The sequence below is a fragment of the Stenomitos rutilans genome (assembly GCF_059505485.1).
The window spans coordinates 1-57,671 of sequence record NZ_JCACKR010000062.1; the positions used below are offsets into that span (position 1 = coordinate 1).

Annotated in this window: 48 protein-coding genes and 1 pseudogene (1 of these 49 running past the window's edge); 20 read left to right on the plus strand and 29 right to left on the minus strand. The window is 50.2% G+C overall.

Annotated elements, in window-relative coordinates; genetic code table 11:
* Nucleotides 1-542 precede the first annotated feature (542 nt).
* The 7 genes from AC5JLP_RS10790 to AC5JLP_RS10820 all read right to left on the minus strand — a co-directional run bounded on the left by AC5JLP_RS10790 (nucleotide 543) and on the right by AC5JLP_RS10820 (nucleotide 6,657).
* Nucleotides 543-1,391, minus strand: coding sequence for a WecB/TagA/CpsF family glycosyltransferase (locus tag AC5JLP_RS10790; RefSeq protein WP_496067942.1), 849 nt, complete (start codon nucleotides 1,389-1,391; stop codon nucleotides 543-545).
* 333 nt (nucleotides 1,392-1,724) lie between these two features.
* Nucleotides 1,725-3,737 (minus strand): RNB domain-containing ribonuclease, encoded by a 2,013-nt coding sequence (locus tag AC5JLP_RS10795; protein WP_496067943.1) that lies wholly within the window; start codon nucleotides 3,735-3,737, stop codon nucleotides 1,725-1,727.
* A 134-nt stretch (nucleotides 3,738-3,871) separates the two neighbouring features.
* Entirely contained in the window at nucleotides 3,872-4,087 is a 216-nt protein-coding gene (gene rpsR, locus AC5JLP_RS10800; RefSeq protein WP_496067944.1) for a 30S ribosomal protein S18, read from the minus strand.
* A gap of 100 nt (nucleotides 4,088-4,187) precedes the next feature.
* On the minus strand, nucleotides 4,188-4,382 hold the full coding sequence (rpmG, locus tag AC5JLP_RS10805; protein ID WP_496067945.1) for a 50S ribosomal protein L33: 195 nt from the start codon (nucleotides 4,380-4,382) through the stop codon (nucleotides 4,188-4,190).
* 46 nt (nucleotides 4,383-4,428) lie between these two features.
* Nucleotides 4,429-4,956: an RDD family protein gene (locus AC5JLP_RS10810; protein WP_496067946.1), complete on the minus strand. Its 528-nt coding sequence runs from the start codon at nucleotides 4,954-4,956 to the stop codon at nucleotides 4,429-4,431.
* Between the two features lie 96 nt (nucleotides 4,957-5,052).
* Nucleotides 5,053-5,985: a low-complexity tail membrane protein gene (locus tag AC5JLP_RS10815; protein ID WP_496068010.1), complete on the minus strand. Its 933-nt coding sequence runs from the start codon at nucleotides 5,983-5,985 to the stop codon at nucleotides 5,053-5,055.
* Nucleotides 5,986-6,447: 462 nt separating this feature from the next.
* The gene (locus AC5JLP_RS10820; RefSeq protein ID WP_496067947.1) at nucleotides 6,448-6,657 is read right to left on the minus strand and encodes a hypothetical protein; all 210 of its coding nucleotides are present in this window, start codon (nucleotides 6,655-6,657) and stop codon (nucleotides 6,448-6,450) included.
* Between the two features lie 217 nt (nucleotides 6,658-6,874).
* Here AC5JLP_RS10820 and AC5JLP_RS10825 point away from each other — a divergent pair, with 217 nt between their 5' ends.
* Both AC5JLP_RS10825 and thrC read left to right on the plus strand, forming a co-directional pair.
* On the plus strand, nucleotides 6,875-7,012 hold the full coding sequence (locus AC5JLP_RS10825; protein ID WP_496067948.1) for a hypothetical protein: 138 nt from the start codon (nucleotides 6,875-6,877) through the stop codon (nucleotides 7,010-7,012).
* A gap of 18 nt (nucleotides 7,013-7,030) precedes the next feature.
* Nucleotides 7,031-8,161 (plus strand): threonine synthase, encoded by a 1,131-nt coding sequence (thrC, locus tag AC5JLP_RS10830; RefSeq protein ID WP_496067949.1) that lies wholly within the window; start codon nucleotides 7,031-7,033, stop codon nucleotides 8,159-8,161.
* 66 nt (nucleotides 8,162-8,227) lie between these two features.
* Here the strand turns inward: thrC and fabI are convergent, their stop codons facing one another.
* Complete coding sequence (gene fabI / locus AC5JLP_RS10835; protein ID WP_496067950.1) at nucleotides 8,228-9,262, minus strand: enoyl-ACP reductase FabI; 1,035 nt, start codon at nucleotides 9,260-9,262, stop codon at nucleotides 8,228-8,230.
* A gap of 164 nt (nucleotides 9,263-9,426) precedes the next feature.
* Here fabI and ntcA point away from each other — a divergent pair, with 164 nt between their 5' ends.
* From ntcA to AC5JLP_RS10860, 5 genes are all read left to right on the plus strand, one after another.
* Complete coding sequence (ntcA, locus tag AC5JLP_RS10840) at nucleotides 9,427-10,098, plus strand: global nitrogen regulator NtcA (protein ID WP_496067951.1); 672 nt, start codon at nucleotides 9,427-9,429, stop codon at nucleotides 10,096-10,098.
* A gap of 335 nt (nucleotides 10,099-10,433) precedes the next feature.
* The gene (locus tag AC5JLP_RS10845) at nucleotides 10,434-11,759 is read left to right on the plus strand and encodes a DUF3084 family protein (RefSeq protein WP_496067952.1); all 1,326 of its coding nucleotides are present in this window, start codon (nucleotides 10,434-10,436) and stop codon (nucleotides 11,757-11,759) included.
* A gap of 36 nt (nucleotides 11,760-11,795) precedes the next feature.
* Nucleotides 11,796-12,254: a pre-16S rRNA-processing nuclease YqgF gene (locus AC5JLP_RS10850; protein ID WP_496067953.1), complete on the plus strand. Its 459-nt coding sequence runs from the start codon at nucleotides 11,796-11,798 to the stop codon at nucleotides 12,252-12,254.
* 170 nt (nucleotides 12,255-12,424) lie between these two features.
* Complete coding sequence (gene hemF, locus AC5JLP_RS10855) at nucleotides 12,425-13,480, plus strand: oxygen-dependent coproporphyrinogen oxidase (protein WP_496067954.1); 1,056 nt, start codon at nucleotides 12,425-12,427, stop codon at nucleotides 13,478-13,480.
* 278 nt (nucleotides 13,481-13,758) lie between these two features.
* A complete protein-coding gene (locus AC5JLP_RS10860) occupies nucleotides 13,759-14,139 on the plus strand; it encodes an STAS domain-containing protein (protein ID WP_496067955.1) in 381 nt (126 codons plus the stop codon).
* A gap of 200 nt (nucleotides 14,140-14,339) precedes the next feature.
* Here the strand turns inward: AC5JLP_RS10860 and AC5JLP_RS10865 are convergent, their stop codons facing one another.
* A complete protein-coding gene (locus AC5JLP_RS10865) occupies nucleotides 14,340-14,930 on the minus strand; it encodes a class I SAM-dependent methyltransferase (protein WP_496067956.1) in 591 nt (196 codons plus the stop codon).
* A 156-nt stretch (nucleotides 14,931-15,086) separates the two neighbouring features.
* Here AC5JLP_RS10865 and AC5JLP_RS10870 point away from each other — a divergent pair, with 156 nt between their 5' ends.
* Nucleotides 15,087-15,716, plus strand: a complete 630-nt coding sequence (locus AC5JLP_RS10870) for a GIY-YIG nuclease family protein (protein ID WP_496067957.1) — start codon at nucleotides 15,087-15,089, stop codon at nucleotides 15,714-15,716.
* Between the two features lie 445 nt (nucleotides 15,717-16,161).
* On the opposite strand, the gene gshB is transcribed toward AC5JLP_RS10870, so the two are convergent.
* The 5 genes from gshB to AC5JLP_RS10895 form a co-directional block, all read right to left on the minus strand.
* Complete coding sequence (gshB, locus tag AC5JLP_RS10875; RefSeq protein ID WP_496067958.1) at nucleotides 16,162-17,133, minus strand: glutathione synthase; 972 nt, start codon at nucleotides 17,131-17,133, stop codon at nucleotides 16,162-16,164.
* A gap of 81 nt (nucleotides 17,134-17,214) precedes the next feature.
* Complete coding sequence (grxC, locus tag AC5JLP_RS10880; RefSeq protein WP_496067959.1) at nucleotides 17,215-17,478, minus strand: glutaredoxin 3; 264 nt, start codon at nucleotides 17,476-17,478, stop codon at nucleotides 17,215-17,217.
* A 93-nt stretch (nucleotides 17,479-17,571) separates the two neighbouring features.
* Entirely contained in the window at nucleotides 17,572-17,877 is a 306-nt protein-coding gene (locus AC5JLP_RS10885; RefSeq protein WP_496067960.1) for a TMEM165/GDT1 family protein, read from the minus strand.
* A gap of 131 nt (nucleotides 17,878-18,008) precedes the next feature.
* The gene (locus AC5JLP_RS10890) at nucleotides 18,009-18,488 is read right to left on the minus strand and encodes a TMEM165/GDT1 family protein (RefSeq protein WP_496067961.1); all 480 of its coding nucleotides are present in this window, start codon (nucleotides 18,486-18,488) and stop codon (nucleotides 18,009-18,011) included.
* Between the two features lie 61 nt (nucleotides 18,489-18,549).
* Nucleotides 18,550-18,924 (minus strand): YkgJ family cysteine cluster protein, encoded by a 375-nt coding sequence (locus tag AC5JLP_RS10895; protein WP_496067962.1) that lies wholly within the window; start codon nucleotides 18,922-18,924, stop codon nucleotides 18,550-18,552.
* Between the two features lie 279 nt (nucleotides 18,925-19,203).
* On the opposite strand from AC5JLP_RS10895, the gene psb30 reads away from it, so the two are divergent.
* Nucleotides 19,204-19,299, plus strand: a complete 96-nt coding sequence (psb30, locus tag AC5JLP_RS10900; RefSeq protein ID WP_106254992.1) for a photosystem II reaction center protein Ycf12/Psb30 — start codon at nucleotides 19,204-19,206, stop codon at nucleotides 19,297-19,299.
* A 156-nt stretch (nucleotides 19,300-19,455) separates the two neighbouring features.
* Here psb30 and AC5JLP_RS10905 read toward each other — a convergent pair whose 3' ends face one another.
* Together AC5JLP_RS10905 and recJ are read right to left on the minus strand one after the other, a co-directional pair.
* The gene (locus AC5JLP_RS10905; RefSeq protein WP_496067963.1) at nucleotides 19,456-20,322 is read right to left on the minus strand and encodes an alpha/beta hydrolase; all 867 of its coding nucleotides are present in this window, start codon (nucleotides 20,320-20,322) and stop codon (nucleotides 19,456-19,458) included.
* A gap of 25 nt (nucleotides 20,323-20,347) precedes the next feature.
* Entirely contained in the window at nucleotides 20,348-22,405 is a 2,058-nt protein-coding gene (gene recJ, locus AC5JLP_RS10910) for a single-stranded-DNA-specific exonuclease RecJ (protein ID WP_496067964.1), read from the minus strand.
* Between the two features lie 592 nt (nucleotides 22,406-22,997).
* On the opposite strand from recJ, the gene AC5JLP_RS10915 reads away from it, so the two are divergent.
* Complete coding sequence (locus AC5JLP_RS10915; protein WP_496067965.1) at nucleotides 22,998-23,540, plus strand: DUF4168 domain-containing protein; 543 nt, start codon at nucleotides 22,998-23,000, stop codon at nucleotides 23,538-23,540.
* A gap of 2 nt (nucleotides 23,541-23,542) precedes the next feature.
* Nucleotides 23,543-25,321 carry an alpha/beta hydrolase gene (locus AC5JLP_RS10920; RefSeq protein WP_496067966.1) on the plus strand — a complete coding sequence of 593 codons (1,779 nt, stop codon included), beginning with the start codon at nucleotides 23,543-23,545 and terminating at the stop codon, nucleotides 25,319-25,321.
* 30 nt (nucleotides 25,322-25,351) lie between these two features.
* Here the strand turns inward: AC5JLP_RS10920 and AC5JLP_RS10925 are convergent.
* Nucleotides 25,352-25,789, minus strand: a pseudogene (locus AC5JLP_RS10925) (HepT-like ribonuclease domain-containing protein).
* Between the two features lie 24 nt (nucleotides 25,790-25,813).
* On the minus strand, nucleotides 25,814-27,505 hold the full coding sequence (gene ribBA / locus AC5JLP_RS10930; protein WP_496067967.1) for a bifunctional 3,4-dihydroxy-2-butanone-4-phosphate synthase/GTP cyclohydrolase II: 1,692 nt from the start codon (nucleotides 27,503-27,505) through the stop codon (nucleotides 25,814-25,816).
* A 67-nt stretch (nucleotides 27,506-27,572) separates the two neighbouring features.
* Here ribBA and AC5JLP_RS10935 point away from each other — a divergent pair, with 67 nt between their 5' ends.
* Both AC5JLP_RS10935 and argC read left to right on the plus strand, forming a co-directional pair.
* Complete coding sequence (locus AC5JLP_RS10935) at nucleotides 27,573-27,704, plus strand: hypothetical protein (protein WP_496067968.1); 132 nt, start codon at nucleotides 27,573-27,575, stop codon at nucleotides 27,702-27,704.
* 141 nt (nucleotides 27,705-27,845) lie between these two features.
* Nucleotides 27,846-28,907 (plus strand): N-acetyl-gamma-glutamyl-phosphate reductase, encoded by a 1,062-nt coding sequence (gene argC / locus AC5JLP_RS10940; protein WP_496067969.1) that lies wholly within the window; start codon nucleotides 27,846-27,848, stop codon nucleotides 28,905-28,907.
* A 42-nt stretch (nucleotides 28,908-28,949) separates the two neighbouring features.
* Here argC and AC5JLP_RS10945 read toward each other — a convergent pair whose 3' ends face one another.
* The 7 genes from AC5JLP_RS10945 to AC5JLP_RS10975 all read right to left on the minus strand — a co-directional run bounded on the left by AC5JLP_RS10945 (nucleotide 28,950) and on the right by AC5JLP_RS10975 (nucleotide 42,601).
* On the minus strand, nucleotides 28,950-29,354 hold the full coding sequence (locus tag AC5JLP_RS10945) for a response regulator (protein WP_496067970.1): 405 nt from the start codon (nucleotides 29,352-29,354) through the stop codon (nucleotides 28,950-28,952).
* A gap of 393 nt (nucleotides 29,355-29,747) precedes the next feature.
* Entirely contained in the window at nucleotides 29,748-30,122 is a 375-nt protein-coding gene (locus tag AC5JLP_RS10950; protein ID WP_496067971.1) for a response regulator, read from the minus strand.
* A gap of 366 nt (nucleotides 30,123-30,488) precedes the next feature.
* A complete protein-coding gene (locus AC5JLP_RS10955; protein ID WP_496067972.1) occupies nucleotides 30,489-34,736 on the minus strand; it encodes a PAS domain S-box protein in 4,248 nt (1,415 codons plus the stop codon).
* On the minus strand, nucleotides 34,733-36,625 hold the full coding sequence (locus AC5JLP_RS10960) for a response regulator (RefSeq protein WP_496067973.1): 1,893 nt from the start codon (nucleotides 36,623-36,625) through the stop codon (nucleotides 34,733-34,735). Before AC5JLP_RS10960 ends, AC5JLP_RS10955 begins: the two co-directional genes overlap by 4 nt.
* A gap of 200 nt (nucleotides 36,626-36,825) precedes the next feature.
* The gene (locus AC5JLP_RS10965) at nucleotides 36,826-38,406 is read right to left on the minus strand and encodes a 2Fe-2S iron-sulfur cluster-binding protein (RefSeq protein WP_496067974.1); all 1,581 of its coding nucleotides are present in this window, start codon (nucleotides 38,404-38,406) and stop codon (nucleotides 36,826-36,828) included.
* A 447-nt stretch (nucleotides 38,407-38,853) separates the two neighbouring features.
* Nucleotides 38,854-40,584 carry a hypothetical protein gene (locus tag AC5JLP_RS10970; protein ID WP_496067975.1) on the minus strand — a complete coding sequence of 577 codons (1,731 nt, stop codon included), beginning with the start codon at nucleotides 40,582-40,584 and terminating at the stop codon, nucleotides 38,854-38,856.
* An 85-nt stretch (nucleotides 40,585-40,669) separates the two neighbouring features.
* Nucleotides 40,670-42,601, minus strand: coding sequence for a protein kinase domain-containing protein (locus AC5JLP_RS10975; protein ID WP_496067976.1), 1,932 nt, complete (start codon nucleotides 42,599-42,601; stop codon nucleotides 40,670-40,672).
* Nucleotides 42,602-42,663: 62 nt separating this feature from the next.
* Between AC5JLP_RS10975 and AC5JLP_RS10980 the strand changes: the two genes are divergently transcribed.
* On the plus strand, nucleotides 42,664-42,864 hold the full coding sequence (locus AC5JLP_RS10980) for a hypothetical protein (RefSeq protein WP_496067977.1): 201 nt from the start codon (nucleotides 42,664-42,666) through the stop codon (nucleotides 42,862-42,864).
* Nucleotides 42,865-43,529: 665 nt separating this feature from the next.
* On the opposite strand, the gene AC5JLP_RS10985 is transcribed toward AC5JLP_RS10980, so the two are convergent.
* Nucleotides 43,530-43,745 (minus strand): hypothetical protein, encoded by a 216-nt coding sequence (locus AC5JLP_RS10985; protein ID WP_496067978.1) that lies wholly within the window; start codon nucleotides 43,743-43,745, stop codon nucleotides 43,530-43,532.
* 256 nt (nucleotides 43,746-44,001) lie between these two features.
* Here AC5JLP_RS10985 and AC5JLP_RS10990 point away from each other — a divergent pair, with 256 nt between their 5' ends.
* A complete protein-coding gene (locus tag AC5JLP_RS10990) occupies nucleotides 44,002-45,558 on the plus strand; it encodes a PAS domain-containing protein (protein ID WP_496067979.1) in 1,557 nt (518 codons plus the stop codon).
* Between the two features lie 688 nt (nucleotides 45,559-46,246).
* Nucleotides 46,247-47,731, plus strand: a complete 1,485-nt coding sequence (locus tag AC5JLP_RS10995) for a hypothetical protein (RefSeq protein ID WP_496067980.1) — start codon at nucleotides 46,247-46,249, stop codon at nucleotides 47,729-47,731.
* Between the two features lie 235 nt (nucleotides 47,732-47,966).
* On the opposite strand, the gene AC5JLP_RS11000 is transcribed toward AC5JLP_RS10995, so the two are convergent.
* Complete coding sequence (locus AC5JLP_RS11000) at nucleotides 47,967-48,740, minus strand: hypothetical protein (protein ID WP_496067981.1); 774 nt, start codon at nucleotides 48,738-48,740, stop codon at nucleotides 47,967-47,969.
* Between the two features lie 745 nt (nucleotides 48,741-49,485).
* Nucleotides 49,486-50,424, minus strand: coding sequence for a calcium-binding protein (locus AC5JLP_RS11005; protein ID WP_496067982.1), 939 nt, complete (start codon nucleotides 50,422-50,424; stop codon nucleotides 49,486-49,488).
* 1,173 nt (nucleotides 50,425-51,597) lie between these two features.
* On the opposite strand from AC5JLP_RS11005, the gene AC5JLP_RS11010 reads away from it, so the two are divergent.
* The 4 genes from AC5JLP_RS11010 to AC5JLP_RS11025 all read left to right on the plus strand — a co-directional run bounded on the left by AC5JLP_RS11010 (nucleotide 51,598) and on the right by AC5JLP_RS11025 (nucleotide 57,534).
* The gene (locus AC5JLP_RS11010; RefSeq protein WP_496067983.1) at nucleotides 51,598-52,392 is read left to right on the plus strand and encodes a peptidylprolyl isomerase; all 795 of its coding nucleotides are present in this window, start codon (nucleotides 51,598-51,600) and stop codon (nucleotides 52,390-52,392) included.
* Between the two features lie 32 nt (nucleotides 52,393-52,424).
* On the plus strand, nucleotides 52,425-55,496 hold the full coding sequence (locus AC5JLP_RS11015) for a peptidase domain-containing ABC transporter (RefSeq protein ID WP_496067984.1): 3,072 nt from the start codon (nucleotides 52,425-52,427) through the stop codon (nucleotides 55,494-55,496).
* Between the two features lie 29 nt (nucleotides 55,497-55,525).
* Complete coding sequence (locus AC5JLP_RS11020) at nucleotides 55,526-56,998, plus strand: HlyD family type I secretion periplasmic adaptor subunit (protein ID WP_496067985.1); 1,473 nt, start codon at nucleotides 55,526-55,528, stop codon at nucleotides 56,996-56,998.
* 92 nt (nucleotides 56,999-57,090) lie between these two features.
* A complete protein-coding gene (locus AC5JLP_RS11025; RefSeq protein WP_496067986.1) occupies nucleotides 57,091-57,534 on the plus strand; it encodes a hypothetical protein in 444 nt (147 codons plus the stop codon).
* Nucleotides 57,535-57,544: 10 nt separating this feature from the next.
* Here AC5JLP_RS11025 and AC5JLP_RS11030 read toward each other — a convergent pair whose 3' ends face one another.
* Nucleotides 57,545-57,671, minus strand: the 3' portion of a protein-coding gene (locus tag AC5JLP_RS11030) for a hypothetical protein (protein ID WP_496067987.1). It continues 50 nt past the right edge of the window; the window shows 127 of its 177 coding nt (coding positions 51-177); the start codon falls outside the window, past its right edge — the gene reads right to left on this strand; the stop codon is at nucleotides 57,545-57,547.

A 57,671-nucleotide genomic window follows, 5' to 3' on the forward strand; every position in this document is an offset into this window, starting at 1 on the left:
TCCGGTCAGCCCCTGCTTGGCACAGTTGCGCCACGACCTGCCGTCCCAGAAAACCTCCACCCCCCGTTACCACAATGCGCTGCTTTGTCAGATCCAATGCTGTTGTCATGGTTTATTTTTGCCCGTCGAAGCTGTATACCATTCTAAAAAAAGACTCGCACCAAAAACCGATCGTGCTGAAGCCAACGCTTTAACACAATACCCCTTCTACAGTTGCTCGGTCAGTTTAAGCGCACATAGCATTCAAGTAACCGTAGCCTAAAACCACAACAACAGCTGGCGACGACTCGCTAACGGACGATCGCTACACTGCGCATTTGAATAGGCACACGAGCGGTAACAAGTCCAACGCTCGGAGGTCGGCGTCCACCATCAACGGCACTCACAGCTCAAACGTGACGACCTTCCCAGTTTAGCGCTGGTGCTTGTGGAGGTGCAGCGGATGATACCGTGTACTTCATATCTCTGCTCTAGCAGCCGTTCACTCAAATAGTGTTTTTGCTTCAGAGGAAGTAGAAAGAAACCTAAACGCAGCCTCTGAATTAATCGTGGCTGGTTGCTTCAGACCAACGCCGTGCGGACAAACTAGTCAACCATTGGGTAAAAAAGAAGAGCAGGAACCGTGGATTGTGTCTGGCATAGCGTTTCCATAATCGCCGTGGTTCTGCTTTCAGGCGAAAGACCCACTCCAAACCAGCCTGCTGCATCCAAACGGGGGCTTCTTTAACGCGGCCAGAGTGAAAATCGAACGCGGCCCCAACGCCCAGCATGACGGCTGGAATCTTGTTGTGATGCGCAGCCATCCATAGCTCTTGCTTTGGGCAACCGATGCCTACAAAAACGATTCGTGCTTTTGATTCAACGATTTGCCGGGTGTATGCGGCATCTTCTGCGGCTGTCAGCGATCGAAACGGGGGCGAAATCTGGCACACAATATTGATGCCTGGATACCGTTTTTGCAGGAACGTTGTGAACAGCGCGAGGCTTTCAGGTGTGCCACCATAAAGCCCGATCGCCACTCCTTCCTTTGCCGCCGCTTCACAAATATGCAACGTGAGATTGGGGCCGCGTACTTGAGAGGCTTCTTTAATCCCCAAAGCGCGCAATGCCTGGACTAACGGCTTGCCATCGGGGGTGACTAAATCTGCATTGTTGACTGTGCGGGCAAACTCGCCTTGATCATAGGCTTCCATGACCATATGAACGTTGGCAGCACAGACATAACGGCTTTCAGCGGCCTTTGCCCAATTGATTACTTGTTGCGTAGCATCCTGGTAACTGGTAGCATCCACGCGCATTCCCAGGATGTGGCGGTGCTTGATCGAAACCCGATCGTGCGGTTTCAGCTTAGTTAGAGTGCTGGCTGCTACGAACTTGGTTCTATAATTCACTTATCGCTACCTACCTTTTCGTCATGATTTGGCTGTCTCAACGTTCAGCCTTGTTCAAGCGATGCTTTGAGAAGGTAGTCACCCAATATCTGTATTCACTGATTCGCAACCGTACTGGCTAAAGGCAGAGCTGCCAGGACTTGTGAATCAACCTTTCTCGGTATTGCCCTCCCATCTCTACGAAGGTTAAACCGCAAGATCCGGTAGATTTCACATAAAAGCCACGTAGAAGTCAAGTAGTTCTAAAGCTTCGATAAAATATTCTCGCCAGAGATGCGTTCACACCGCTGGCAGAGGCTGCTGCTATAGACGAAACGATCGGGTCAAGAGTGCCTAGTTTTTAGTCTGAGCTTCTTGGTACACCATTTCTTGAAACTGAATAATATCGTGGCGAGGATCAGCGTGGCTCACTTTTAGTTCCAGGCGATCGCCCGGTGTTACAGGTCGGGTGAAGCGCATGGGCAGTTCAATGCCCAAATCTTCCAACAGCACCAGTCCCAGGTTTTCGTGCTCTCTCAGCCAGCGCAGCATGAGAGCATCCCAGATCTCATCAGCATTACGCCGCAAAAACTCTAGCCCCCAATAGCGGTTTGTCTGACGTTCAACCAGCACCGCTTCGTAAGCGGCAGCACTGATGGTTAAGATCAGTTCCTTCATGGCTTCCGCCGAAAAGGGAAGGGTAGCCCCCCGCAGATGTGCCTTAATCTGAAAGTGTGCCAATAAATCGCTATAGCGACGGATTGGCGACGTGACTTGAGTATAGGTATCCAATCCCAGGCTGGCGTGACGAGCGGGGGTAATGCTGAGTTCGCTGCGAGGCATACACCGCCGAATCGCACAAGAACGCACCGGCCCTGACGGTAATTGCAGCAGTTCTTCTTCAGACGGTAATTCGGGCTGCGGCTGGTTGCGGAACGGTAGCGGTAGGTTGTGTGCCTGCCCATAACGAGCCGCCACCTCACCCGTCAAAATCATCATCTCTGCGACGAGCTGACGTGCTAGCGAATCGTTCAGTACCTGAATCGTAATCTCGTCCTCGTAAACTTTGATAGATGACTCTGGCATATGAATGCTGATGGCACCCTGGGACTGCCGCCAGGTTTGGCGACGTTTGGCCCACTGCGCGATCGCCTCTAGCTCTGACTCAGCCTGTACGCCAAGCTCCAGCATTTCATCCACATCATCGTAGGTGAGACGATAGGTTGCCTTAATCAGACTGGCGTGAATGCTGTAGTCCTCGATGGCACCTGCAGGACTCAAAATGACACTAAAGCTCAGGGCACAACACACCTGTCCCTGAATTAAACTCATCGGCCCTGTCGCCAACTCTGCCGGGAACATCGAAATCATCCCCGTGGGCAAATAGAGTGTGGTAATGCGGCGACGGGCTTCTAAATCAAGCTCATCGCCTGGCTGTAGCCAACGGGTCGGGTCGGCAATGTGAATCCATAGCCGCTGCCCACCACCGGGAAGGTACTCCAGGCTCAGACCATCATCAATTTCAAGGGTGCTTTCATCATCAATGGTGTAAACCTTGAGATGAGTTAAATCCAGGCGATCGGCATTGAGGTCAGGCGGCGGAGAGTTCAGACAATGATGTGCCACTTCCAATACCCTGGGAGGAAAGTGAACTGGAATCTGACTGCGACGCAAGAAGAGATTTTCATGGGAACTCCATAGTCCCAGATCGACCAGTAGTTGAAACGCAGCCTGAGATGTCTCAGGTCGTTTTAAGTGTAGCAGGGTTTCTAAAGCTGGTACGCGGTGAGTCGCCTCCTCACCAAAGGTTGCAAAGCGTTCGAGGGCATCTAAGCGGGCACGATCGCTCGCAAGCCAGGTGACAGGTTCTCCGGCTAAGCCCTGCTCGATCCGCGCTAAAAAGCCTTGCCATTCCTGCTCTCGCTGTGCTTCCATTTCAAGCTGATGCTTCAGCTCCATCACCTGAGCTTGGGGACGTGGTTCGTAGCGATCGCCCTTGAGCTTGAAGTAAAGCTTGTCATCGCTGAGCAGCCAATGAGCCGCGTAATGCAAAGGGGGATTTTTGTCAGAGAACAGCAATAAAGCCATTGACGCAGGATCAACGGTTTCACCGTCTTCGACCAGGATTTCCCAGGCAACCTCCAGGTTAGAAGGGTCAAGGTATGGCTGAACCTCTTGAAGAAAGCGAGAGATGTCTGCTGGCTTGTAAGTACCTTCAACCTCATAGGTGATCTGACGGGGATGAAGCGTATGCGCCTGACCACGATCGTCGGTGACGATCCAGTGTTTTTTGCCTTCAGAACGGTCGGCAACCGCAAGGCGGCGTTCACCGTTTAGACGAAATTCGACAAGCGTGCCCTTCTCCATTGAGGTGCGAGGTTTAAGGTGAGAGATTAAAGATCGAGAATGAGGTACAGGGTACAGGATGATGCGTTACCCTTCTTCGAGCCGCCGAAGCGAAACCCTCAAAGTTCCTGTACCATACACCCTACGTCCCTCACCTACCCTTCCTGGTTAACAAAGGGCAATAAAGCCAAAATACGAGCACGCTTAATCGACTGCGTAAGGTCACGCTGCTGCTTTGCAGTGAGGCCAGTAATCCGACGAGGCAGGATTTTGCCACGCTCGGTAATGAATTTACGCAGCAAATCAACGTCTTTGTAATCGATGGGATCTTCGGGCTTGATGGGTGAAACCCGGCGGCGGAAATAGGTCATGATGATGGTCGGTAGTCAGTGATCAGTGGTCAATATCGTGGCTATAAGGGACAGCCGTCACATCAATCAAGATAGACGACCGCCTGAGCGCAACAGCAGGTTATTTGATTTCCTTATGCACTGTGTGCTTGTTGCAGTGTGGGCAGAACTTGTTCAACTCAATCCGCGCAGTGGTGTTGCGCCGATTTTTAGTAGACGTGTAGCGAGAAACCCCTGGCGATCGCTTGTCGGGATTGGTGCGACATTCGGTACATTCCAGCGTAATTACAATGCGAACACCTTTACTCTTAGCCATAATTCGACAAGTCAGCGAAGAAGGATGATTTATACACAAACACCCATTATTTCACACGATCGCCAAGTTGAGCAAAGAATTTTTTCACTTTAATATCCAGTGAGTAGCCTCGCTGCGTTTGAATCATGACCGTCTGCGCAAGGCGATCGTGCCACGCTTGCCGAAAATCATCGTCCAGAAACGCCAGCCCACAATCGATCAGCAGGGGAATGGGTGCGACTAGAATCAGGCCATTGGTGGGGCTAAGGTTTACCAGGCCCAGTAAAAGCAACAAGCTCTCCAAGCCTGTTAAGGTTTCTCGTTTCATTAGTTCCAGAAGACCTGGTCGCGATCGTGTCCTGGGATCGAGCACCTTCATATCTAACGCCCACTGCCCCAAACTCTGCCCCTGGTTTTTGGCAACGAGAATGACGCGCAATCCATACCAACTCAGGATAAAGAGCGGAATGACTGCGCCTGACCCTCCCAACGTACTCAGCAACGACGCTACGCCGAAATCGATCGCAAACGCAGCGACCCGTCGATCGTTCGGTACTCTGGGAAAGCGTTGAGGCGAGCCTAGATCACGACGCATTGCAAAGCTCAAGAGGACTCATTTTATTCTAGGCGTGAAGCTGAAGTTGCGAGGCGTTGCATGACTCAAGGACGGGCGAGGGAAGGCTCACGTCCCTCACACGATGCGATCATCTTCCGTCTCAGATGATGCTGGTTCAACCGATGGGTCCTTAATTGAAGTGTCTGCGATCGAAGGTGCCTCAGAAGTCAAGCTCTCGTCAGTCGCGGTTAAGGTCTCAGGCGCTTCCACATCGGAGTGATCGACTGTACTTGCTCCCCGCATCGATGCTTGATCATCGCTAGCTATTGGTGAGTCTTCCAAAGAACCTGCTGGCTCTGCCCATAGGTCATCGGTGAGTGGTTTCACTGGTGGTGAAGCTACCGTCGTCTCGATCGAGCCGGCAGTCGCAGCAGCAGCAGAAAGTCCTTCTTGTGGGACGATCGCTGGTTTTGTGGCAGGCACTACGGGCGGCAAAATGCGGCTTAGCTGTAACCCAAGCAGCGAAAAGCTCTGTCGAATTTGCTCCTGCGGATAAGGAACTGTCTGTGTAAACGCCGATTCACTAGAAAGCATGACGCTGCTAACACTGAGTGGAACCTGTACAAAAAGGTTGCAGGCTAGAAAAGCGACTGCCGCTATCAACAAGCCCAGCCATCGCGATGCAGGCAAAAACGAGACAGACGAGGCCGCGATCGGTGCCAGCGCGTAAACTTTCCACAGCACAACAATCAGCGCGATCGCAGCTAGAACCGCTAAAACACGATTGCGAGACGACTTAAACAACGTTAGTAGTCTTCGCTGATCGTCCGTTAGGGCTGCGGGCTTTAGGCAAACCGTTACCAGGCTGAAGATATAGAACGGTCGCCGCCACTGCATCCAAAAAATCGGCACGATGCCCACTGCTGCAACCAGCAGAAGCTCTAACCAAACTGGCAATAAGGGATCACCTAAAGCAAACCCAACTAAACATCCTTCTACAAAGAGTGGAACGGCTGCTAAGCCTGTCAGGTGAATCCACAAATAGGGATCAGACCAGAAAGAGCGCATCACGACCTTCAACCAAATAAAGCCATGCCAAGTATAAAACCTGGTGGCACCGAAGCACTTGAAGGTAGAGATTCTCTACCTGCTGATTTCCAGGTAAGGCTCTTCTGACAAAAATAGGGCTTACGCATTTGGCCCCTCGACCTCCAATGCTGGGGGCTTTAATTGGCCCGGCTCCCCCTTTCTTGTAGCTTGCTTCCCAAAGGGTATGCCCAAAGGGCTATGAATTGGGGGCTAGGAGGCGAAAGATGACCACTCTTGCGTAAGTCCTAAAAAATAATGCCCTCAATCGAGCCGTAGACTCGGTCAAGTGTCTTTTGACGTGGAGAAACACGGGTCGCTAAAGTACAAGCAGCTAGTTCAGCGATGCCAGTTACTGTGTGATGGCTAGCAACGGACATTCTTAATTTAACAGAACGGGCATCTGGACTAAAGTGACCCATTACAGCGAAGCCAGCTTGCTCTCTATTGTTGTGAAGAGGAGCCTTCTGTTTGACGCTGTTGCTTAAGAGTCTGTAGCTGCTGTAATAAGGAATCAGCTTCTGCCTGAAGGTGAAGGAATTTGACTTGCTGATCCAGCCGATACTGAGCTTTCATTGCCTCAATTAATCGTGAACGCTGCTGATCAACGGCCGCTTCGGGAGTTTGTCTATCTGTAATAAGTTGGCTAGTCATTTGTACTCACTCGCATCACACGTCTCATCTTAACCTAAACTTTACAGAAAATTGTAATTTCCCGTACTGGCAGATTGTAAGTCGAGGGGTCAGTTTTCTAACTGGGCAAAACTACGGAAGTTAAACGCTTGATACTTAGCAATTGCAGAGGAAAGAGCCCAAGAAAACCTCAGCAATCAGTGAAACTGCATACGGGCTACTCAACGATCGAAGTAAAATGAGCGTTCAGGTTAAACTATTGCTAGAGCAACTGCAACCGATTCAGTGGATGCAACACGAATGCTTAATGCCACATTCACAAGACATGGCTCGACGCATTGTATTTGGTAGCCTTGCCCTCTATAAACCTGCTTAGCCCGATCGCGTACCTCCTGTGACCATAGCTTTATCTGCCGATTCTCATAGCCATTCTGCTCCATCCTCCAGCCACGACACGCGCACAACGAACGCTGGCTGGCGTGGGCTGATTGAAGCCTACCGCCCCTACTTGCCTGTTACCGATCAGACCCCTATTGTGTCGTTGCATGAAGGTAACACTCCTTTGATCCCTGTGCCTGCGATCGCGGCTCAAATTGGCAGGCAAGTACGTGTTCTGGTGAAGTACGACGGTTTAAACCCAACCGGGAGCTTCAAAGACCGGGGCATGACAATGGCGATCTCGAAGGCAAAGGAAGCGGGCGCAAAAGCTGTGATATGCGCCAGTACAGGGAATACCTCTGCGGCAGCGGCGGCCTATGCTCGTCGTGGTGGCATGAGGGCATTTGTGCTGATTCCCGATGGCTACGTTGCCTTGGGCAAGCTGGCGCAGGCGTTGCTCTATGGCGCAGAGGTGATGGCGATCAAAGGCAATTTTGACCAGGCGCTCACGATCGTCCGGGATATGTCCGCCCACTATCCCGTCACGCTGGTCAACTCAGTCAATCCCTACCGTTTGGAAGGGCAAAAAACCGCTGCCTTTGAAGTGGTGGATGACTTGGGTGATGCGCCTGACTGGCTCTGCATCCCCGTGGGTAATGCAGGCAATATTACGGCGTACTGGATGGGCTTTTGCCAGTACCATCAGGAACAGCGCTGCACCAAACTACCGCACATGATGGGCTTTCAGGCTGCTGGAGCCGCTCCCTTTATCGCAGGGCACCCCGTAGACTATCCCGAAACACTGGCTACGGCAATTCGCATTGGCAACCCGGCAAACTGGGAGCGGGCGATCGCGGTACAGCACGCCAGCCAGGGTTCGTTTAATGCCGTTACCGATGACGAAATTTTGGATGCGTATCGCCTACTGGCCTCTGAGGAAGGCATTTTTTGTGAACCTGCCAGTGCTGCCTCTGTAGCTGGGTTGTTGAAAGTGAAAGAACAGGTTCCTACAGGTGCCACGGTTGTGTGTGTGCTGACAGGCAACGGTCTTAAAGACCCCGACACAGCAATTAAACACAGCAACAACCAACTGCATCAGGGAATCGAGCCAGAGTTGACCGCCGTGGCACGAGCAATGGGGTTTTAGGAGGAAAGGCTAAAGGATAAAATTTAGCTTTTAGCCTAACTGCTTCGCAGAAGTAAACTACAGTCTTTAGCCCTTTGTTTCTGACATACCCATCACTTCATAGCCTGCATCCACATACAGAATTTGGCCCGTGATGCCGCTTGCTAGGTCGCTGCAAAGAAACGTGGCGGCGTTACCCACTTCGATCTGCGTCACGGTTCGTCGGAGGGGGGCAACCTCCTCAACGTGATGAATCATGTCCAAAATGCCACCTACAGCAGAAGAGGCAAGCGTGCGGATAGGCCCCGCTGAAATGGCATTGACTCGAATATTGTGCGGCCCCACATCAGCAGCGAGATAACGGACATTCATTTCTAACGCAGCTTTCGCAATGCCCATCACGTTGTAATTGGGGATCACGCGTGCCCCCCCAATGTATGTGAGGGTTACAATGCTGCCACCTTCAGTCATTAGCGGTTTTGCGGCAGCACACAGCTTTACCAATGAGTAAGCGCTGATATCTAACGCGGTCGCGAAGCCATCACGAGAGGTATTCACAAAATTTCCGGTCAAATCTTCTTTATTGGCGAAGGCAAGGCAATGAATCAAGATATCTAGCTTGCCCCACTGTTTTTTTACAGTCGTGAAGGTTTCTTCAACTTGGGCGTCATCCTGAACGTTGCAAGGCACAAAAAGGCTAGGCTGCAAAGGTTCTACTAGCTCAGCCACTTTTTTTTCAAACCGACCTTTATCGTCTGGTAGGTAGGTAACGCCAATGTTTGCGCCTGCTTTGTGAAGCTGCTGGGCAATGCCCCAGGCGATCGAACGATTGTTAGCAATGCCTGTCACAAGAGCATTTTTTCCAGTCAGGTCTAGCATAGCGACTATCTTCAACAGCAACAGTAAGAGTGCTTCAAGAATACTCAAAGATGGGACACAACGGGTAGCGCATAGAGTGGTGCTTTTTGACTGCCCACTCACAAGCGAGACGTACAACTCGGTTTTAGGAGCGATCGAGCGAATTTGTTGAGCCGATCTGCTGTAGTTGAGATACCTTGAAGCAGTTATTGCTTTTGCCTCTGGGTCAGCAGCATAGCTAGAAGTAGTCTTACTTAGAGACAAATAGCTGCTGTAAGGTGCTCAATGTGGCGATCAAAGAGAAATGTGTAACATCAGGCACAAAAAAGCAGCTCGGAGTGAGTTTAAGTGTTCTAAGCTACAAACACTTTATCGGTGTTTCGTTTGGGGCAAGGCTGAGCAGTTTCTTGGGCACCAGGTAAGGGGATATGGTAGTGACGCAAGATAGACCGCTAGCATCTGTATTTCGTCAGATAGGTGGAGGGGCCTTTCCACCCGTTGTCGAGACGTTTGAACGGGGTAAAACCATCTTCTTTCCAGGCGACCCAGCAGAACGTGTGTATTTTTTGCTGCGAGGCGCGGTCAAGCTTTCTAGAGTGTATGAAGCAGGGGAAGAAATCACCGTTGCACTCTTACGAGAAAATAGCGTTTTTGGTGTGCTATCGCTAATTACAGGACATAAATCCGATCGCTTTTATCATGCCGTTGCGTTTACCTCCGTTGAGTTGCTGTCAGTGCCAATCGAGCAGGTAGAAAAAGCACTTAAAGATAACCCTGAGCTGTCGATGATTCTGCTGCGCGGCTTGTCGTCTCGCATTTTGCAAACTGAGATGATGATCGAAACTCTAGCGCATCGAGACATGGGTTCTCGGTTGGTGAGTTTCTTGCTCATTCTATGTCGTGACTTTGGCGTGCCGACCAACGATGGTATTACGATCGACCTTAAGCTGTCTCACCAGGCGATCGCAGAGGCAATCGGGTCTACCCGCGTGACGGTAACTCGCTTACTCGGCGATCTGCGGCAAGACAAGATGATCTCCATCCACAAGAAAAAAATCACTGTGCATAACCCAGTGACATTGAGTCAGCAGTTTACGTAGGAAAAAGGAAGAAGGTTAGGACTTACGCATTTGGTCCCCAAATCCTCGATCCTTCGGGGCTTTAATTGGCTCGGTTCTCTCAGAATTAGGGGCTAGGAGGGCGAAAGATGACCGCTCTTGCGTAAATCCTAAAAGTAAAAGGCAGAGGGCTTTAAAGCTGACGGCTGAAAGCTGAAAACTGCCACTAAGCCAACTTCAAACGTCTCTTTCTCATCATCGCAAGTTACAAATTTAGCAACGCACAACAAAATTTAACGACTTGAGGTACGCTGTATGTGAATTCGCTCCAACAGCTTCATCAGGGTTGTGAAACAGGGGCCTTTGGGAGTGTAAGTGTGTCCGGCGGGGAAATTCTGATTTTGGCAGTGCTGATACTTGGTGCGGTCATTGCCACATTGGGCGATCGCATCGGCACTCGTGTTGGTAAAGCTCGTCTTAGCTTGTTTAAGCTGCGTCCCCGCAAGACGGCAACGTTGGTCACCATTATTACGGGAATTCTAATTTCGGCTTCGACTCTGGGCGTCTTGTTTGCTGCCAGCAACCAACTGCGTACCGGAGTGTTTGAGTTAGGCACCATTCAACGCCGACTGCGAAACACTCGGACTGAGTTGGAAGAAGCGAGAATTCAAAAAGGGCAAATCGAACGAGAATTGACAAAATCGCGCTCCGATCGAGCGTCTGCCAAAAAGCAGCTTGCCGAAACCAATCAATCGTTAAAAGGCGCGATCGCAGAACGATCTCGAGCCCAGGCCGAAGCGGCTCGCATTCAAACGGCACTGAGTCTCACCCAGGGGCGATTGGCAAATGTTTCTGCACAAGCCCTGCGGTTGCGATCGGAGATTGGTCAACTGCAAGCGGCACGCGATCGTGTGATTGGGCAACGAGAACAGGAGATTCGCGCCAGAGACCAAATTATTCAACAGCGCGAAGCCCGTCTTAAGGATCTGGAAACGCAGCAAGAAGATTTGACAAGAAGCGTGCAAGCGTTGCAATCAACTGCACAAGGGTTACGCATCGGCAATGTGGTAATTCTGCGAGGGCAGGTGCTGGCATCGATCGGCATTCGTACTACCAACACAGCAGCAGCGCAGCAAGCCATTGATCAACTCCTTCGTGAAGCCAATCAATCGGCTATTCGATTAGTACGACCTGGAACCCGCGATCGCATTGTGCAGATCACCAGTGCAGATGTGAAACAACTCATTGAACAAATTGATGACGGGCAGGACTATATTGTTCGCATCTACTCCGGTGCCAACTACCTTGTGGGTGAAAAGTTCATTCAGGTGTTTGGCGATGCTGTGCGCAATCGGGTTGTCTTTCTAGCAGGTGATGTGGTTGCTGGCACGTCGTTCAACCCCTCTACCTTGTCAGATGCTCAAATTCAGCAGCGCATTAACCAATTGCTGACCGCCGCTAATTTTCGTGCCCGTAATCTTGGGATTCTCACAGATTCTGTTCAGATTGGGCGGATTCAAGATGTCATTACCTTTATTGAACAACTAAAGCAGTACAAGCAGACGATCGAACTACAGGCCGTTACGTCAGATGTTACGTATACAGTTGGACCGCTTAATATCGATTTAATCGCCAGCCAGAATGGACAAGTGCTGCTCCGCACAAAGAATCTAGCACCTGCCACAGGCGGACAAAATCCCTAACGGTTTCACGTTGATGCTCTTTGGTCATGCCACGCTATGCTATCCAGCCCTCCTTCACAACCTGACCTCCCTCCGTCTGACCAGCCTGTCATTTTAGGGTTTGATCCCGGTCGTCGCAAGTGTGGTCTGGCCGTTATTGGCGTTGATCGAACGCTGCGCTACCACAAGGTTATTGAAGCGGAAGCGGCGATCGCAACCATTCAGCACCTGCGGCAGCAATTTCCCATTTCGTTGCTGGTGATGGGCGACCAAACCACAGCCAAGGATTGGAAACAACGGCTGAACCATGAATTAGTTGAACCTCTCCGCGTCGTGATGGTTGATGAGCGCCACAGCACCCTCCAAGCTCGCGATCGCTACTGGCAAATGTACCCCGCCCAAGGACTTGCAAGCCTGATTCCACAATCCTTTCGCACAATTTCTCGCCCGATCGACGACATCGTGGCAATTCTTTTAATTGAGCGGTACCTGGAACGGTTAGTGGATGAGGGGTGAGGGTAGGAGGTAGAAGGCAGAAGGTGGGGAGTAGGGAGTAGGTCAAGGAACAACTCAAAACTCAAAACTTTCCCCTTCCCTTCACACTTATTTATAAATCTCACACTAACTTGGTTGTGGGTACAATTCACGGTAGGCTAAGAAAGCATTAAGAGCGATCGAGATTGACTATGACTGCGTTTTCCACCTCTGAAACGGCTGTATCTTCACCGCTTCCTCCCAGTGATTCGCGGCAGCGAGTCAGCCAGTTCTTGCGAGGCTTACAGGATCAAATTTGTCAGGGCTTAGAGCAAGCAGACGATGGAGGCACCTTTCAGGAAGATAGCTGGGTGCGGGAAGAAGGCGGTGGTGGACGATCGCGTGTGCTGCGAGAGGGCAAGGTCTTTGAACAGGGTGGCGTTAATTTCTCAGAAGTATGGGGTAAAGACCTGCCGCCGTCGATCGTGATGCAGCGACCAGAGGCAAGAGGCTACGAGTTTTACGCGACGGGCACATCAATGGTGTTGCATCCCCGCAATCCCTACATTCCTACGGTGCATCTCAACTACCGCTACTTTGAGGCGGGGCCTGTCTGGTGGTTCGGTGGTGGCATTGACCTTACCCCTTACTACCCGTTTGCGGAAGATGTCGTTCACTTCCACCAAACGCTGAAGCAGGCCTGCGATCGCCATCATCCAGAGTATTATCCGACCTTTAAACTCTGGTGCGATGAATACTTCTACCTTAAGCACCGTCAGGAAACGCGTGGTGTTGGCGGCATCTTCTTTGATTATCAAGACACGCAAGGCATTCTTTACCCAATCACGTATCCTGGCTCTCAAAGTGACACAGACGCCGCTCGCCATAGCCAAACAGTGGGTGCTGTGAAGGGACGCACCTGGGACGATATCTTTGGGTTCATTCAAAGTTGCGGTACAGCGTTTTTACCCGCTTATCTACCCATCATTGAACGGCGACAGTCTCATGCTTATGGTGAGCGTGAGCGCAATTTCCAGCTTTATCGACGGGGCCGCTACGTTGAATTCAACCTGGTCTACGATCGAGGCACGATTTTTGGCTTACAGACAAACGGACGCACGGAGTCGATTCTGATGTCTTTGCCACCGTTAGTTCGCTGGGAGTATAGCTATACCCCAGAACCCAATACCCCAGAAGCCTCACTTTACGAGACGTTTTTGAAACCGCAAGATTGGGTAAACTGGACTCTACCAAGTCAAGCTGGGTAGAGTAGACTGCTTATAGGGTTTGTGTGGTATTACCATGCGGCGCTTAAGCTTACTGCGATCGAGATCTAACCAAAACTTATGCCCAGAGCCTCCAACAAACGGATGCTTCTAAGTGGGTGTGCTTAAGTGTAGTTATTTGTGCCGCTAGTCTGCTTAAAGGCGACTATTTGCCGCTGCAATCTGCTCTTGCGCACTTGAAGGCTAGAGACGTATTTCAGATCTTCGGTTAAAATCAGCCCAAGCGTCCACCGTTCGTAGGAGAGGGTAAAGCGAGCCTTATGGAGCAAAAATCGATTCACATGGAGCAGAAAACCCATACAACGCAAGACGGCACCACCGTCATTGTTTTAACGCCTACTGGACGGCTTGATATTACAACCGCATGGCAGTTTCGCCTGAAGTTGCAAGAATGTATTTCTAAACTCAGTCGCCATGTGGTGGTCAATCTTGGGCAAGTTAACTTTATTGATAGCTCTGGCTTGACTTCTCTGGTTGCGGGTATGCGTGATGCTGACAAGGTACGCGGCAGCTTTCGCATTTGTAATGTTCATCCCGAAGCCAAGCTAGTCTTTGAAGTGACCATGATGGACTCAGTGTTTGAAATTTTTGAAACGGAACAAGAAGCCCTAGAAGGGGTGCCCAGAGGTGTTGCGACCTAAAGTCAAGCTTTTAGATAAGGAGGCCGACATTCGGCTTTTCAACCCATCGTTAACAGGATTTACTGGCCGCTTAGCATGCAAGTGCAAATTTTCAAACCCCTTATTCCGTAGAGACCATTCTAAAGGTGAGCTGTGAAGGTGGGCCTTGCCATATCCAGGGCTGGAAGCCAAATGAGGTACATCCTCCCATGACGCTAAAGCTAGGTGTAAAGTGCAGCTAGAATTGTGGGTTGGGCGACGATTTGCCCCGGTGTGACCACAAACTCATCCACAAACGTCTCAATAAACACCTGACCATAGGGTGAAAGCAACGCCTCGATCGCTTCCGGGGTGTATTTTCGTAAGTGTTCTGGTTCTTCCTCTGGCCCCAGGCAATCGTTGGGCACGGCTACATAGAGCCGACCTCCGGGGCGCAAGACTTGAACAGCCCTCTCGATGCAACCACGATCATCTTCGATATGCTCCAGGGTTTCAGTTGCCACAATCACATCAAAACTGTGGTCGGGCAACGGAATATCCGGCAGGGTTGCCACAATCCCTGTGATCTCAGGCGGTAACTGAGCGATCGCCGTTGCAGAAATATCCAGCCCAGTTACAGCATTCCCAAAGCCGAGTAGCCGACGCGCTAACACTCCTGTGCCGCAGCCTAACTCCAGAACTTCGTTGAAATGCCCTATAGCCCAGCAGATTCTACCAAAACAGCCTGGGTATTGTCGCCAGGTTACGTCGCGTTCTTGTTGCCAAATGCCATCCCAGTAACCCGGTTCAAGATTGATATTGTTTGCGGTCATGTCGTCAACGGTTGCCTGAAGCGGTCACTCAAAGTTTACTGCACTCATACGAGCCATTAAAAACCGACCTTTGCACGAGACATAACTGCACATCAAAGAACTCTGAGCCAATTAGCGCCATTTCTGTGCCGTTTTTACAGATATAGCGTAGTCTGTATGGTGGTAATTCTACAGGTGGAGGTTGGCTTGACGTACAGCCGCGATCAACTCTCGCTTTTTTCGGTTGCTGAGCAGAAGACCTTAAAGTATGGGAGCCAACAACCAGAACGGCTAAAAATCAGTAGCGACACTTTGCAAGCTTGGAAACAGCGCCTGTTTCACTATCAGCAGCAGGTTTGTCTTACCCCATCCTTGCAGCAAGCCTTTCTCTTAGACTCAATGACAGAAAGCATTGCCGTTGATCCTAATCACATTGATCCGTTTAGCCTGCCTCAGCAGAACACTGAGTTTTGGCGGTGGAAAGCTGATGGACAGGGAGTGGCAGCGCTGTATTTTGTGATTGATTACGAACTGCCAATCTTGCTGTACGTTGGCGAAACGGTGAAATCTGGACAGCGTTGGAAAGGTGAACATGACTGCAAGCGCTATTTGCTGAACTATCGGCAAGCTCACTACCAAAACCAGCTTGAAACGCAGTTAGGGATAGCTTTTTGGTCATTAGCGCCCACTCAAACTCGCGATCGCCAACGGCTAGAATCAGCGCTCATCCACAAGTGGCGATCGCCGTTCAATAAGGAAAACTGGGACATGTGGGGAACACCGTTTACCGGACTTGTCATCGGTTAATGATGACGGCTAATAGCCATTGATTCAGACGGTTTTGACACTCTACTTTGGTAGAACGAGCCTTTAAACCTCACAGATTTCTCATTCCCCCTTTATGGCTGCTTCACCCACCAGCACCCTTGTACTGGCTATCTTGAAGCAGGTTGGGCTGTGTAGATGCCCACTCCACGAGAAGAACGAGAGGGACAGTAACGGGGGGCTTGTTACTGTCCCTCTTGTCTTAGGGGCTAAAGTACCCATCAACTGCGATCGAGTGAATTTCGGGTGGTGCTGTATGGTTGTAGCACAACGTTACATAGCAGCCATTTTGCCGACATCAGTTTCGACCGACGTGGGTGCATTGCCCTACTCACGGTTGTTGATTGGTCAAGCCACAGTTCCTTGAAGATGGGTGTGAGGTGTAGGGTGTAGTGGATGCAAGTGAAAATGACTGTGTTGCACAGTCCTACTTGCCTTGGCGAGTGCGTACAACCCACTCAATGACCTGTTGCCCCAGGCGAATGTTGTCTAATCGATCGATCTCACGAATACCTGTAGGACTGGTCACATTCACTTCGGTCAAGTAGCCACCAATGATGTCAATGCCGACGAAGATCAGGCCGTCGCGCTGTAACGTTGGTGCCAGTTGGCGGCAAATTTGCTGCTCTCGATCGGTTATCGTCGTTTGAGCAACCCTACCGCCAACCGCCATATTGCCTCGAAATTCGTTGCCTGTAGGAATGCGATTGACCGCGCCGATCGGCTCACCGTTCAGCAAAATGATCCGTTTATCGCCGTCTTTCGCTTCTGGCAGATACGTCTGCACCATTACCGGGACGATGCCCTGATGCGTACTAATTTCAATTAAGGAATTAATGTTGCGATCGCCCGCCTCAAGGATGAGAATGCCCTCCCCAGCTTTGCCGCCCAGTGGCTTTAAGACGGCAAGGCCCTTACGCTCTACAAAGGCTCGAATGACCTGCTTATCTTGGCTGACGATGGTTTCTGGGATGGCATCGCTGAACTGTAAGGCATACATTTTTTCATTGGCTGCCCGAATGCCTGCGGGTGCGTTAACCACCAATGCTCTGGCGGGATTAATGTAGTCCAGAATGTAGGTTGCGTAGAGGTAAGGCACCGTCACGGGGGGATCAGTCCGCATGAAGACGGCATCCATCGCCTCAAGGGGAAGCAACGTGCGATCGCCCAACGTAAACCAGGGATTAACCGCTACCCAAAGCCCTTCGCTCAACTGTACAGGTGTAAATTCAACGCGTTCTAACAGCGCAAACGCCTTACCGTTGGCGACACCTAGCTGTTGCGCTTGAGTGATCCAAACGTCGTGTCCCAACGCTTGTGCTGCTTCCATCAGCGCCACGCTGGTATCATGTCCAGGGTCGAGCCGCTGAATCGGGTCAATGATGAAGGCAAATTTCACGGGGTGTCCTTAGGCGAAGATTAATCGTGGGCCGTCAATCGCACATAGACAGCAGACGACTAATGGTGGGCTATGGACAGTTTAACTGGCCTGGAGTAGCGGATCGAGCTTCCCTTGAGCATTCAAAGCCGTAATGTCGTCACACCCACCAACATGCTGATCGTTGATAAAAATCTGCGGTAGAGAGCGATGACCGTGAGCACGTTGCGACATCTTGGCTCTAGCCGCTTCATCGCCATCAATGCAGTATTCGGTGTACTCTACGCCCTTACGATCGAGTAATGCCTTTGCCCGAATGCAGTAGGGACAGGAGCTCCAGGTGTAAATCTCAACATTAGCAGCCATAGTTCTCTCAGTGCAGGGTTTCTGCAAGCGTTTTCAACAGGGTTGTCAATCTCTATTTTAAGTCGTGAAGATGGAAAACGCTGTCAACGAAGCTTATTCAGGGGACGTTTCTAGAACTTCAGATGAGTCTGATTTAGGTAGCAGTAAGCGTAACGCCATCACAGCAAACCCGATCGCGGCAGCAATTTTGACCAACCGTTGCGGCAGCAAATGAGCGGTACCTTCTCCCAAAAAAACCCCTAACAAACTTGCCAGCAACAGAGCCGCAGCCGTGCCCAAAAAGATGGTTCGCGGCGACTTGGAGTTACCACTGAGCGCGATCGCTGCCAGTTGGCTTTTATCGCCCAACTCTGATAGAAACACGGTAATGAAGCTGAGTCCCAAGAGATGCCAATCCATAAGAAGTTTTGAGTTTTGAGTTTTAAGTTGGTTTAGTGGAAAGCTATCAGCTATCAGTGGTCAGCCATCAGCATTGAGCTTCTCATCTTCTCCCTTCTGCCTTTTGCCCTCCGCCCTTTGCCTTCTGTCGCCTATATGCCAACGGCATCCCACAACATTGCGATCGACAGCAGTGCCAGGGTAATACCAGCCGCAATATCCAGCGTTCTAGGAGAGACGCGAGAAGACAGCCATTGACCGACGAGAACGCCCAGCAAGCTTGTCGTAATAAGGGCGATCGCGGCTCCTGTAAAAACAGACCAGGGAGCGTGTGATTGAGCAGACATTAGAAGCGTTGCTACCTGGGTTTTATCGCCGAGTTCTGCCAGAAAGATCGTAATAAACGTGGAGCCAAATATCTTCCAAAACTGTGCGTTTGATCCAGCTAGAGGTTGAAGTGGCTCAGCAGTTTGCGTGGTTATCTGAGCGATCGCTGAATCAACTGGCTGCTCATGCACCAGGAACTTTGGGTCGTTTGGGGCTTCCGGGTCTATCAACACACTAGTAGCGCTGAGATGAGTACGTTGAGAGATCTGAGACAGTCCGTAAACGGCAATTGATGAAGCTTCCACGGCAAATTCAAGGTTGGGGATGACTTGTTTTCATATTCTTTTCATTATCTTAAATTTGTTGCTAAAGGTCAAGCGCGCTGTCTATGGTAGTGCCCACTTCACGATCGAACCGCAACATTTCCAGGCTACGATCGCCGTAGACACCTTCAATCTGTTCCTGGCAGCAGGCGATCGCAAAATCGTTGAGGTCTTCTGGCTCGACCCCAAACATATCCTGGAATACGTCTGGCTCGACGCGGCAAAAACGTGGGCGATCGGTGTAAATGCCACATTCGCGGGTTGCGTGGTCAAAGTGAATGCACCAGCCATTCTCACCTACCAGGCTCAGGTAAAGTGTCAGTTCTTGAGGCGAGAGGTAGTCTGCTAAATCAGGTCGATCAGCTGGGTCTAAGTGGCAACATGCACCACACTGTTTTACACAACGCCAGGTTGCCATAGGGGAGAGGGGAGAGATGTAAGGAGAGAGGAGAAGCAGGGAATGAGTTTTGAGTTTTGGGTTTTGAGTTACGGCTGACCGCTGACTGCTGACCGTTGATAGCTATTCCCCGTCAGCTTAACGGCTTGCACTTAGTAGATATAGATGAAGTTTCGCCATTATTTTAACTTTTGTAAACTTTCTTAGAAGTGGGCAAAAGACCCAGATAAAATTTAATCGTTGCAGAAATGTTACGACTGCTCATCAAGTTTAGTTCAGCGACGGATAGGGAGTAAGGACATGGAGTCGATTATTCAGCTTACAATGTTAGCCGCGATCGTCATCGCTGGCCCTGCTGTAATTTTTCTACTGGCAGCCCGTGGTGGCGACCTCTAGGGCATTGTACCTGCCTACGGGCGATCGTGTTTAAGTGCCAAGGCTATTGGTTGAAGCCATTTAAACCCCCTAATAGCGCGCTTTTGAGATTTTTTCTAGTATGAGAGAGTAGTGACTAGCCCGATTCACGTCGGGCTTTTTTATTGGCGACTCGTTTTAGGGCTTTTGAGTTTGCTCGACCGTTTTCAAATAGTTTCGCAATGCCTGGTTGTATTGCTCTCCTGCAATTTGTTCAACATCGTTATGGTCTGCGCCAGTGACTTCTAAAAAAGTCTTGGGCTGATTGGCTCGATCGAACAATGCTCGTCCGTGCCAGAGGGGAATGGTCTGATCGTTGGTGCCGTGAACGAAGAGAATTGGGCAATGCACCGCACCAATTTTGTGGATATTAGCGAATTTGTCGAACGGGAAAAGGGGCACGCGAGTAATCACCCGAAAAATGCTGGTGAACCCACTTTCTACAATGAGGCCACCAACGGGCTGTCGGGTTGCCAGGTCAATACTAGGGCCGCTGCCGACCGATCGCCCGTAGAGAATAATGCGGCTGGGCGGCTGTTTGAGTGTCGTGGTTAAATACTGGTAAGCCGCATCAATATCGCGATAGGCGTTTTGCTCGGATGCCTTGCCCTGACTGGTGCCGTAGCCCTGATAGTCGTAGGCAAAAACATTCACGCCGATCGCTCGAATTTGCTCCAGCAAAGGACGCACGTCACCTAAATCTTCGCCATTCCCGTGGCTGTAAAGAACAGTGTAGGGTTGCTGTTGCTTTGTTTGTGGGCTGGGTAAATAAACGGCGGAAATTTGCTTTTTGTTGGCCGTTGTGAGCTTAATCAATTCACGCGTGTCTTGATAGCTGGAAGGCTGGGGTTGGAAGATTTGACGATCGCTGAAGAAGTACGCATAGCCACCGATTGCAAGATAGATGAAGAGTAGCGATCGCATAATACGCCCCCAGGAGAAGGTGCCAAACAGTAGCATGCGAAGGCGATTGCGGCTTACTTTTTGATCACCGTCAGGTTCCATGCATTTGGCTCCAATTTTGATTGTGTTACGGCGATTGATTAGCATTTTCCAATGCAATAACCGCAGCTTTAACGACCTCGTAGTAAGGAGGCTTGCAGACGCTAACTGAGATGGGGTCGCACTGATGTTCGTTAACCGTGCCCATTTTCTGGCCTTGCTGCACGATGAGTTCTTTGCCCTGTGGACTCAGGATTCTGAGTTGTTTGCCTGTAGCTTGCTGTAGAACCTCGCAATGATATTCGCGCTTGTTATGCAGAAAGGTGATGGAAGCCGCGATCGCCACAGGCTTGCGAACTCCGACTAATTCTAGTTCCAGTGAAATCTCACCGTTCCAGTCGTTGGTGCGGAGACGATAAGCAATGTCGAGTTGGCTGGGTAGGGGAGAGTAGTCGCCCCAGCGCCACGCGATCGCGGTAAATTTGCGGGGCTTGCCAGGTAAAGCCCCCTCCTGACTCAACGTGAACTTGATGTGTCCTTTGCCAATGCGTTTTTGCTCGATGACGCGCACATTAGCAGACCAGAAGACTGGATCGGGATTTTCAATACCACAGGGATGGAGCGCATCGATCTGAGCGTAAAGGCTGAGATCAAGTTGATCGAACGTGGCTTGAGCATCGATCACAACGAGGGGTTTCAGGTGTTCGGGTTGCAGGCATTGGTGCGCGAAGGTTTGAAGGCGCGATCGCAGGTTTTGCAAATTTGCTGCTTCCAGAGAAAAGCCGCCAGCCGCACGGTGTCCTCCAAATTTACCAAGCAAATCTTTGCAGAATTGCAGGGCGTCAAACACGTTGAACTCAGGAATACTCCGTGCTGATCCGCGTATGTGTGTCTGTGCCTCATCTTCATAAGTGCCAATGAATACGGGCACGCCATAGCGCTCAACCAGCCGCGACGCAACGATGCCAATCACACCATGATGCCAGTTGGGTTGTACCACTACTAAGACTCGACTCTCGGCTGGTGAGACAAAAGGGGCCGCAGGATTACCGGATCGATTGATGGCATCTTCGACGATCGCGATCGCTTCTTGCTCAATCTGCTCACACAACTGCTGACGCTGTTTGTTGATTTGTTCGCACTGCATGGCTCGTTCGAGCGCGACCCCATCATCATCAGTCGTCAATAGCTCGATCACAATTTGCGGATCGGCTAAGCGACCTACAGCGTTGATGCGAGGCCCCAACCGGAACCCGATCGCCTCTGGCTTCATCTGTTTGGCACCACTCAGCCCAGTGACTTGAATGAGCGCCTGCACGCCAGCCAGCTTGGATTTTGGCAACAGTTGGAGTCCCTGTCTCACCCAGCGACGGTTAACGCCTGTGAGTGGGGCTAAATCGGCGATCGTGCCCAGCGTGAACAACTCCAGCAACGAATTACCTAGCTCGTGGGTTTTACCCAGACTTTGTGCCAGCGCGATCGCCAGAATGTAGGCCACGCCAACACCTGCAACACCTCGATAGGGAGATGTTTCGGCAATCAGCTTGGGGTTGAGGATCGCATTGGCATCGGGTAGTTCGGGAGGCAGGTCGTGATGGTCGGTGATGATGACGGCAAGCCCCAGTTCGCGGGCACGAGCGATCGGCTGATGGGCTGCAATCCCGTTATCCACCGTCAAAATCAACCCCACACCTTCATCGTAAAATTCTTCAACGATACGCTGATTGATGCCATAGCCTTCGCTCATGCGGCTGGGAATGGCATAATCGACCTGTGCGTCTAACGTTCGCAGGGCGCGTAACAGTAGCGCTGTGCTGGTCATACCATCAGCATCGTAATCGCCACAAATGGCAATTTTCCGACGCTGGTTAATGGCATTAATGAGCAATTCCAGGCTCAGCGGTAGATCAGTAAAGTCTTCTAGCGGCGAGGGCAAAACCTCTAACTCTGGGTGTAAAAAAATCTGTGCCTGAGCGGGTGATGTAATGTCGCGATTCAGCAGCACTTGCGCTAACAGGGGTGAAAGGTTTGTTGCTTGCGCGATCGTTGCGGCTTGTTCGCACTGAGCAGGCGCAATTTGCCAGCGCTGGTCAAGCTGCTTACTTAAGACTGGTTTAACGGAAGAAGGTGAGCTTTGAGTAATCACAGATTCTTTCAAAGAATTGGAGACATCTAGTCATGCTTCAGATCAAGCATTTTTGCCGAACAGCAAAAGCTGATGCTGTTGCTTGCGCTAGAGCGCGTCATCAACTAAGCTCAGAAACCTTGACATCAGCCTTACCGCGCCCGTTCTAACAAACAAGGCTAGGGGCTAGAATGCGTGCTGAAAGCCATGTATATGAGAAATTGATGACAGCCCTTAGTATGCACGTGTTTTAGTTAATCTCTTACAATCCAAAAGATGAGCGCTCAAATATTTGGTACAAGAGTATTGCTAAATTTACTGCAAGTTGGGGTCGATCGCTCAAAAACATCCTTAAAAAGGTAGAAACATTTGTAGCAATTAGTCAGTCTTTGGTTGAGCATCGTTTTTGGCGAGTCCCTACTACACTGCTACGGAGCGTATGACGCTAACCAAAATTGCAGAAATTTTGAGTTTGATTAGACTTAAGCTATGCGTTTACCAAAAACTATACGTTTACCTGATCAAGGTTGAACGCGATCAAATCTGATTGCGAATACACCTGCTTGTGAGGCAGGTCGTCATGAACCCAGTCACTTATTCCAGGAATTCACCCATGATGAAGTCAATGTTGGCAATCGGTTCACTTCTTGTTGTTGCAGCAGTGAGCAGTGTACCAGTCCACGCACAGACCTCGCCCTCTAAGCCTGCCCCGACTGAAAAGCCTGCTCCGACTGAAAAGCCTGCTCCCGCAGCAAGCCCCGCTCCCGCAACAACACCTCAAGCCAAGATCAGTGATGATGAGCTGAAAAAGTTTGCCGTTGCGACCAAGCAATTGCTGACGATCGTGAATGACGCCGAAGGTCAAATGGTGCAAGCGGTGCAAAAGCAAGGACTTTCCGAAACCCGCTTCAACGAAATTTACCAATTAAAGAAAAACCCAGCTGCAAAACCAACGGCTCAGATTACGCCGAAGGAAGAAGAAAGCTACAAGCAAGCGGTTAGCCAACTCACTCAGATCCAAGAGGCTGCTCGAGCTAAGATGGACAAGGCTGTGCAAGCGCAGGGATTACAGATGGAGCGGTTCAACCAGATTTTTGTTGCCGTACAAAATGATCCTCAACTGCGGCAAGAAGTGCGAAAAATGATTCAAAACTAACGATGAACCTCACAAAACCCGCGCTGCGCTATCCCTACCTTCTCTGGACGGGAATCCTGCTCAGTGCTTTTGGCTGGTTAGGGGCACTGCAAAAACCTGTGCAGGCGGCAGATCGGGTTTATGTCTCTTATGGCATTTTGGAGCGATCGATCCCGGTATCTTCACTCGAAGCCTATGCCAAAAATGGGACGATCGATGATGATCTTGCCGTCTATGCCCGCTATGGAGATGCCAAGCAGCTTCAGCAGCTCAGAAGCGTGCTCGTAGCGCGGGCTGACATTGATCTGGTGACAGTATCGCAATTTCTTTACACGCCTCAGGGTGAGGTGCTGCTTAAGCGTTTGGGGCAGGTCATTCAGCCAGAATCGCGCGATTCTGGCTTTAAGGCCATTCGTGCCGCGCTGATTTTGGCTGCTGCCAACCAGGACGGGTTAACGTTACTCAACGTGCTGCGGCAATTTCCCACACGAGGCTTGCGAATTGATGTGGAGCGCAGCCTGGAAATTGCTGCCGCTCTGCAACAACTGGTGAACCAGGCAAGGCAGGCAACTGCACTCGTCCTTCAAGTCGCACAGCAGGAACAGGCAACGGAAGCGATCGCCGTTAACCAACTACCAGATATTCGTCAGCGAGGGCCTTTTACCTGGCAAAAGCAAACGCTTGCACTGGTTGATCCCACTCGTAGCGCCGTCCTTAACCCAACCACTCCTGGCACAGCAATCCCCCCCCTTGGGAGTGCTTTACCTCCGGTGTCGCCAGGGGGCGCTGTGATCGGTCGATCAGTCCCTGTGGATCTGTACTTGCCAAATCAGGTCACTCCAACATCCACACCCATGCCTGTGATCGTGATTTCTCACGGCCTTGGTTCTGATCGGACGACCTTTGCCTATTTAGCCATTCATCTTGCCTCTTATGGGTTTGCGGTACTGGTGCCCGAACATCCTGGTAGCAACGCGGCACGCCTTCAAGCACTCATTAATGGCACAGCCAATGAGGTATCAGAGCCAGCCGAATTTGTGAATCGACCGTTGGATATCACGTTTGTGTTGAACCAGGTGGAGAATCTGGTGAACGCTACCCCAGACCTTCGTGGTCGGTTCAACTTTCAGCAGGTTGGGATGTTGGGTCAATCGTTTGGCGGTTACACAGCTCTGGCCGTAGCGGGTGCTCCGATCAATCCACAGCAGCTACAGGCAAGCTGTCAAAATTTAGAGAATACGCTGAATTTGTCGCTGCTCTTGCAGTGTCGGGCGATCGACCTCAAGCCACCCGAACCTGTGCTTCAGGATAGTCGCATCAAAGCGGTCATTGCCATTAACCCCATTACCAGCGCGGTGATGGGGCAGACTAGCATTAGCCAAATTAAAGTGCCTACCATGATTGTCACGGGCAATGCTGACACGATCGCACCCGCAATGCTCGAACAAATTCAACCCTTTACGTGGCTGACAACGACTGATCGATACCTGGTTATGCTGCAAGGGGGCACGCACTTTTCGACACTAGATTCCACAAACTCTAGAGACGCGCTGCCACTACCACAGGAAGTGGTTGGGCCTAGTCCCGCGACCGCTCGACGCTACATAAATGCGCTAGCGGTCGCCTTTTTTCAGACGTATCTTGCTAACAACAACGCCGATCGCAGTTATCTCAGTGCGACCTACAGCAACGCCATCAGCGAATCACTGTTACCGCTGACGCTGATTCGTACCTTAACGGCTGATCAGCTTGCTCAAGGACTGGCAAACACCACTGCATCCGTCACGACACGATCGCCGTAAAGAATAGAAACCGGAGCAGGCTGCGATCGATTAGGGATCGATCGGCTCTGCTTCCAATAACTGCTGTAACGGGGCAGCGAGCGAGGGCAGATCACTCCGGATGCCATCCCAAACAATTTGTGGATCGATCTGAAAATATTCGTGAGCGATCAGGTTTCGTATATCTCCCATCTGTCTTCAAGGAAGCTGCGGCGCACGACTTTGAACAGCGACAGGAATGCTCCTTGCTGCCTCTCCAATGACAATAAAGTCAAAGAGCACTGCTCTCAGGATCATCTCGTTTGACTCAAATTCTGCCCAAGTCATAACTGCCGTGCGACGTCGAATGTCTACGATCGCCGTCAGAATATCTTGAGTGCGAAGCCTCCAGTCATCTAGAACACACGAATTGCATTCCTCAGCACGGGTTCTCGTAGATGCTGCTGTAAAGCTGCCACGGTTCCTATGTCTACCGAGTGTTCTACACAGCTCTGTTCTTCAATCATATTGACCTTAAACCACATCTGTTGTGAAGCTGTAAATGGTTTGCGTTTGGAGGGTATCGGTGATACTGGAAGGCTTTTGCTGGAGCGAGAAAACCTGCCGATCGATCTGCACCTGTAAGCCTGTGAGGGGATCAGTGCCGGGAGACACGATAAATTCGAGCTTTTGCAGATTGGGCAGCGATGCAAGACTATCAAGAATACTGGCGATCGACTTCAGGTATGGGTGTTCTGGGGTGTGATACCAATCTGGATTGCCCAGAAGTGGTTGGTCAAAGCCAAGATGGACAATCAACGCTGTTTCGCCAAACAGTGCTTTAGCCACTGGACGGACTTCTTCTTGCAGCAGCAGGTCATGCACTTTTGCCAAGTAGCGCAACTTTTGGAGGCGATCGTAGCGTTCCGTCACGGTGTCTGCTAACTCTTGCCAGCGAATAGCCAGTGTGACCAGGTACGTCCGTAGAAACAAGTGACCCAGCTTTTCAGCTTTGGTTGCCAGATAGTCGGAGTTGTAAGCCGTGGCTTCAATCAGCAACGGTACTCGCTCAACCACTTCCAATTCATAGCCTTTGAGTCCGGCGATTTTGCGGGGATTGTTGGTAATTAGCCGCATCTGGCGCACACCCAAATCATTGAGCATTTGGGCACCCATTCCGTAATTCCGCAGATCAGCCGGAAAGCCCAGATGTTCGTTGGCTTCTACAGTATCCAACCCCATATCTTGAAGTGAATACGCTTTGAGCTTGTTCACTAGCCCAATGCCGCGACCTTCCTGCCGCAGATAGACCACAACACCCTGTCCCGCATTTTCAATCATCTTCAAGGCGGCTTGAAGCTGCATGCGACAGTCACAGCGAAGTGAACCGATCGCGTCTCCAGTCAGGCATTCAGAGTGCATCCGCACCATCACCGGAGTCTCATGAAAGGTGGCAGGATTGCCTTTGACGATCGCCACATGCTCGGTATTATCCAACGTGTGACGGTAAGCGTAGATCTGAAAGTGCCCAAATTCCGTAGGCAAATCGGCAACAGCTTCCCGCTGGATGAGTCGCTCGTGCTCCAGCCGATAGCTGATGAGGTCAGCAATGCTGATGATCTTGAGCTGGTGGGTTTTGGCGTATGCAATAAGTTCGGGTAACCGTGCCATTGAACCATCAGCGTTTTGAATTTCGCAAATCACGCCAGCAGGGTACAGCCCAGCTAGACGCGACAAATCAACCGCCGCTTCGGTGTGCCCTGCACGTTTAAGGACACCACCTTCTCTGGCCCGCAGCGGAAACACATGCCCAGGACGGCGCAAATCGCTGGGTCGCGTGGCTGAGTTAATGGCAATTTGAATGGTGCGAGCACGGTCTTCAGCCGAAATGCCTGTGGTCACGCCTGCACCGGGAGAGGCATCAATGCTGACAGTGAAGGCGGTCTGGTTGCTATCGGTATTGTTGGTCACCATCAGCGGCAGATCGAGTTCATCCAGTCGATCGCCTGACATAGCCAGACAAATCAGCCCGCGTGCCTCTACCGCCATGAAGTTGATCATGTCGGGTGTCGCAAACTGGGCCGCACCGATGAGGTCGCCCTCGTTTTCGCGGTTTTCGTCATCGACGACGACGATCGCGCGACCACATTTGAGATCGGCCAACGCCGTTTCGATCGTGTCAAAAGCGAAGGGGGTAAGTTGAGAAGAATCGACAAAGACGTTCAAGGCCAGAGTCCCGTAAGGTTTTATGAAGCGAACTTACCTTTAAATTGTAGTCTTTTGTCTGGGCAGTATGGAGGAGCGGGGGAAGCGGGGGAAGCAGGGGAAGCGGGGCAGCGGGGAGATTAAATTGCTTCTGGTGATTGAACGCCGATCGCTGATGGCTGATCGCTCTTCAACTCAAAACTTCTACGCTGATCGCTGACGGCTCCTCGCTCCTTCTCCTCACATCACCGTAAAGTCAGCAATTCTTGGTAGAAGACAAGCGATTTCCCCAAAACGGGTTCTCTGGTACTACAATGCAGCAATTATTGAGTCATTCGATCTGCAAAAAAGGTAAATCATCATGGGTGATGTAGGACGCATTCCGGTTGGCATTGTCGGTGCGTCAGGTTACGGCGGTGTACAGCTAGTGCGCCTACTGATGGATCATCCGCGTCTGGAACTTGCTTATCTTGGTGGCGAAAGTAGCGCTGGAAAAGCATTTGCAGAGCTTTATCCTCACCTTGGGCATCGGGTACAGCAGGTGGTCGAACCGCTTGACCTGGATAAAATTGCCGATCGCTGTCAGGTAGTCTTTCTCTCCTTACCCAACGGTTTAGCCTATAAGATGGCTCCAACCTTGCTGGCAAAGGGCTGTAAAGTACTAGATCTGTCGGCAGATTACCGCTTTACGGATCTTTCTACTTACACAGCCTGGTACGGGGGCGATCGCACCGATCAGGCTATTGCTGAAACGGCGGTATATGGGTTGCCAGAACTGTACCGCGATCGCATCGCTGAAGCCCAACTAATTGGCTGTCCTGGTTGCTATCCAACCGCCAGCCTTCTCGGTCTTTCTCCCCTGCTCAAACAGGGCTTAGTCGTTCCCGAAACAGCCATTATTGATGCGAAATCGGGCACCTCTGGCGGTGGCAGGCAGGCGAAGGTCGGGATGTTGCTGGCAGAAGCTGATAACTCGTTTGCAGCCTACAATGTGGCAGGTCGCCATCGCCACACACCAGAGATTGAGCAAATTTGTAGCGACCTTGCAGGGCATGAAGTGCTCATTCAGTTCACGCCGCATCTGGTGCCAATGGTGCGCGGCATTCTAGCAACAATTTATGCAACCCTACGTGATCCCGGTCTTGTGCGCGAAGATTTGTTGACCATTTACAACGCCTTTTACCGTAACGCACCCTGGGTGCGAGTCTTGCCCAGTGGCACCTACCCTCAAACCAAGTGGGCCGCAGGCACAAATCTCTGTTACATCGGGCTAGAAGTTGATCCCCGCACCGATCGCGTGATTGTCATGTCGGCAATCGACAACCTGATGAAAGGACAAGCCGGACAAGCCATTCAGTGCGTCAACCTCATGATGGGTTGGGACGAAACGCTGGGTTTACCTCAATTGGCCTTCTATCCATAACGGATTGCAGTGGCCCGTGGAGGCAAGCTACCAACGGAGGGATCACTCTTCAACAGGTGCATTCCACCCCAATGTTTGAGCGATCATTTCTGGTAGAGTGACAGGATTGAATGGTTTAGCGATCGCATCAATCACGCCAAGCTGTTGCAATTTTTTGGGTGTAAAGTAGCCTGCTTGAACGGTGAGAAGAATGATGGGGATCGTTCTGGCGGCAGGGTTCTTATAAAGATTTTGAATAAAGGTGATGCCATTCATACCGGGCATCAGCAGATCCAGCAGGATTACATCTGGACGCTCTGATGCTAAACGTTTTAGTCCTTCCTGAGCTGATGAAACGGTAATAACAGTCCATCCAGCCAAATCGCTCAAACAGGCATGTACAAGCTCTTGAATACTTGTCTCATCATCAATGAGCAAAATCAATTTGGGCGGCTTAATACCTTTCATTCGCTTATATGTGAGGCTTACATCGCAATCCGATCTGAGTCATGAGAATCATCTTGCTATCAAGCAGCCAGAGCCATCAAAAGCGGATGACTGGTCGTGGCATTTAGTATCTCCTCAAAATAGACAATGACAGAAGCCACGAGTGCAAACTCAGCGATCGAGCCTTGTGAGAACTAGGAATCGATACATGACCACAAGACATATCCGCAACACGATCGATTCATCACAGCGCTTCCTATGAACTGAAGGTGCCATACTCAATTAGCGCTCAAATAACAACGCACGACTGAGCGTATCGAATCGCTGAGGACATCTGTCACTGGTAGGCAGGGACTAATGTAAATAGAGACTAGAGCAAAAAAATAAGGAACTCATAAGCGGATGACAGCCAGGTTATTCCCATCCTAAGATGGCTGCTAGCTCGGCACAGAGCGAGGTTGGGTCGAAGGGTTTTGTAATTACGCCTGCAACATCCATTTGGGCAAAGCGGGAGCGATCGCCGGGTAAAACTTTGGCGGTCAACAGTACTACAGGAAGCTGGCACAAAGAGTCATCTGCTTTAAGCTGTTCGTAGACAGCAAACCCATCCATATCAGGCATCGAAACATCCAGCAAGATCGCGTCTGGGGTATGGGTTGCCGCTTGCATGAGACCTTCGTGGCCTGATGCCGCGACGGTAACGTCCCATCCGCCCAGATCTTCCAGACAAATCGCCGCAAGTTCGCGCAACGCTTCTTCATCATCGATCACGAGAATGCGCTTGTTCATGCTGCTCTGACATTGCTTAACGGGTAGCCAGCCTTTCTTATACCATTTCCCTAAATGCTGTAGACAGCATTCAGTACTCTGTACTCCGCCTCAGTACTCAGCACTAGAACCCACAGAGCTTAGGATCGCGGATTAAAGAACTTCGACTAGTGAGATGTTCTGTAGGGGACGCACGGCCGTGCGCCTGTAACTCAAGATCACACTTTAGAACTTTCGTTCCTTAGTATTATGCTAGGGGCTGTCATCAATGACTCATGACATGATTTGTAGCAAGGGTTCCAGCCCCTAGCCTGGTTTATGAGGACGGGCGCGATAAGGCTGATACAAGGTTTCTAAACTTAATTGACGTGCCTTCGCGATCGCCCCTTACGCTTCTGGCGTGGGTACTGTGAAATAGAAGGTGCTGCCATGACCGACTTCGCTTTCAACCCAGATGCTGCCGTTATGCTGCTGTATGATGCTCTGGCAAATTGCCAGTCCCAGCCCAGTACCACCTCGTTGTCGAGCATCTGAAACATCGACCTGCTGAAAGCGCCCAAAGATGGTTTTTAATTTGTCTGCGGGAATGCCCCTGCCCTGATCCTGGACCTGAAACAGCACGGCATTCGTCTGAAGGCTGGTTGCGATCGTGATGGTGGCATGGGCAGGGGAAAATTTGATCGCGTTACTCAGCAAATTGGTGAGAGTTTGGATGATGGCATCAGGAGCCGCCCAAAGTTTGATAGCAGCCGGGATAACCAGTAGCGTGACGTGGGCTGCATCGGCGATCAAGTGTACGCCCTCCACAGCTTGTTGCACTAGCTCCTCCGCCTGACAAGCTTCAAGGACAAGTGGCACCTTCCCCGAAGAGAGCCGTTCTAAATCCAGGATATCGTTCACCAGACGCACCAGACGATCGCTGTTGGACAAAGCCAGTTCAACCATGCGTTTTGCTTTTTCAGGCTTACTCTCGTAAATGCCTGTGTTGAGCAAGCCCAAAAAGCCTTTAATGGCCGTTAGCGGTGTGCGTAATTCATGGCTAACGATGGCAATAAATTCATTCTTTATCTGGTCAATCGCTTGCTGCTCTGTGACATCTTGAATCTGTGCTACGTAGTAAAGCGGGTAGTTCTCGCCATCGCGCACCAGTGATAGACTTTGTCGCCCCCATGCTATGCGTCCTCCACTGCACTGATAGCGTAATTCAGCCTGAGCCGCATCGTTGCGTTGTGATAAGACCTGCTCTGCACACTGCTGGAATCGTTGGCGATCGTCTGCATGCACAAGAACAGAAGCTTGCATTGAAAGTAGTTCGGTTTCGCTGTAGCCCAGCATGGCGCAGAGCATGGGATTCACTTTCAGCCAGCGATCGCCCAACGCAATTAATGCCATCCCAATAGGGGCATCCTGAAAGGCACTGCGAAAGCGTGCTTCACTGTCGCGCAGTGCGGCTTCTGCCTGTTTCAGGTCAGTCAGGTTGCGCACCGTAACCACTGCGCCAGAAATGGTTTGATCCAATTCAAGATATGGATCGTAAGTCACACCCATGAACTGAGTTCCCATTGTTGGGAAGGTAAACCAGTCTTCATACTGAATGGTTTGTCCTGCAAAGCAGGCATCCAGACGCTCTTTAATCACGGCCTCAAAAATGTCTTGACCGATTAATTCCGCCACGGAATGTCCCACAATATCATCGTGTTTTTTGTTAAAGCGACTGAGGTAAGAAGGATTGATCGCACGATAGATATAGTTGCGATCAATCAGTGAAATGCCATCGGTGGTAGCGGCAACAATGCGTTCGTACTGACGTAAGGCATCTTCTGCCCGTTTACGATCGGTTACATCTCTCACAATGACTAAGATGCGATCGTCCTCCACCTTCACAACCCGCACTTCTTCATATCTGATACCCCCTTGTACGTGTATCTGATGCTCATAGACGATGACATCTCCCGTGCTGAGCGCTTGTTGAATGGCGTTCCTCCTTGGCTGTATGAGGTCTGAGGGCAGGAAGTCGTAGAGGTTTTTACCAATGGCTTTTGTTTTATCAAACAAACTGCTAATCGTCGGGCTGTCGATTAAATCAATACAGGTGCCGTCTACCTTCATCCAGAGGATTAAATCTGGAATGGCTTTAAGAATTTGATTTTTGATGGCTTCGCTTTGGCGGAGCGCCAGTTCTGCTTGCGTACGGTCTGTAATATCAAGATTGGTGCCAATGAGTTGGGTCACCTGCTCATACTGGTTGACGATCGCTTCGCCTTTGGCCTCAACATAACGGATAGTGCCATCGGGTAGCACCGCGCGAAAGTCAGTGCTGTAAGGCATTCCAGTGGCGATCGTGTGCCTTACACTGTGCTCCAGGGAGTAGCGATCGTCGGGATGAAGCAACGCCATAAATTGAGCAAGCGTTGGTTCTGGCTGCGTGACATCCCAGCCAAAAATGTGGAAGCTTTCTTCTGACCAGACGACGTTTTCTGTGGCAACATCTAGTTCCCAACTGCCCACGTGAGCCACCTGCTGAGCACGACGGAGTGCCGCTTCACTGTGGCGCAGGGCCGCTTCAACGCGCTTGCGATCGGTGTTGTCGATCGCCACAGCGGTGACAATCCAGCCCTCATCCTGATGGGGGCAAAAGGTTAGATGATCGAGAATCCACCGTTGGGTTCCATCTTTGTGGCGAAACCGGTATTCTGTGGTGATGAAACCTTCGGCAAACGTTGGTGGTATGACCCCCAGCGCTTGATTGCGATCGGCTGGATGCACTCGTGATCGCCACAGCGCTGGATCAGCACACAGTTCCTCTGGGGTGTAGCCAAACACGATCGTGTTGCTGGGCGAAAAATATTCGTATGCTAGCTGCCCGTCTGGATGGAGGCGATAACAACAAATCGAGGTGATGGCACTGCTTAAAATATCATTGAGCTTCGCTTCCGATTGTTGCAGCGCCAATTCCAATTGCTTGCGATCGGTAATTTCTTTGGCAATGGCAATAATGCACTGCTGCCCCTGAATGTCCATGCTTTCGGCTGAGTACAGCGCCGTGAGTTGCTGACCCAGGTGGTTTTGAAAGGTCACTTCGAGATTGCGCACCCGTTCACCTGCCAACACTCGCTGCATGGCGTGTTCTCGGTCAGCCAGGTTAGACCACAAACCGACCTCTGCCGCGGTGCGACCCACCAATGCATCCCGTGGATAACCAAATAAGCTGATAAAGGCATCGTTTACGTCCAGGTAACGCCCGTCAGGAGTGGCGATCGCGATCGGATCGGGGCTGGCGCGAAACACTTTGGCAAAGCGTTCTTCTGAGGCTTGCAGTGCGGTTTTAACGTGATCAAAAGAGCGCTGTAACTGTGCAGCCGTCTGGTTAAAAGAGCGTGTGAGGCCCTGCAATTCGGCGATCGCACTATCTTCCTGGAGGGTTTCATGCCAGTCTCCCTGCGCCAGTGCGCGGCTAGCCCAACTCAACCGCTGGATTGGCTGCACAATCCTCTGGGCTGTCACAAGACCCAACGCGATCGCGCTAACCAGGGCACCCAGGCTGAACAAAATCGCCAGGTGTGTATTCGCATCCATTTGCTCCGTAAAATCTGCTTCTGGTATAGTCACGACCAGCAGCCAATCTAACCCCAGGCGATCGCGCACGGGTGTCACCTGAAGAAATTGCCGCCTGCCCTCTGTTTCAACGTGAAGCTGGGTAGGGGCTGTAATGTGATCTAAGGTGCCGTAGCGAGAGACCAGGTGCCTTGCCGCTAAGTGGATCAGCGGTTCCTGGCTGTCAAACGCTTGCAGACGGCGATAACGCGTGCGATCGGTGTTTGTCACAAAGGCATCTTCAGTGGTTGAAGAGGCGACCAGTAGCCCCGATCGCTCCATGATGAACGCCATTCCATGCGTCCCAATGCTCAGCTTTCTCAAATACTGTGTGATTGAGACCAACGACAGATCGCTTGCTAAAACCCCTTGTAATTGACGGTTTTTGTCATAGAGGGGGTAGGTGGCAGCAAGCCCCAAGCCTTGAAATGATGGTACATAGGCGTAGATCGGTGCCCATGTGGGTTTGCCTGTTTCGGCAGCTCGTCGATAAAAAGGACGGGTTGTGGCATCGTAAGGGTGTCGCGTGAGCAACAGGCTTGTCCATGTGCCCGCACGATCGATGCTGTAGACTCTGAGTGTTCCTTTGACGAAGCGATCGGTCGCTGCCACGGTAAGGCCCCGTTGATCGCTGCCCACAGAGACATAGCCGCCCTGAGGATTGGTGAAATGAATCCGGTTTACAGAGCTGAACGCTTGAATCTGGTGCAAAAAGCGACGTTGTAACTGGCTTGGGTTCCTGCGATCGCTATCCTCAAATTGAATTAGGCTGGCATTCACTCGGTTAATCTGCTGCGGCGTTTCAAGATAATTGTTGAGATAAAGCGCCACGCGATTGCTTACCTCTTCCATCAATCTGCCTGCAAAGTCTTGCACCAACTGTTGCTCGTTCCGAAGATACAGATACTCGACCAGTCCAACGGTGCCCACAACCAGCAGCACAAAGGGCACAACCAGCACCCACCGCAAGGGAATGGCCGTCTGTCGATCGCGCTTTTGCTTCTGCAACGTAGGCCAGTCTAATCGCCGCAGTGGAATCATGCGCCAATGCTCCGCTTCATGGTTTCCAGTTCGTGCTGCAAGCGAACGCGATCGAGGCGGCTAATCACGCGCGTGACCAGTTCTGGCCCTACAACTGGCTTACCAATAAAATCGTCAGCACCTGCCGCAAAAACCTGCTGAATGGAAGTCATATCGGTATGAGCTGTAACCACTAAGATGGGCAAATTGCCCCACTGGAGATCCTGACGTACCACGCGGCACAGGTCAATTCCATCAAACGTGGGCATTTCCAGATCTAACACCAGTAAGTCGGGCTTGGTGACGGTAAGTACATCCCAAAATTGACTCGAATCTTGCAGGCTAATCACATCCAGACCCCAGGGTTGCAGGTGATGTTGCAAGCCCTCCAGCATGAGGGGGTCATCATCGACGAGCAGTACCCTGGCATCAGAGGTAGCAACCCTGGGTAGTAGTTGCAGCAGCGCTTCAACAATCTGGGTCGTGCCCACAGCTTTGTGCAAAAAGCGCCGGACACCCAGACGAGAAACAGTGACGCGATCGACCAGGCGATCGTGTTCCGTCATCACTAAAATCGGTACGGCTGGCAGTTGTATCCTCAAGGTCTGCAACAATCCCAACGCTGCTTCTACCTGATGGGGATTGAGCGTCAGCAAAATAGCATCGGGCTTAACCTTAGCCAGCACAACCTGAACCATTTCAATCTGAGGCGCAACTTCAAGATGAATGTTCCACGCCGAGGCCGCTGCTTCCAATTGTTGGGTAAAGGTGGTCTCTTCATCAATGGTCAGAACCAGGTGCGTTGTCCTGGGCTGAACATCATGCACACTAAATGGGGTCGGTGGGCCTGCTAGCTCTTGCTTGAGCGCTGCAATCAGATTGGTAAGGGACGGGCGATCAGCGGGTGCTAGCTCCGTGTGCAACAATTGCTCGATCGTTCGTGCCAATTGCGACCCCGTACCATAGCCAAAAGAGCCTAAAGTTCCGGCCAAGCGGTGCGCTTCCTGAACGGCTTCTAGCTGTAAGTCCTGGCTTAAGGTGCCCTGTTGCAAGGACATTTCAACCTGCTCCAGTAATGCTACCCGATCGACAAACGTCTTTTGATACCGCTGCAACACCTTGTTGATCGACATCAGTTGCTTGTCAAAATCCGACGTTTGCTCAGACCGTGATAGGACAGTAGTCATTGTTGGGGGTGAAGCGTCTGACCCTTCGGCGATCGAGCGGGTTTGGGGTGGGGCTTTCAAGCGGTAACCTAACCCGTAAACCGTTTCCAGCAAAGCTGCCGTCATCCCAGCCGCTTTCAGCTTTTGCCGCAAATCTTTGATGAGATTGGTCACCGTACCTTCACTGGGCGACGCATCGATCGACCAGAGGCGATCGAGAATATCGCTGCGGCTAAAGGCCCTCTGAGGATTGCGTAAAAACAAGCTCAACAAACTGTATTCTTTGGGCGTGAGCGCAAGTGGTTCTTCCGCATATGTGACGTCTGCCGCATAGAGATTCACTCGCAGCTTTTCCCACGTCAGCACCAGTGGTGCCAAACTCGTCTCGCGCCGTCGGAGCAACGCCCGCAACCGGGCAAGCAATTCAGACAAATTGTAGGGCTTCGTCACATAGTCATCGGCCCCTGCATCCAGACCCCTTACCACATCTTCACTAGAATCTTTGGCCGTTAATAAAAGAATAGGTTTTTGAAATCCTTGTGCTCGGATTTTACGGCAAAGGCGAATGCCATCCAGCTTTGGAATCTGCAAATCGAGCAAAATCAGCTCATAGTCCCAGTTGATCGCTAATTCCAGCCCAAGTTCACCATCCGCTGCAACATCAACGGTATAGTGCTGGGCTGTCAGCACGTCTACCAGCATGGCAGCAACTGGCTCATCATCTTCTACCAGAAGAATTTTCACAATGGAAATGTCACAATGGGAATGACTGGTTGCAGCCAGACTGATATTTTATGGAGCGTAACAGGCATCCCTAACTTGTGCAACGTGAAAGGCGCGATCGTTCTATTGACGGCAATCAGCAGTTAGCGGTCAGTGGTTGGCTTTGCTTAGAAAGCTGACCACTGACCGCTGTCGTTCACAACACGATCCCTCTGCGGATTCTAAGCGTCGATCGCTAAAGCACCTTGAGGATAAGCCACACACGCTAAAGCATAGCCAGCTTGTTTGTCAGCAGCACTGAGCGCAGAGGGGGGTGTATCGTAACGGACGTTTCCCTGGCGGACATGCACTTTGCAGGCACCACATGCACCTACACGGCAGGCATGACGAATTTGAATACCTTCTTGCTCTGCTAATTCCAGAATAGAGGCCGTATCATCAACTGGAAGCTGTCGCTCGGCTTTGAGGAAGTGCACCATTGGGGCAGTCTGAGCGGGTGCAGGTTTGGCAGGAGCGGACTTTGCTGGGGCAAGCTTTGTGGGAGAGAGTGTTTTTGTTTGATGTCCATTGCCATTACCATTGCCATTGCGGGCGATCGCTGTTTCTGATTCGATTCGCCAAACGGTAGCGGCAGCTTCTCGTGGGGCAGGCTTGGCTTTTTTGCTGCGACCAAAGCTTTCTTCCTGGTAGTTCTGCATGGGGAATTTCATGGTTTCCAGGAGCGATCGCGTGCCCTCCATAAATCCTTCTGGGCCGCAGACAAACACCGATCGCTCCATGAGATCCGGAGCAATCATGTGCAGCATTGAGGTAGAAATCCGCCCAGTCAAGCCCATCCAGGCGTGTTGCAGTGGCTTCTGGGTCAAAGTGATGGCGAGATGGAAGTTAGGCATCTGAGCCGCGATCATTTCTAGTTCGGTACGAAAGATGATGTCTTCTGGTGTACGAGCGCTGTGCAAAAAGATAATGTCACAGTCTGCCAGCGTATCCTGTACCCATCGTGTCATCGACATCATGGGCGTGATGCCACTACCAGCCGAAATGAGCAGCAGCTTGGGTGGTAAGTTGGGCAGACAGGTGAAGTGCCCTAACGCGCCACCAATGAACTGGACGCGATCGCCCACCTGCAAATGGTCATGCATCCAGTTGGAAACAAGACCAGCAGGGGCATCGGGTTGATCTGAGGGCGCAGGCACTCGCTTAATAGTGAGACTGAGGTGATGGGGGCGTGTGGGCGAGGATGAAATGGAATAAGAGCGAATGACAGGCTTGTCATCAACGTCGATCGCCAGATTGACAAACTGCCCTGGCTTATAGTCGAACAGCACTGGAGGATCGGCAACGAAACAAAACGTCCTGGCATCTGGCGTTTCATCAATAATGCGGCAGCAACGACACAGCAAGTCTTCGCCCGCCCAGGTTGCTTCCGGCAGCAAAACGGAGGCATAAGTTTCTAAGGCTGCTGTTGATGAAAGGGGCGAAGGGGCCGTAATCCCTTCCACATACAAAAAGGTTTCTCCCAATTGCAGAATATCAGCTAAGTGCAGTTCATGCTGTTCATTCGCAGCGATGCTTTTGCCATTGAGCGATGATCCAAAGCTGCTACCCATATCCGTAAAATAATAGGCATCGTCCAGGTAGATAATTCTGCCATGTACCCGGCTAACCTCTGGATTGGGTAACACCAGATCACAAGCGGTACTGCGTCCAATCAACCATTCCATCTTTTCAGGATGGGATTGCTGCAATTGATGGATTTGAAATTGCTGTTGCTCGAAGTTAATTGACTTTAAGGTCAACATAGGCGTGTAGATTCCTTAGCAAAGAGTGTAGGGCGATTCGCGTGGGGGGAACGCTATTGCCGCTCTAGCGCTATTCGCACTCAGCGGTGATGGGTACTGTGGTGAGCTGTGGCAATGCTGTTTGAGCCGTGGGAAACATTGCTTTTGCAGTCAGCGGTCAGCAGTTAGCGGTCAGCGATCGGTAAGAGGCTATCGTTTACGTCCCGAAAGGTTGACTGACCGCTGAAGGCTTGATGTGAATCTTATTTACAGGACTTACGCATCCGCCCCCTTAAATCTCCCAACTCTGGGGGACTCTGAGTTCTTGCTCCCCCTTTCTTGTATGCCCGCTAGGGCTATAAATTGGGGGCTGGGGGCTGGTTTTAGAGAATTTGCGTAAGTCCTATTCACAGCCAATGCAGGGTATCTCTCATGCGATGGCAAGCGTAGAGAGGCACCCATAAACCATTAACTGCGGACGCGTTTGGCAGTCGGTTTTTTGAACGATCGGGCAATCGTTCTAGCCATCGTGTCCTCATCATGAATTTGAGTGGAAACAGGTTGAGCACCCGCCGCCGTGAAAATTTGAGGATGGGTGACTGCGATCGCTTCTAGCGCCGCAAAATGGTCGGCATCTGTCAGTTGCAGATCTTGTCGAAGCTTGCGACAAAATTCAAAACTGCTTGATGTATCAGTTGCCTGCTGCTGGAGTGAATCCAGCACAACCCCGGTATAGGTTTGTAGCCGTAGCTGTTGAGAGAAACCCTGCAACACTTTTACCAGCGTGTAGATTTCGTCTGGAGTTAACTCATCGATCGATCGACCTTCTAGCAATGATGGATTAAGCTCAAGCTTGTGCAGTTGCTTTCGTAGACTATTTGCCATGTGCTCGCGCTCATATTGAGCATGGGTACGTTTGATGGTGCGGTAGAGCCACAGAGAACCCACTAAAACAATCAGCGCATTGAATGCAAGCAGCGGCCAGTAAGGCAGGCGATTCAACGATGGACGCGCTCCGTAGGAGAAAAATGTCCAGAATGAGACGATCGTAAACAAGGTGAATGCAATATGCTGCGCCTGCTCAGCCGATATAGGGCGTTTGCGGAAGGTTAAGCGACGGCATAGCTTCTCGACAATGATTCCGATCGTGTAAGTGATGGTAACCAGCACAAAATACGTGATCAACACCGCTGCTATTTTGGGAATGGGAATGGTGTGACCATAAATGTAGAAGCCTGTATCCATGATTTTGGCAAGCTGATCTTCTTCATGCGTCCATGCCCCAGTGAAGTAATAATCCCAGTTGCCTGCGTAGAGGTAGTAGTACAGGTAGAAAGCAATCACCATGCCCAGATAGCCGTACTGTACCAGGCGACGACCCGGTTTATTCAGTTCAGCCCAGTACGTTTTTTCAGCATCAATATCAATACAGGGAGATTTGCAACTCACACAAGCACTCTGTTCTTTGCCCGTTTTGGGGTCAACCATGCGACACATGGATTGGGTGACAGCGGCTTTGGGCTGCAAATGGTTTTGGCTTCCCAGCAACGATCGTGGGCCTGTGTAAACGGTCTGAACGATCGCCATCGGGCAGAAATATTGGCACCAGCTTTTCCCGGCATAGAGGAATCCCACCAACATCGAGCAGGAAATGCTAAAGAGCAAAAAGCTGCCTAGCGCCACGCGATCGGAATTCACAAAGAGGATACGCAGCCACAAACCCACCACAAACAAGCCAAACTGCAGATACAGATGATTGCGTCCCAGCCAGGATTTTTCACCAATTACCACAACGTCCCAACGTATTTCACCTGTAAGGGGGTCAACCACCTTTCGCTTACGCTGTAACCCCAAAGCACGCGGAATTTGCGACATAAAAGAGAGGGGGCAAATCCGCCGCCAAAACTCATGCCCAAGCACGAGCAGGATGAAAATACCAGCCGGGACAATCATCGCCCACCACATAATGGCGCTCATGGAAAAGGGCTGTTCTGGCAAGCAAGCCTCTCGAATTTTGGTACACTTCGTCGGGTCTAAATAAATTTCTGGATGCAGCCGAAAGGGACTTCCCACGGCCTCTGGTGATGTAAACATCGGCGTAATCGGATCGTAGAAAAACGAAGCGATTAACAGCAGCCAGCCGATGGTTAAGAGCCAGCGGACACGGTGCATCGTAGTTTCAGAAACGTTGTGCAGCATACGTTTTACCTTGTGTTGAAATCATGAGTGGCTAAATGAGCCGTGAAAAGTGAACGTCCGTCTGCCCAGTTTTAGCGCTTTGGCCTTATTGGATATTGCTGGCATTGAGCTGCCAGACACGCAGCCGTCGATCAGCACTCCAGCTCACCAAATAGCGATGGTTAGGGCTTAGCGCCACGTCCAAATTGCGCCCTAACGCACCCGTCTCTCGTTGCACGAGCCGACCTGCTTTACGCATCCAAACGCGGATGCTGCCGTTGTCATGGACGGTCACAATGTTTTGCTCGTTAAATGATGTCGCGATCGCATCAGCAGAGTCCTGAGGGAACACAGTGACGAGTTCTTCGCGTTTGAGATCCCACATTAAGCCCCGGTCTTTACCAACGCTGAACAGCATGTGGTCGCCTGCTACCTGCAATCCATCAATGGTTGCGGTATGGCCCACAAAGGTGCGGACTAGCTTGCTAGAGTTAAGATCCCATACCTGAATCTGGCGGGCTGATGCATCTGCACGTGCGCTGTCGCTGCTAGCGCTGATTAAACGATCGGAGGTTTCATCATAGGTTAGTGCAGTCACCCCACCCCGCAGAAGTTGCATCGTTTGCAACCGCACCCCTGTTTGGGCATCCCAGCGACGAATTTTACCCTCTTTGCAACCGCTGACCACCGTACTCCCATCAGGGCTAATCGCCACAGCCATGACAGGCTGTCGATGGCCTGCAAAAGACCGTAGAAGCCTTCCAGTAGAGAGATCCCACAGATCGATCGAGCCATCTTCACGACCACTTACTAACAGCTTGCTATTCTGGCTGATGTTTAAGGCTGTAATCGTAGCCCCATGCTTCATTAATGTGTTGAACAGAGTGCCTGTGGGCAATGACCATAAACGGAGCGCGTGGTCTGACCCGGCTGTCACCAGGATGCGATTATTCGGTGCAATCACCATCCGATCGACCCCAGCCTGCACGGAGACATCATGCATCATGGTTAACTGCACAGGCGACGGATGAAACCGCTGTTCTAACTGATTCAGCCATAATTCAGGCAATTGACTTTGAGTGTGACCATATTGGATGCCAACTGCACCCAGTAAAATGCCTGCCATCGCGGGGAACGCCACTTTAGGCACCAGTCCTTGCAAGCCTCTTACCCTCGGCGATTGAAATCGTTTGGTCATGGGTAAGGCTTGAAGATCTGCCAACACATCCGTTGCTTGCTGGTAGCGATCGCGAAAATCGCTCTGCACCATACGATTTAAAAGCGCAATCAAACGAGGATTAGGAGTGGAATCGGCCAAATGGGTTTGCCAGTCCAGTTGTCCCGAAATTAGATCGCGCTGAAATTGTCGCGGCAAAATGCCTGTCAAGAGGTGAATGACCAGAATCCCTAATGCGTAGAGATCGCTATTCAATTGGGTATAACCCAGCTTTTGTTCATCGGGCATGTAATCTGGCGTGCCGATCGCCATTTGAAGTTCATTTGTTACAGATGATGTAGAAGGGCCAGAAGGCGTTTCAGGCACCTGGCAGGCCGCCCCAAAGTCAATCAGCACTAACTTGCCATCCCGCTTACGGCGAATGATATTGCTGGGTTTGATATCGCAGTGGGCAATGCGACGCGAATGGAGGTAAGTCAAAATCGACAGCATTTCTGACAATAGCTTGACCGCCGCTTCTATGGTTAGACGCTGCTGACGGGTCAGCCAATGGCGTAAGCTTTCACCCTCAATGTACTCCTGAATTAAATACGCCTGCTCCTGCTCGTGACTATAAGCCAGGAGCGTTGGAATTTGAGCGTGGTGTTGCCCTAGCTGCTCCAAAAGCTTTGCTTCAGTTTCAAATAACTGCAACGCCGTTTCTGGTGAAAGGGTGCTGCTATCTGATAGTTGAAGTGATTTGACAACACACAGAGGATGGTGGGGAAGGTATTTATCACGAGCCAGGTAGGTTTCGCTAAACCCCCCGCCACCCAGCTTCTCTAGAATGAGATAACGTCCTGTCAATAGTTGCCCAATCATATCGATTCAACCTTTTGTGAGCTGAGACACCGCTTGCTTTCAGAGTCTACGGGAGTTCCACTATGCGTCAGCAGTTTTTACTTGATTGCAGTTCCTTTGTGGCCGTAGAAATATGGCACGACTATCGCCCTACAGGCGATCGAGTGCTGAAACCAAAGCCAAACAATGACAACGCTGACAATACCGCTGAAACTTGTAGTTACCACCGCAGTCGCAACTGCGATCAATCCATCACACCAAATGAGCTGTCAAACTTCATTTGACAAGCCGTAAAAATCTAGACGCTTGAACGAGGTTAGAGTTCGATCGCTCAAAGTGCTTCAACCGTCTTTCATTAGAACCATACAGCCGATCGTTCTAACGCGGTACAGATTAATGTAGTACAGATCAACACAGTACAGAATGTTTGCTAGTGTGGATCAAGTTAGAAGAATCAAGTGAGAGCGGTAGATGAAGCCTTGCTTGCTCAAGCTTGCTTACGTCTGGTCAAGCTCATTGAGCCAATTTTGGAAGCCAATTTCAGAAGCCACTTTCAAGAGCCAACTTCAACTTGGCGATAGTGCTGACAGATGCTTCCGTAAATTATAGTCATCAGAAACACGAGTGTCCATCTCTTATGCCAGAACTAAGTACATAAAGTAGAGCTATTTTAACTGGAACCCGCTCAGTGCTACTGTTCTAATTAGTTTTTACCCAATCTCAACGGCAGTTAACTGGCACAAGAGAAAAAGAAGGCTGATAGAAGCAGAAAGGCCAATGAGGCGATTTCGCTCTACAGCAAATTTATTTTACCAGCCTAAAAAACGGCTGTGACAATCTATAAACAAGCATATAGTAGAGATCTAGAAACTGTGAAATGCACAACGATAAAAGCGTAGTAGCCGGAGTCCATCATCATGCCAAGGCGACGTAGCGCAGCACCAATGAGTTAAGATGGGTGCGAAAAGCGAGTTGTCATCTGGTAAACAAAAGCTACGGCTGAAAAAGCAATTGCTAGTTCAGGAATGTTGCTCACAACTGCTGCTAAAATAGCATGCTGAGCTAGAATCACATCTGCCAACCCTGTATGGGTGCATCGAACAAAACGGAAGTAATCACGAATTTTTGCTGAAAGCAAAATGAACTGGCTCAGTGCTGAAAGCAAAATGAACTGGCTCAGTGCTGAAAGCAAAATGAACTGACCCAAGTGATGCATTTATCCAGTCGCTTTACCACCTTTGAAACAGCAAACCTTTAGTAGCGAAATAATAGCGTTTGAGACGTTGATCGCCTGTTGCACTTCGATCTCGGCAAGTGCTAACACACTCACTACGCATCTTTTAAACCAGCACAAAGCCTCCAAACGACCTGAAGCTCACTCCTGGTATCGCTCTTTTTGCATGTAAGGAATACACTGAAGTATGGTTTCTACTCTCTGGAATCTTCCTGGGATTCAGTCTCATGGATCATTAGAGTTTCTCGAACGATCGCTGGGTCCCCTTTGTATCTATAGCGATCGCGGGCAGCCATTATACGCCAGTCAAAGCTTTCTAACGTTGCTACAAGCGACTACAGAAGACATTGATTTTTTCCTTTATTTTCAGTCAGAGCTGACACCAAAGGCCGTTTTAGAATCGCTTTGGGAGCTAGCTTTACAGGGAAAAACGGTTGATTTCATGGCTAAAACCAGAGACGGCCAGAAGATGCTTGAATGTTCCCTAAAATTTCAGGCAGAAGCAACGTCAATGTTCTTCACGGCCGAAAGAGTCGAGTCAGAAGCAGCCATGACCAAATGTGTAGACGCAACTGAGCGATCGCTGACCGTTTTTGATCATCCTAGTCTGGCAAGTGCACTCGTCAGTCAAGAGGGAGTCATTGTTAAGTGTAATTGGCGGCTGCATGAACTCCTAAAAACAGATAGAGATGAAACAATCTTTTTAGAGGATTTTGTTTGCCCTGACGATCGCTTAATTGATGCAGACCTGAAGCAAAAGTTATTGAATGGTGCCATTCCTTCTTATACAGTCGAAAAGCGCTTTATTACTCGGAGCAACGAAATTATCTGGACAAAAAGCCAAGTTTCTCTAACAAATGTGAGTGGCTGTACCGATGAACAGCAACACTGCTTTATGGTTCTGATAGAGGATATAACGGAGAGCCGCAACGTTTACAATGCGCTTGTCAGAACGGAGGAAAAATGGAAGGCATTTGTCTTCAATAGTCCTTATTTGTTTATTCAAACGAGTCACACGGGACAAATTGTTTATGTGAGCGCTGCCGTTGAACGTCTCTTAGGCTATAGCGAAACGGAATTATTAGGACGGCACATCACAGAGCTTCTCCATCCCAACCATTTCAATGAATTTGAGCTACTCTTGCAACTCTGGAGCAGCGGCGTTCAGCCCCATCAACCAGAGATTGAGTGCTGGTGGCGCACCAAGGCAGGTCGGTGGGTAGCTCTTTCTCTGCAAGGGCAATCGTTTCCCTCTGCTTTAAGAGTCGATGGTGTCGTTTTAAGTGGATACGCCATTACCGACCGTAAATGTTTGGAGGTGGAGTTAAAAGCCAGTGAAGAAAGATTCAAATCGCTAGTATTAAACATTCCGGGCGCTGTCTTCCGCTGTAGTTCAACCTACACGATGGAATTTGTAAGCGATGGCATTGAAGCGATTACTGGTTATCCAGCCTTGGCTCTGGTAAATAATCAAATGCAATCTTTTCTAAGCATTGTTCATCCAGATGATATCGCCATCATTAAAGATTCACTGGTTCAATCGGTTTTAGACCGACACCGTTGCTCGATCGAGTATCGCATTATTCACGCAAACGGCTATGTTCGCTGGGTTTTCGAGCGTAAGCAAGGCGTTTTTGACCAGAACGGCAATTTGCTTTGGCTAGATGGCGTACTGCTGGATATTACCGATCGTAAACAAACTGAAGCGGCCTTGAATCGCTACGAGACCATCCTGCTTGATTAGCAGCAGATGTACTAAGGATTGTGAATTAAATAATCTGATCAACTGTACCCCTTTACCTGCACAGACGCGGCCTTCGACAGAGATCCCTGGAACAATGGCAAAGGCTTTTTACCGTAGCTTGCTTCCCGTAAGGTATGTCACGCCCCTACGTCAGGTATTACACCTTAATAAAGCCGTGACCTGAGTAGATAAGTGGGATCAATCTAAACAGTGTAGGCTGAATTTCGTGCCTCAACCCAACGTCCGCACCGCCAGCAAGAAAGGAATTTAAATGGTTCAGTGCCGTCCTTTCTAAGAAAATTTAGAAGGCTTGAAGCCTCTCGTACCAACTCAAACCGAAGATACGACACATCCTGTAGGGGCAAGGCAATGCCTTGCCCCTACCCAGCAACTGATTTGTAGCCGTCACTCTTCAAATTAGTCTAAACAGCCTCTAGCAGGTTTTTTCAGAGCCGATAGACATTCCAACGGGATTGTTTGTCGGCATCTAGCTATTTTACTGTTTAGGTTAAATCTCAAGTCTTAACAAAACCCCTGCATTGCTTTGTACAATCTTTCATTGGAGCGATCTGTTTGTAGATTTTTTTGGGCTAAGATTGACCCATTGCAATTGATCAACCTAGGTTAGTGAATTTATCCGGTTGATTAGCTGTCGAGTGTGATATACAGCCCCTGATTTTTTCCTGATATGAGTCGTGATGTTCCTGTTGCAGCAGTTGATGAGGGATATGTGCAATCAGCCCCTCCACAAGATGTACAAGCACAAGATGTACAAGCGGTAACGATGCCGTTCGGGCAAGGCGTGCTTGCTGAAGCCAACAATCCGCTAACGGGCGAGTTAGCAGATGCCGATGGCATTTTTGACCATGTGAGCCAGCTAAAAACAAAAGCAAAAATTGCATTGATCCGCCGTTTGCTGACTCAGCTTGAAGCTGACCAGATCCAAACGGTTTTAGAATTTGGGTTGCGGGAGATTGGCGATCGCCACCGTCGAGGCATCGCGGCTGAGCAGCACAATACGCGCCTCCTGCTCAAAAAAGACTATAGCTACCAAGACCGGGGGCTAGAAGAGCCAACTCAGTATTACGTCTATTTAAGACGGCGAAAACCTAAGCTCGATCGCTATATTGGGACTCTTTTTTATGTTCCTCAAGGGTGTACGCTCGATTACTTTTTAGATCTTGACGGGCGGATGGTGTTTAAGCCGCCTCATAATGTTTTTCAGTTGCAGGACTGCACGAACCCAGCCGTTCATCAAGTGGTACGGTTGCTTTGCCTGGAACCACCACCACCCAGCTACACCTTTGACAAACAGCAGCATGATACGCCAGCGATTCAATTACATCTAGAATATCTTGACCCTAAAACGTATCAACCGATCGCAAAACAAACGTATCCCTTCCCAAGCTGTATGCATGAAGGGGGAAGGCTCGATCGTTATCGTTGGGACGTAACGCCGCTGCTGCTGCCAGAGATTGCAGTACAGCCATCGTCCCTTGAACAATCGTCCCTTGAGCCATCGCTCATTGAGCCATCGCCCCTTCTGGAACCCCTGCCAGCCAACCGATTAATTGACTCTTCTCAGTCACTGACTGATCTCAGCCTTCCTTCGCTGCCTGGTCATGCAGCCGCGCTTTTAGATGAGTTTAATCCAGGCGCGATCGCAGCTCAGGTCTGGAGTGACGTTCAACCCACATTGAGCCAGCTTGACGCTGTAACGGCTCAAACGCCCCGACGTGTTCTTGAGCTGCCCACAACGCGATGGGTTACCTTCTACCTGTCGAAACGCCAGGACTCAGACGCAACTTTAAAGCGAATGCGCCTGTGGGCTGCTTGGAGCGAGAAAGCAATGCCGCAATCGCGTTGGGAATTGGTGCAGGATGGCACAACCCACACTTTGATGAATGCACACTTCAAACGTCGTATTCTGAGATTTTCTAGCGATCGCGGGTCTGTTGCGTTTGAAAACTCGCTACCTGTCTTAGTGCGCTGGTTTCATGATTTAGGACTAGCCGTGTCTCAAGCTCAGAACCAGCGCCAATACAGTGCCGCACAGCTACAGCTTGCTCATAGCCTCTTTGTGGATATGAGTCTTCCCCAAACCGATCCGATCGTGGTGCTGAAAAAACTGTTTGGAGTGGAGTTTGCTAAAGCAGCGCCTGACAAACGCTAGGGCACGTCATCAATTAAGCTTAGAAGCCTTGAGTATTAGCCTTACCGCGCCCGTTTTAAAAAACAAGGTTGAGGGCTGGAACCCTTGCTGAAAGCGATGTGTGTGAGTCATTGATGAAAACCCCTAACACTGCTGCTTCTAAAGGGACATTGCAACAACGTCCCTTTGAGAAAAGCACGATAGCCATCTCTATCTCAATACCCCTCACAGCGACACTAATCGCTCACTATGCGGCTTACTGGTTTTGTGACACAGAAATGGTTTCTGGTGGAGCGACCGCAGGCTGGACGGTTGGCAGATCTTCCATCGCTACTTGCAGCATTGCAGCATCAGGCTTATAGAGCTGCGTCATCGCTTGTTGCAGCATCCCCTGCACCAAAAGACTTTGATACATAGGTGCACCTTCTAATGCCTTGACGGTGTCAATCACACCTTGCCAATCACTCCTTTGCTTGAGGGCGATCGCCTGTTGCAGCAGTTTATCCTGGTTGCCCCAGCGTTGTCTCAGTTCCGTAATGCGATCGTGCAACTGACTCTGAGATGGAATCGTGTTGAGCATTAAGAGTGCTTTGCCAACACGGCCCTGCCGACATTCGCTAGCGGCCTGCCTCAAAAGTTCTCGCGACCAGTCGTCCTGTAGTTGCTGCGCCATGCCATAGTGCTGACTATTTTTAGGAATGCCAGCAACCAGATCTACCGCTTGCGTTAACTGGTTGCGATCGACCAGTGCCTGGGCCTGCACGACCAGATCACTATAGACCGCTTCCATCTTATCGGGCAGGCGTTCACGGGTGCGATCGCTCCACGGGTTGCTTGTAAAGCGTTCAGGAGTTGTATTCGACGTTGGCTTTTGAGCAAGCTGCAAGCAACGGCTTTCGGTGCTGGAAACCCTAGCAGTGGTTTCGCAGTCATGATGGATAACGGGTTCTGATACAGAAGGTTGCGTCCAACCGTACAGTGCTAATGCAGAGCAAGCAAGTGCTCCACGCTCTAATACCTGACGGCTCATAACCAAATTTTCCAAATAAACAGTAACAAACCAGGACGTGGCTACTCAATATCGATGAAAGCAATGAACGCTACGGCATACTTGTGCAGCAGCGCTATCATCTGAGCCACAAACTCACACCTGTTAGTTTAATTTACAGACATTCACTCCTCCTTCAGGATAGAACTACGTTTAAATCTTTTCATTCTTAAGAGACAGAGTATTAACTGTCTTATATGATAATGATGCATTAAGTTAACTGTAAACGGGACTCAGTATCAAGAGCTATCGAGCGGTCAGCGGTCAGCTACTAGGTTTTGATGACGCTGATCATTGAGCACCGATCGCAAGACATTTTCATGAGCCAACTAGGATTGTTATAAGAGCTGCATGCAACCAACGTGGGCACACCACCATACACTCCCTACAGCGAATTTAACTCGTCGAAGCGATTTGAGCCGCGATTCTACTAGAAAGCATAAGCTAGATGGACTGAAAACTGACTGCTGACCGCTGACGGCTGTGAAAGTGCGTCCGTTTAATCGAAGGCATCTACTTAAATGGGCTGACCGTTGACGGCTAACCGCTTTAAGAGAGCATCTTTTTCGTGAGGAGTTTCTACTGACTCATACAGAATGATTGAATCTTTAAACCAATAGCAATCGGGGCAACCATTTCTGATTGCCCCTGCAACGTTATGCTTCAATATGTGCAAGCAAACGCTGCACTACTCAGGTAGAATTACGCCAGTCTGCGGCGGCGAAACTTACACTAGCGTGAAGTCATTTGCCGAGAAGTTCGCAATATTGGCTAACCCAGTGGCACCGCGCTGGTTGTCTAAGTTTGCAAGAACGCTGATGTCGCCGCCATCGCTGAGATCATTGGAATACACCAACCGAGTCAGCCCTAGCGTTGAGTTGAAGTAAACAAACGCTCCGGCATCAGAGGTGATGTTGGCATTGTTTGCGATCGCGCGAGCAGCGGCTCCTGCGGCTGGGAAAGGATCTGTGAGGACAATGAGGTTACCATCACCCGCAATTTGAGACGATTGCCCTTTTTGGAAGGTCAAATTTTTCAGCCCCAAATCTTGAGCGTTAAAGGCAAACTTGTCTTCGCCGATCGTGTAGTCCAAAATAACGTCAGGGGTATTGAGCGCATTAATTCCCGTTTGTCCGGCGGGTGCAGGTGTTCCATTCGCAAACACATTGCCTTCGTAAACAAACTGGTCAATCCCCTGACCACCTTTCATCAGGTCAACACCGTCTCCGCCAATGAGGGTGTCGTTGCCTTCTTCACCTTCCAGTGTATCTTTACCAATGCCACCTGCAATAAAGTCATCACCTGTACTGGCAAAGAGTTGATCATCCCCAGCGCCGCCAAAGACGGTATCATTACCGCCATCAGCCTCCAGGCGATCGTTGCCATTTCCACCAAACAAGGCATCATCGCCAGCACCAGCAGCCAGAAAATCACTCCCATCGTTGCCAATGAGCAAATCGTTGCCTGCTTGCGCTGCATTAGAGCTATCGCCAGTCCGAACAGTATTATCACCTGCATCCCCAATAAAATTAACACCAGCGGTTAGATCGCCAGAGATACGGGTGTTGAAGGGGCCTTGAAATTGATCCTGCCCTAGGAAAGACGATGGATTAGACTGCAAAAATGTGAGAAGGGTGTCTAATCCTTTCTGTGCACTGTTAGCCATGATCGGTTCCTTGTGTGTAGTTGGTTTGCTTGTGTTGAACCTAAAAGATTGATGCACACCTGGCAAAAGCTGAATCTGCGTCAGACAGACTGACGCGGTCGTTCGCTGCGGCTTGTATACCGCTTGCACAACAGCGCTCATCATCAAAAGTTTAAGAGGCGTTGCCGATGTCTGATGGATACGATACAAGCTATCCAACAAATGGCTTTAGCAACAGGGGCCGCAGCGATCGCGGGTCAAGAGAAAAATGCGGTAATGCTTACCAGGTAGGGTCTGCGGTCGTTTCAAGTGGTGCCTGCAAAGGGTTTACTGGTAGAGCCACATCAACGCTTTTAACGTAAAGGCAACACTGCTCTGTACCAAGGTAAAGAAGCTGAAGGATTTAGCCAACCCAAAATTCTCAGAACTTTTCAGAGTATGTCTAACGTTTTTATACCAGATATTAGCAGTGCTGGCTTAATGAGATTAGGGCTAAAGTTCCTTCATAGAGTGCACTAAAATAAGGAGGATTGGGCAAAGCATAGTTTTTACGTAGAGGATGAATGTTATTTTTTTAACTTAAAAGCAGTAAATTGGCTAATTAGAACTAATTTGATATTGCAGTTCTAATTGCGTTCTAACTTGCACATGTCCTGGTTTGGTGTTAAGTATGGTGAAGCTCAGTAATGGGTTGGCGCGATCGCTAGTCATTTAACTAGAACAGTTTGTAAATTGGTTCCAATTAAGTGATCATGCGAGCGAGTGTGCTATTGTCTGGGTCAAGTGCATCAATTTAGTGTCCCTACAGAAATTCCTTGTCTCTGTGATTGAACCTGTACGCGTCAGGTCATCTGACGTTTTATCGATCATCTGTATTTAGCCTGAAAGATGCTGGGTGCAACTTGGCGACTGTTTTCACAACCCACTGGAAGTATTTGGGGTGCGGCGGAAACGGAAGATGGATCCACAAAAGGGCTTATAGGTCTGCTTTAGTTTCATTTATCTCTCAAGCTCAGCAACGTCGCTTTTAGGCGTGTTTAATGGGGCAACGACGATCGTCGTTGATAGGCCCTTTCATTAATGTGGTTTGAGCCAGTTGCACAATTTGCGCACTGGTAAATGTGAGGAGTGCCCGCGCCTACAGGCATAGATTGAACGCAAAACTTCTCTGGATGGTGGGTTAGGAACATTGCTATGGGCAACTGTTTGAAGATTGGCGATTACCTCTTAGATGGTGATCAAATCATTTCTGCGTTAGTTCGGTACAAACTGCTGGAACCAATGGTGGGTCAAATTTTGCTAGATGAGGCGCTCAAAGATGTGCCTCTATCAAAGCAGGAGTTGTTTTATACCCTGTTTGGAGCAACAGAAGCTCCGTTGCCAGATGATTTTGAAGGGTTTATCCATCAATGGTGCCAGATCAAAGGCGTAACGTTAGACTATTTCAGCACGGTTATATTGCGAGAATTGCAAGTGCAAAAATTTAAGCAATTGCGGTTTGCCAGTCAGGTGGAATCGGAGTTTCTGCGGATTAAATCTGACCTGGATCAGGTGGAATATTCCTTAATCCAATTAACTAATTTGGCGCAGGCGCAAGAACTCTATTTTCAGCTTCGAGACGATGGCGCGGATTTTGCTCAACTGGCGCAGCACTACTCACTGGGAAATGAACGATCGACAGGCGGATGGATCGGCCCTGTGCCATTGTCAACCCTACCAGTCGAAGTAGCAACGCTGTTTCGCAATGAACAAGTAGGCATTGTTTATGGCCCCATCCCGATCGCGGATGGTTTTTGGATTGCGCGGCTAGAGCAATTTACAGCCGCAAGACTCACTGATGCTACTCGCGCTGATTTGACCAATCGCCTTTATAACCAGTGGCTACAGGCCCAAATTCAAACCATGACTGCGATACCAGGCACGATCGCCGTGCTAACCAATGCGCCGCAACCAGGTGCGATGGAACGGTTGCCAGTCGCAGCAAATTAAGACATAAAGCAAGGCTTGAGGGCTTATAAGCAATGATGCAGGTTGATGCACCCGTCCAATCGTTCCTTACAGATTTTTTTGCGGCCTGGCCGTTCAATCACCTTTCTGCTCAAGTACAGAAACAGATTGCTTCCAAACTTCAGTTGTGCTCGTTTCAAGCAGGGGAATTAATTTACCCATCGAGGGAACTTCCTTCCGCAGTGCACTGTGTGGTGCAAGAGCGTGTGCGCATTCTGGGGCCGACCTCCTTCCAAAGTCCCACGTTAGAAGTGGTTGGTGAAGGCACTGTCATTGGATGGGATAGCTTGCTCAGGCGCGTGGCAGTCGGCTCTATTCGAGCGGCAATGGCATCGCCAGAGACCGATCGCCAGGTGTTGACCCTGGCATTACCAGCCGATGAGTTTGAAGCGCTGGCCGTTGCTCATTTGATGCCCATTCTCATGCGGCGCGTAAGCTTAATTGAATTGTTTGATACGTTATCGCGCGCCCTGGCTAAAATGCCCGATCGTGGAGCTGGCATCAATCTCACTGAGGTGGTGCATCACATCGATCGAGAGAAGTTAGCCGTGGTTCGACATTGGCACCCTGACATGCCGGAGATGGATGGCTTGTCGCTTAACCTATCGCCCGACCGCGTTTGGTTAGTCAGTGGCGGTGAGTGGCTCAATCTGCCCATTGGTGCTCCAGTTAAAAGCATCGAGCAATTGCAGCAGACCCGTTCCTCACGGTTTCCAGTCCGTTTACTGGGAATTGATCGCACCTGCTTAGCCTCGGCTGTTTTAAACCGAACGATGCCAAGTTTGCCTGCTGCCGAAGACGCAGCGGCACCAATGGTAGCAGCTTTAAATTTAAGTCTTCCAGAGGCTGCTCGCACAGAGACAGACTATAGCAGCCCCGAAGTTCTACCAGCACACGCTAAGACCTATCCGGTCTGGAAAGCAGCTTCACCCGATCCGATTGAAGATGTAGTGGCGTGTTTTGGCATGGTGTGTGAGCGCTTACTGGTGCCCTTCCGACCAGATTCGCTACGCCGATCGCTCAAGCAACAAACGCTCGACAAATTTGAACCGTTTGATCTGTATGTGCGAATTGCACAGGCGATCGGCTTAAATGCCCATATTGTGCGCTTTACGCCTACAGCAGGGGGCATTAATCGATTGGCAACGCCCGCTCTGGTAGAATGTAGCAACATTCTTGCTGTGCTGTATGATGCGACCCCAACCACCACCACCATCGGGTCACCCCGCACTGGTTTATTGCGCCTGTCTCCAACTGAACTCGCCTCGCGGCTAACGCTAGATGCGACTTCTACCAACCAGCGTGATACCGCCACCTGTCGCGCGATCGTGCTAGAGCGGTTTGCCACCACACCCACAAAACGCTTTGGTTTTGATTGGTTCATCCCACTGGTGATCAAGCAACGGGGCACACTCATACAGGTTTTACTGGCGTCGATCGTCATTCAACTGTTGGGCTTAGCGAATCCACTGTTGATTCAGCAGGTCATTGATAACGTCATCATTAAGGCCAATGCAGATGCCATGACGATGTTTGGTGTTTTGATGGTGTCGTTTGCGTTTGTGGAAGGCATTCTCACCATTCTACGCACCTATTTGCTGCTCAGTACAACCAATCGGATGGATTTGCATCTGGGTGTGGAACTCATTCGGCATTTGCTGCATTTGCCGCTCAACTTTTTTGAGAAACGCCCTGTCGGTGAATTATCATCACGCCTGTTGGAGCTAGAAAATATTCGCCAATTTATGACTGATACCGCAATCACAACGGTGATGGATGTGGCCTTTTCAGTCTTTTATATCGGCGTTATGTTCCTCTATAGCCCTCTACTGACGGTTTGCGTGTTGGGAACGATTCCGATCGTGATTGTTTCGACCTTGCTGATGTCAGCCATCCAGCAAAAATTAATTCGGGTGAAGGCAGAACAGGGTGCCAAAGTGCAATCGTACATTGTGGAAGTGCTGGGAGGCATTTCATCGGTCAAAGCCCAGCATATGGAATCGTTGGTAGAAGCAACTTGGCGCGATCGCTATGTGCAGTATCTGACCAGCGGCTTTACCACCTCAACCATTAACACCGTTTTCTATTCCTACAGTCAATTTTTGAATACGGTAAGCAGTTTAATTGTGCTTTGGGTTGGTGCCTCACTGGTCTTAAAAGGAGAATTATCCCTGGGTGGTTTAATTGCCTTCCGGATTCTCACAGGTTATGTCACCAGCCCCTTGCTGCGCCTGTCTCGTCTCTGGCAACGGTTTCAAGAAACCTCGCTTTCGATGGAACTGTTGGCAGATATTGCCGACGCACCGATGGAAGGAGAACTATCTAAAGAGAAAAGCTATCTGCGGATGCCTGCACTTGAGGGCCATGTCAAGTTCCACGACGTGAGCTTTGGGTTCAAACCAGGGCAACTCCAGCTCATGAATGTTCATTTAGAAGTGCCACCGGGCACCTTTATCGGCATTGTGGGGCAAAGTGGCTCTGGCAAAAGTACGCTGATGAAGCTCCTGCCACGGTTATATATGCCTCAAACGGGCAATATCACGATTGATGGTTACGATGTGAATAAAGTCGATTTAAGCTCACTACGGTCGCAGGTGGGCATCGTCTCTCAAGATGCCGTGCTATTTCAAGGCACCATCCGCGACAACATTGCTTTATTTGAAGAAATGCCTGATGAATTAGTCATCGAAGCGGCACGAGTCGCAGAAGCCCACGACTTCATCATGCAATTACCGGATGGGTATGCCACCCAGATTGGTGAGCGTGGTTCAGCCCTGTCAGGCGGGCAGCGACAGCGGATTGCGATCGCTAGAGTGGTCATTCGTAACCCTCGCTTATTGATCTTTGATGAGGCAACGAGTGCATTAGATTACGAAACAGAGCGGCGAGTTTGTCAGAATCTCATGCAGCGCTTTCAAGGGCGAACGTGCTTTTTCATTACCCACAGATTGAACACGATCGCGCATGCCAATTGGATTCTCTTTATGCAGGCTGGCATCATTGCAGAACAAGGAACCCATCAAGAATTAATGGCTCGTCGCCAACTCTACTACTGCCTCTATGCCCAACAGTCGCGCGAAGCGTAACTAAAACCCTCTTTACCTGGAGAAGCGTTATGAGCCACAATTGGTTAATCAATCCGCTAGGCGCACTGCAAAAGCACTACCGGACAAAGTTAGATCAAGTTGAACAAAGCCTAGAATTAAAAACGGTCACGTTACCAGCCGTAGCACCCTGGACAAAGCTTGTCACACAGGTGATGTTGGTCGGTATCGCCATTGGTGCTGGGTGGTCGATCGTAGCACGGGTTGATGTTGTGGTCACAGCAAGCGGCAAACTGGAACCACTGTCGCAATCACAGGTCATTCAATCACGCGCAGGTGGCGTTGTAACAGCCGTACTGGTACGCGAAGGGCAAAAAGTTAAGCAAGGCCAGCTATTGATGCAATTGGATAAAACACCCATTTACAATCAATTACAGCAATTATTGCTTCAGCGCGATCTTCTAGTTAAAGAAATTGCAGTGTTGCGAACGGCACGAGAAGGAAGGCCCATAGATACGCTTAGCAGAAGTACGTCTGGCGTTTCACCTGAATTATTAAATCAAGTGCAAACACGCTTGCTGTTGGTTGCACAACTGTCTGGCAATCCTAGCAACCTTTCGCCAGAGCAACGACAACGCTATGAATTGTTTGAGCGCCAATTACGTGAACGGCAATCCATCACTACGCTACAAGATTCAGACAGTCAATCAAAAATTAACGAAACAGACGCGCAACGAAATCAAACCGAATTTCAACTACAAGCGGAGCAAGAACTGCTGGCGCGGATGAAACCACTGGCAGATCAAGGAGCCATTTCTCGCGTTAATTTACTTCAACGTAAGATTAGTGTCAGTGAGTTACAAAGCCAACGAGCACAGGCACTTTTGAAAAAGCAGCAGTTAGAAATTGGACGAGTGCAAACACAAGTTCAAGACGGTAAGCAGATGACCGATACGCTGCAAGATATTCAGCGTCAGCTCAGTGACTTAGACACGAGGTTTGATGCCAGCATCAAAGACAGTCAGCGTCAACTTATTGACATCAATGGTAAGCTCAGCCAAACTCAGCTTGATTTAAAGGCGCAGGATTTACTAGCCCCTACTGATGGCATTGTGTTTGAGTTGGGGCCAAAGCTTCCGGGAGTGGTCTCGCAGCCAGGACAAACCTTACTGCAAGTGGTGCCCAATGAGTCGTTAACGGCTCAGGTGCGAGTGGCGAATGCCGATATTGCTAATATTCGTGTTGGTATGCCTGTTGATGTTCGCATTGATGCCTACCCCTTTACAGAATATGGATCTGTAAAAGGGGTTGTTTCAAAAATTGGCAGTGAGGCTGTGAAGTTAAGCGAGCAAGCCCCAGGCCCTACTGTGTTCCCGATCGAAGTTCAGCTCGATCGCCAATTTTTAGAGCGCAGAGCAGAACGCTTTCCGCTCACACCGGGGATGAGTATTGCAGCACTGGTTAAAGTGCGCCAGCGAGCACCCATCAGCTATGTGACGGAAGAAATTACCAAAGCGTTTGATGGCCTCAAAGCCGTTCATTAAAAGCAGGGGCATCTCCAATTAACCCCGTGTGAAAGCCGTACTGTAATCACATCAAACGATTTTCACTACCATGTATTGCCAAGGAGATTTCCATGTATAGACTTTTACCGCTTTTTATTTGGGCTATGTGCAGCAGTGCAATCATACCGTTGGCCTTTGCTTTGCCATTGATTGCTCATCAAGAACAGACTGGTGCGAGCGTTGGCGTCATGATTCATCTCGATCCTAATGACTCACCCTATGCTAGTAAGCCGACGCTCACCTGGTTTATGTTGACCCGTCGCGGTGGCAACATGATTTCACCCACAACTTGCAATTGCCGTGTTACTGTTTACGATGGGCGCAATCAAGCGATCGCTCGTAGTCTCCCCCTGTCCACAATGGAACTTGAAGGGCATCAAAAAGGGCATCGGGCCATTCGCACCACCATCACCTTTCCCAAACCAGGTGCTTATACCGTTGTTCTAAGCGGACAAGCCAAAGATAAGAGTTTCGCACCGTTTGAAACGAAGTTTCCGGTCACGGTTCGTCCGTAATTGTGTGGGCTTACAGCCAGAAGCCAGGAGCCAGAAGCCAGAAGCCAGAAGCCAGAAGCCAGAAGCCAGAAGCCAGAAGCCAGAAGCCAGAAGTGAAAGACGGAAAAATAGGGCTTTTAGACTTCGAGATGTATTCG

Coding starts and splice junctions, on each gene's coding strand:
- AC5JLP_RS10870 (WP_496067957.1), top strand. CDS start 15,087: ATGGTGGTAATTCTACAGGTGGAGGTTGGCTTGACGTACAGCCGCGAT.
- AC5JLP_RS10825 (WP_496067948.1), top strand. CDS start 6,875: ATGAGCGTTCAGGTTAAACTATTGCTAGAGCAACTGCAACCGATTCAG.
- AC5JLP_RS10885 (WP_496067960.1), bottom strand. CDS start 17,877: ATGGATTGGCATCTCTTGGGACTCAGCTTCATTACCGTGTTTCTATCA.
- AC5JLP_RS10945 (WP_496067970.1), bottom strand. CDS start 29,354: ATGAAAGGTATTAAGCCGCCCAAATTGATTTTGCTCATTGATGATGAG.
- AC5JLP_RS10995 (WP_496067980.1), top strand. CDS start 46,247: ATGAGTCGTGATGTTCCTGTTGCAGCAGTTGATGAGGGATATGTGCAA.
- AC5JLP_RS11025 (WP_496067986.1), top strand. CDS start 57,091: ATGTATAGACTTTTACCGCTTTTTATTTGGGCTATGTGCAGCAGTGCA.
- ntcA (WP_496067951.1), top strand. CDS start 9,427: ATGGTAGTGACGCAAGATAGACCGCTAGCATCTGTATTTCGTCAGATA.
- AC5JLP_RS10850 (WP_496067953.1), top strand. CDS start 11,796: ATGCTATCCAGCCCTCCTTCACAACCTGACCTCCCTCCGTCTGACCAG.
- psb30 (WP_106254992.1), top strand. CDS start 19,204: ATGGAGTCGATTATTCAGCTTACAATGTTAGCCGCGATCGTCATCGCT.
- AC5JLP_RS10865 (WP_496067956.1), bottom strand. CDS start 14,930: ATGACCGCAAACAATATCAATCTTGAACCGGGTTACTGGGATGGCATT.
- AC5JLP_RS11000 (WP_496067981.1), bottom strand. CDS start 48,740: ATGAGCCGTCAGGTATTAGAGCGTGGAGCACTTGCTTGCTCTGCATTA.
- AC5JLP_RS10970 (WP_496067975.1), bottom strand. CDS start 40,584: ATGCTGCACAACGTTTCTGAAACTACGATGCACCGTGTCCGCTGGCTC.
- AC5JLP_RS10950 (WP_496067971.1), bottom strand. CDS start 30,122: ATGAACAAGCGCATTCTCGTGATCGATGATGAAGAAGCGTTGCGCGAA.
- AC5JLP_RS10815 (WP_496068010.1), bottom strand. CDS start 5,985: ATGCGCTCTTTCTGGTCTGATCCCTATTTGTGGATTCACCTGACAGGC.
- AC5JLP_RS10980 (WP_496067977.1), top strand. CDS start 42,664: ATGCGTCAGCAGTTTTTACTTGATTGCAGTTCCTTTGTGGCCGTAGAA.
- AC5JLP_RS11005 (WP_496067982.1), bottom strand. CDS start 50,424: ATGGCTAACAGTGCACAGAAAGGATTAGACACCCTTCTCACATTTTTG.
- AC5JLP_RS10990 (WP_496067979.1), top strand. CDS start 44,002: ATGGTTTCTACTCTCTGGAATCTTCCTGGGATTCAGTCTCATGGATCA.
- AC5JLP_RS10965 (WP_496067974.1), bottom strand. CDS start 38,406: ATGTTGACCTTAAAGTCAATTAACTTCGAGCAACAGCAATTTCAAATC.
- AC5JLP_RS10935 (WP_496067968.1), top strand. CDS start 27,573: ATGGAGGAGCGGGGGAAGCGGGGGAAGCAGGGGAAGCGGGGCAGCGGG.
- hemF (WP_496067954.1), top strand. CDS start 12,425: ATGACTGCGTTTTCCACCTCTGAAACGGCTGTATCTTCACCGCTTCCT.
- AC5JLP_RS11010 (WP_496067983.1), top strand. CDS start 51,598: ATGGGCAACTGTTTGAAGATTGGCGATTACCTCTTAGATGGTGATCAA.
- AC5JLP_RS10920 (WP_496067966.1), top strand. CDS start 23,543: ATGAACCTCACAAAACCCGCGCTGCGCTATCCCTACCTTCTCTGGACG.
- AC5JLP_RS10955 (WP_496067972.1), bottom strand. CDS start 34,736: ATGATTCCACTGCGGCGATTAGACTGGCCTACGTTGCAGAAGCAAAAG.
- grxC (WP_496067959.1), bottom strand. CDS start 17,478: ATGGCTGCTAATGTTGAGATTTACACCTGGAGCTCCTGTCCCTACTGC.
- AC5JLP_RS11020 (WP_496067985.1), top strand. CDS start 55,526: ATGAGCCACAATTGGTTAATCAATCCGCTAGGCGCACTGCAAAAGCAC.
- AC5JLP_RS10915 (WP_496067965.1), top strand. CDS start 22,998: ATGATGAAGTCAATGTTGGCAATCGGTTCACTTCTTGTTGTTGCAGCA.
- AC5JLP_RS11015 (WP_496067984.1), top strand. CDS start 52,425: ATGATGCAGGTTGATGCACCCGTCCAATCGTTCCTTACAGATTTTTTT.
- AC5JLP_RS10860 (WP_496067955.1), top strand. CDS start 13,759: ATGGAGCAAAAATCGATTCACATGGAGCAGAAAACCCATACAACGCAA.
- rpsR (WP_496067944.1), bottom strand. CDS start 4,087: ATGACCTATTTCCGCCGCCGGGTTTCACCCATCAAGCCCGAAGATCCC.
- rpmG (WP_496067945.1), bottom strand. CDS start 4,382: ATGGCTAAGAGTAAAGGTGTTCGCATTGTAATTACGCTGGAATGTACC.
- AC5JLP_RS10795 (WP_496067943.1), bottom strand. CDS start 3,737: ATGGAGAAGGGCACGCTTGTCGAATTTCGTCTAAACGGTGAACGCCGC.
- AC5JLP_RS10810 (WP_496067946.1), bottom strand. CDS start 4,956: ATGCGTCGTGATCTAGGCTCGCCTCAACGCTTTCCCAGAGTACCGAAC.
- argC (WP_496067969.1), top strand. CDS start 27,846: ATGGGTGATGTAGGACGCATTCCGGTTGGCATTGTCGGTGCGTCAGGT.
- AC5JLP_RS10905 (WP_496067963.1), bottom strand. CDS start 20,322: ATGGAACCTGACGGTGATCAAAAAGTAAGCCGCAATCGCCTTCGCATG.
- AC5JLP_RS10820 (WP_496067947.1), bottom strand. CDS start 6,657: ATGACTAGCCAACTTATTACAGATAGACAAACTCCCGAAGCGGCCGTT.
- AC5JLP_RS10975 (WP_496067976.1), bottom strand. CDS start 42,601: ATGATTGGGCAACTATTGACAGGACGTTATCTCATTCTAGAGAAGCTG.
- AC5JLP_RS10895 (WP_496067962.1), bottom strand. CDS start 18,924: ATGGCAACCTGGCGTTGTGTAAAACAGTGTGGTGCATGTTGCCACTTA.